The following is a 56009-nucleotide window of genomic DNA, read 5'->3' as shown; positions in this document are numbered from 1 at the left end:
GCCTTCTTGTCGATTCCGTCGAGATGCGCGACTACCCGGTGATTCAGGCGGAAGTCCTGCTTTTCTCGCTGGAGTTTATTCTTATCAACTTAGTGGTAGACGTGCTCTACGCCGCCATTAACCCGGCCATCAGGTATAAGTAAGATGCGATTGTTAAACTGGCGACGTCAGGCCGTTTTAAACGCTATGCCGGGGCTCAAACCGGAACATATCCGCACGCCGTGGTCCGAATTCTGGCGGCGCTTTCGCCGTCAGCCGGTTGCCATGACGGCGGGGTTATTTGTGCTACTGCTCATCATTCTGGCGATCGTTGCCCCGTGGATAGCGCCGTTTGATGCGGAAAATTATTTTGATTACGACCGGCTGAATGATGGTCCCTCCATGATGCACTGGTTTGGGGTGGATTCGCTGGGGCGCGATATTTTTAGTCGCGTGCTGGTAGGGGCGCAGATCTCGCTCGCCGCCGGGGTGTTCGCGGTGCTGATCGGCGCGGCCATTGGTACCGTGCTGGGTCTCGTTGCCGGGTATTACGAAGGCTGGTGGGACCGCATCATCATGCGTATCTGCGATGTGTTGTTTGCCTTCCCGGGTATTCTGCTGGCGATTGCGGTGGTTGCAATCATGGGCAGCGGCATGGCGAACGTGATCGTTGCGGTGGCAGTCTTTTCCATTCCGGCCTTTGCCCGTCTGGTGCGCGGCAACACGCTGGTGCTGAAACAGCAGACGTTTATCGAGTCGGCCCGCAGCATGGGGGCCAGCGACGCCACCATCCTGTTCAGCCATATTCTGCCGGGTACGGTGTCGTCCATCGTGGTCTATTTCACCATGCGTATTGGCGTGTCGATTATCTCGGCGGCCAGCCTGTCGTTTCTGGGATTAGGCGCGCAGCCTCCGACGCCGGAGTGGGGCGCAATGCTGAACGAGGCGAGGGCAGATATGGTGATTGCACCGCACGTGGCGATCTTCCCGAGTCTGGCGATTTTTCTGACCGTGCTGGCGTTTAACCTGCTGGGTGACGGGCTGCGCGACGCGCTGGATCCGAGGATTAAGGGATAGTGCAGTGAAATGTGCCGGGCGGCGGCTACGCCTTACCCGGCATACAAAAGCGGAGTGGGGAGATTAAACCCGGCTACCCCACAGGTCATACTCGTCCGCGTTTTCAACCTTCACGCGAATAATATCACCCGGCTTAACGCTGGTTTCACCGTTGAGGTACACCGCTCCGTCGATTTCAGGGGCATCCGCCATGCTGCGGCCAATCGCGCCTTCTTCATCAACTTCGTCGATGATGACCATGATCTCGCGACCCACTTTTTCCTGCAGACGCTCGGCAGAGATCTGCTGCTGCAGCTGCATGAAGCGGTTCCAGCGCTCCTCTTTCACCTCTTCCGGCACCTGGTCCGCCAGCTCGTTGGCGGTTGCGCCTTCTACCGGGCTGTACTTGAAGCAGCCAACGCGGTCCAGACGCGCTTCTTTCAGGAAGTCGAGCAGCATCTGGAAGTCTTCTTCGGTTTCACCCGGGAAGCCGACGATAAAGGTGGAACGCAGGGTCAGTTCCGGGCAGATTTCACGCCACTGCTTGATGCGTGCCAGCTGGCGATCAACCGAACCAGGACGTTTCATCAGCTTCAGAATACGCGGGCTGGCGTGCTGCAGCGGGATGTCCAGGTACGGCAGAATTTTGCCTTCCGCCATCAGCGGGATCACGTCGTCAACGTGCGGGTAAGGGTAGACGTAGTGCAGACGCGTCCAGATACCCAGTTTAGACAGCTGCTCGCACAGGCCGACCATGCTGGTTTTCACCGGTTCACCGTTGTGGAAACCGGAGCGGTGCTTAACGTCCACGCCGTAGGCCGAGGTATCCTGGGAGATGACCAGCAGCTCCTTCACGCCCGCGTCGGCCAGACGTTTCGCTTCCGCCAGCACTTCGCCAATTGGACGGCTCACCAGATCGCCACGCATGGACGGGATAATGCAGAAGGTGCAGCGGTGGTTGCAGCCTTCAGAAATTTTCAGGTACGCGTAGTGGCGTGGGGTCAGCTTCACACCCTGTTCTGGCACCAGGCTCAGGAACGGGTTGTGTTTTGGTTTTGGCACGTAATGATGAACATGTTCCAGCACCTGCTCGTAGCTGTGCGGGCCGGTGATCTCCAGCACTTTCGGGTGCACTTCGCGGATCTGATCCTCTTTCGCGCCCAGGCAGCCGGTCACAATCACTTTGCCGTTTTCAGTCAGGGCTTCACCGATGGCTTCCAGCGACTCCTGAACCGCGCTGTCGATAAACCCACAGGTGTTAACGATCACCATATCGGCGTTGTCGTAGCTTGGCACCACGTCATAGCCCTCGGTGCGCAGTTCGGTCAGGATACGTTCGGAATCCACCAGGTTTTTCGGGCAGCCCAGGGAGACAAAGCCGATTTTCGGCTGGTGCGTAACATTGCTCATAGGTTAAAAATTCATCAATTATGGAGTTATTAGGGCGGGATTTTACAGCGTATCGCGGGGGATTTATACACTCTTTGCAAGGTGGATGCGGTTGGCTGGTGTTGTAACATTGTAAATGATGTTAATCAGTTATGTTTTATTGATCTGAGGCATTAAATTGTACAAAAAATAACCTTACTCTGAATATGCAAAATGGCTGACAGAGGAGGAAAGAGAATGTCCGTTGACAGACTGAAATGCGATCTGCTGAACAAGCTGATCAACGCCCGAATCGACCTGGCCGCGTACCTGCAGTTGAGGAAGGCAAAAGGGTATATGTCAGTCAGCGAAAGCGAACATCTGCGTGATAATCTGTTTGAACTGTGTAATTTTATGCGTGAAAAAGCACCGACCCTGAAAGCGGAATACTGCGAAAGTGAGCTGATAGCGCTCCGTCGCGCCGCTGAGGTGCTCTCCATTGCAGGGGTGTGCCTGATGAACGGACGCCACGACTGCCCGAATTTTATCGCTGTTAACGCGGAGAAGCTTGAAAACTGCCTGACAACGCTCTCTCTTTGCATCATGTGTCTGAACGAGCACGACAAGCTCGAACAGTACTGAATCCGGGGGAGGCAACTCCCCCTTCTGATTAAGCTTTTGTAAAAGTGATAACGTGCCCGGGCGTTATGGCTAACCTTTAAGCCATATGCCGTTAAAGGAGCGCGTTATGCCTCGATCCTCGCTGATTTTCCTGCCTGCGTTGTTATTTTCATTTTCTCTTCTTGCTGCACCGGTCGCGGTCAACGTCGAGGTGTTACAAAACAGACTCGATCATCCCTGGTCTCTGGCGTTTCTGCCGGATAATAAAGGGCTGCTGGTGACCCTCAGGGGAGGTCAACTCAAACACTGGCAGGCCGGGAGCGGGCTTTCCGCTCCGATTGTCGGCGTGCCAAAGGTGTGGGCGAACGGTCAGGGAGGATTGCTGGACGTGGTCCTCGCCCCGGATTTTGAAAAATCGCGCCGCATCTGGCTGAGCTTCGCCGAAGCAGGGAGTGACGGCAAAGCCGGAACGGCGGTGGGCTATGGCCGATTGAGCGACGATCTGACGCGCATTGAAGCCTTCCAGGTGGTGTTCCGCCAGATGCCGAAACTCTCTACCGGGAACCATTTTGGTGGACGACTGGTGTTCGATGGTAAAGGCTATCTCTTTATTGGGCTCGGTGAGAACAACCAGCGACCGACGGCGCAGGAACTGGATAAACTGCAGGGCAAAGTGGTGCGCCTGACGGAAGAGGGCAAAGTGCCTGCGGATAACCCGTTCATGAACACCTCTGGCGCGCGGCCTGAAATCTGGTCCTACGGCATTCGTAACCCGCAGGGGATGGCGATGAATCCCTGGAGCGACACGCTGTGGCTTAACGAGCATGGTCCGCGCGGCGGAGATGAAATCAATATCCCGGAGAGAGGAAAAAACTACGGCTGGCCACTGGCAACGCACGGCATTAATTACAGCGGGTTGAAAATTCCGGAAGCCAAAGGTGAGCACGTTGAGGGAACCGAAAAACCGCTGTTTGTCTGGAAAGTTTCGCCCGCCGTGAGCGGTATGGCGTTCTACAACAGCGACGTCTTTCCGCAGTGGAAAAACAAACTGTTTATCGGCGCACTGAAGGAAAAGGACGTTATTGTGCTGAGCGTGAGCGGCAATAAAGTGACTGAAGACGGGCGGATTTTGGGCGACCGGGAGCAGCGTATCCGTGATGTGAGGGTGGGACCGGATGGGTATCTGTATGTCCTGACCGATGAGACGGACGGGCAACTGCTGAGAGTCAGCCCGTCCGGAACGTAATCAGGTTACCGGGATCATCACAACGTTACGGTATGCCGGACGATCGCTAAGCTGCTTTAACCAGCGCTCGAGGTGAGGGCGCGGCGTCCACTTCAGGCCCATGTTGGTCAGGTTCCAGACGAACGGCGCGACGGCGATATCGCCTGTACCAAATACGTCACCGGAGAACCATTTGTGCTTCGCCAGTTCGTCATCCATCATGGCAAACAGGTTTTCACAGGCATCCTGTGCGGCATGGATGGCAGGGTAGTCACGTTCGGCTTCTGGTGTTCTGATCAGTCCCATCAGGATCACGCGATGGGTTGGCGAAAGCGTCTGATTCGCCCAGTCCATCCACTTTTCACCCTGAGCACGACGAGCCGGATTTTCTACCCACAGGCGACCCTGGCCGTACTGAGCCGCAAGGTAACGCACAATCGTGTTGGACTCCCAAAGCGTTGCGTCTGTTTCATCATCGCGCAGCAGCGGCACCAGGCCGTTCGGGTTCATGGCCAGATAGTCGGCCTCTTTGTTCACACCAAACGATAACCCAGCCATGATTTGATTGAACGGTAAATCAAGCTCCTCCAGTGTCCAGAGCACTTTCTTAACGTTGGTCGAATTGTTCCTGCCCCACAGCGTAATCATATTTACTCCCGATGAGATGTGAATCCGAGTCAGCTTTTTGCCATGGTGAGATAAACCTAACAATTACGCAACAGAAGACAAAAAAATCGCCTTAATCAAAGCGTATCTGAATGTTATTGCATAAACTTTAATAACTTTACCCTCGTTGGGTTTCTTTAACGGTTTTAGTGCGCTATTACTCATCGCTTCTTGCGACACGGTGATGTGACGTAATTTTTGAATGGACACTCGGGTGGCATTTATGACGCGAAAAATGACTTCTCTGCGCAGCCTTGCGACAGGCTCTGCGCTCCTTTTCCTGTTTGCACCAACTCTTTACGCAGCTGAGCAGGCTGCGCCCGAAGCGCCGCCGGTGGACGCGCGCGCCTGGATCCTGATGGACTACTCCAGCGGCAAAGTGCTGGCGGAAGGCAATGCTGACGAGAAACTCGATCCAGCCAGTCTGACTAAAATAATGACCAGCTATGTGGTCGGCCAGGCGTTAAAAGCAGGCAAGATCAAGCTTGATGATATGGTTACCATCGGGAAGGACGCCTGGGCGACCGGCAACCCGGCGCTGAGGGGTTCATCAGTGATGTTCCTCAAACCAGGCGATCAGGTTTCCGTTTCTGATTTGAATAAAGGGGTGATTATCCAGTCCGGTAACGACGCCTGTATCGCGCTGGCGGATTATGTCGCCGGCAGTCAGGATTCATTTATCGGCCTGATGAATGGCTATGCGCAAAAGCTGGGCCTGACCAACACCACCTTTAAAACCGTTCACGGTCTTGATGCGCCGGGCCAGTTCAGCACCGCCCGTGATATGGCGCTGTTGGGTAAAGCGCTGATCCACGACGTGCCGGATGAATACGCTATCCACAAAGAGAAAGAGTTTACCTTCAATAAAATTCGTCAGCCGAACCGCAACCGCCTGCTGTGGAGCAGCAACGTCAACGTGGACGGGATGAAAACCGGTACCACGGCCGGGGCGGGATACAACCTTGTCGCTTCTGCAACCCAGGGCGACATGCGCCTGATTTCGGTGGTACTGGGCACCAAAACCGACCGTATCCGTTTTAACGAATCAGAAAAATTACTGACCTGGGGATTCCGCTTCTTTGAAACCGTGACGCCGATTAAACCGGATGCCACGTTCGTCAGTCAGCGCGTCTGGTTTGGTGACAAGAACGAAGTGAATCTGGGGGCCGGTGAGGCTGGGTCGGTGACCATTCCTCGCGGTCAGCTTAAAAACCTGAAAGCCAGCTATACCCTGACTGAACCGCAGCTCACCGCGCCGCTGAAAAAAGGCCAGGTGGTGGGGACGATTGATTTCCAGCTTAACGGCAAGTCGATTGAACAGCGTCCGCTGATTGTGATGGAGGCGGTCGAAGAGGGCGGCTTCTTCAGCCGGATGTGGGATTTTGTATTAATGAAATTCCATAGCTGGTTTGGCAGCTGGTTTAGCTAAGTTTTTTGCCGGGTGGCGCTGCGCTTACCCGGCACAACCTCAATACATCAACTTCACCTGCTGCGCCTTGGCATGGGAGACTATCTCATCATCCGGACGGCAATCGCTGACGATGGCATCGAACTGCGCCAGCTCTCCCATTCTTGCCGAGCGCACCTTGCCAAACTTGCTGTGGTCCACTACCAGCACATGATACTGCGCCGCGCTTAACGCCCAGTGTTTCACCGGTAACTCTTCCAGATTAAAGCAGGTCGCGCCCTGGCGGACATTGACGCCCGCTGCGGAGTAAAACGCGATATCCGGGCACAAATTGCTGAGCGTGTCCTGGAGATTAAGCGGTTTAAAAATGGCGTTGCTGGCGTGAAATTCACCGCCGCAGAGGATCACCCGACACTCGGGTTTCTCCTGAAGTGCCAGAAAGGTGTTCAGCGAATAACACACGGCAGTGAAAGGAATGCTGCTGTCGATGGCTTCGATTATCCACGGTGTCGTCGTGCCGCAGTCAAAAAACAGCGTCTGATGCGGCTGTACCAGCGAAGCCGCCAGCCGTGCGGCTTTACGTTTTTCTTCAACCAGGCGCGTTTTTTGATCGCTAATCAGGTAGTGGCTGGCACTGCGTGGCTCCAGCACAATATACCCACCCAGCAGCACGACGGGCGCGCTATCGCTGTTCAGGTCACGACGAATAGTCATCTCGGAGACGCCAAGCAGCGTGGCAGCCTCTTTCAGATGCAGCTTATCGCTGCGCTTCAGCGCCTGTAGCAGCTGAGCTATGCGGTCATCGCGTCGTGTTTCCATAGAACCTCGTCGTGGAAAAAGTGAACCCCCGCAGGGCGGGGGTTCAAGTGTAACCTGTTGAGCCAGGGTTAGTCACGCACCCAGCCTTTGCGGATCGGGATCGCAAAGAGGATACGATAGAGGTGGGAGATCCCGCGGTAGAGCGCCTGACCAAAGAGGCTCCACAGGATAGCTGCACTCACGCAACCCATCAGCCCCACCAGGAAACCGCCGACCATATCCAGCGGCCAGTGCACGCCCAGGTAAACACGAGACCAGGCGATAGCTGCCGCCACCACCATCAGCAGTGCACCAGACCACAGGCGATGCCAGAACAAGAATGCCAGTGCAAAGGTGAAAATCACCGTGCCGTGGTCGCTCGGGAAGGAGTCATCAGGTGCATGATGCAGGAAGGTATAGCCAGCGTGGGCAACAAAAGGACGATCGTGCGGGAACAGATGCCCCAGTGCAAAACTCATCAGTACGCTTACCGCAAGGGCCATCGCGACTTTGATAACCAGCTGACGCTGCGCGACGACCTGATTGCGTGGGCCCCATAACCAGAGGATCACGGCCAGCACAGGAACGATGCTGATCAGATCTTTGGCAAAAAAGGTGGCGATATCAATCATCCACTCCGGCGATGCCGGGGTAGCGTTAATCAGATAAAACAGCCCGTAGTTCAATTGCTCTAACATAATGTCGTTACTCTTTAGCAAACCGGGTGGAAACAAGGCCATAGACCACCACCTGGGAAAACCAAACCCACCACCCAGCCCACAGGTTGTGAGATAAGAAATGTGCGCCTCGCATCACCTGGCCATAACCCATCACCAGGCCTAACACCACGCCAAGTACGACAAAGGACCATGCCAGACGTGGACGCTCGCGCCAGAAGGCAAAAAACAGGCCCATGACCATAAAGCCACTGGACGCGTGACCGCCGGGGAAACAACGCCCGGGACCGCTGTCTGCAGGGACGGAACTGAACAGGGGATAAGAAATAGCCTTACCGCCATATTCCACCAGATCCCACGGGCAGCTGTGATGGCTTACGCTTTTCAGTACGCCAACCACCAGCGCGCCAAGTCCCATCAACAACGCAGCCGTAACCAGTCTTGCGTTACGCTTGTAAGCGCCGTAAAACAGCGCCACGGCACCTAAGGCGATGGCGATATACTTCGCCATGCGGTGGTTCAGCAGATCCAGCAGATGGTCTTTCTGCAGCGGGAAACTCTGTGTCGCCGCGTCGTACCAAAAGCCGGTCACCCATTTGTCGAGCGTTTCATCGCGGGATAACCACGTAAACAGCACGGCAAGGGCTATCAGGACCAGAAGCTGGTAACCATAAAAGCGGGCCGGTAAGCGGTAAAGTTGTTTTGTCTTATTTGTCTGTAAGTTAGATAATTCTGAACGGCTGGAAGTGAGTGCCATAATCTGGGGTCGTTGACGAATAATGGGGCTATCATAAATCTGTCAACTTAAGGAAACCTTAAACGAAGACGATATGTGCCTTATTTCTGTTTATCCTCGATAAATCACTATCTCGGGCTGGGGCATTTCATTACACTCGTCGCGATTTTGTCATTAAAAAGAGATTGCATGTTAAACCGTTCTTCTTCTGGAGCGCGTCTGGGTCGTCAGGCGTTGCTTTTTCCTCTGTGTCTGGTGCTCTACGAATTCTCTACCTATATCGGCAACGATATGATCCAGCCCGGTATGCTGGCCGTTGTGGAACAGTACAACGCGGGAATTGAGTGGGTGCCGACCTCCATGACCGCCTATCTGGCCGGCGGCATGTTTTTACAGTGGCTGTTAGGCCCGCTGTCGGATCGTATTGGCCGTCGTCCGGTGATGCTGACCGGCGTGGTGTGGTTTATCGTCACCTGTCTTGCCACGCTTCTGGCGCAAAATATTGAACAATTTACCCTGCTGCGTTTCCTGCAGGGGGTGAGCCTGTGCTTTATCGGCGCCGTGGGGTATGCCGCCATTCAGGAGTCGTTTGAAGAGGCGGTGTGTATCAAAATTACCGCCCTGATGGCGAACGTGGCGCTGATCGCCCCGTTGCTCGGCCCGCTGGTGGGGGCCGCGTGGGTGCACGTTGCGCCATGGGAAGGGATGTTTGTGCTCTTTGCGGTTCTCGCCGCCATTTCATTCTTTGGCCTGCACCGTGCGATGCCGGAAACAGCCACCCGCATCGGCGAGAAACTTTCGCTCAAAGAGCTAGGCCGGGATTACAAAGAAGTCCTGAAAAATGGACGATTTGTCGCGGGTGCGCTGGCTACGGGGTTCGTCAGTCTGCCGCTGCTGGCGTGGATTGCGCAGTCTCCGGTCATTATCATCAGCGGAGAAAAGCTCAGCAGCTACGAGTATGGCCTGCTGCAGGTGCCGATTTTCGGCGCGTTGATAATAGGTAACCTGGTGCTGGCACGTCTGACGTCACGCCGCACCGTGCGTTCGCTGATTATTATGGGCGGCTGGCCGATTGCTGCGGGGCTGATTGTCGCGGCGGTCGCGACCGTGGTGTCATCACATGCGTATCTTTGGATGACCGCAGGGTTAAGCATTTATGCGTTCGGGATTGGTGTGGCGAATGCCGGGCTGGTACGCCTGACGCTGTTTGCCAGCGAGATGAGTAAAGGTACGGTGTCCGCGGCGATGGGGATGTTGCAGATGCTAATTTTTACCGTCGGTATCGAAGTGAGCAAGCATGCTTACGCGATGGGCGGCAACGGACTGTTCAGCCTGTTTAACTTCGCCAACGGCGTGCTATGGGTTGGACTGATGGTGGTGTTCCTGAAAGACAAACGCGTCGGAAACGCCCTGCAGCCTTAACCTGTTTATTCCCTCTCCCTGTGGGAGAGGGTTAGGGTGAGGGCACCAGACCGCACGCGGTCAATTAAACGGTGCCTCCCCGTTCAACACCTTCTCAATCACGTTTAAAACCCCTTCCTCGTTATTATGCGGTGCTTCAAAACGCGCCACCGCTTTAATATGCGGTCCGGCATTCGCCATCGCAAAGCTGAACCCGGACTGGCGCAACATCTCCACGTCGTTGCCGCTGTCGCCGAAGGCCACCACTTCGCTATCGTCTATGCCCCAGCGTTTTTGCAGTATCCGCAGGCCGTTGGCTTTATGTACGCCTGGGATGATCAGGTCTATGCTGCCGTGCCCGGTCGTGACGGGCACCATGATGTCACTCAGTTTTTCATGCAGTAGCGCCTGAATACGCGGGATTTCATCGTCAGACACGTTAAGCCCGAACTTGAAGAAAACATCGTTCAGGTTGTCGAAATCACTCACCATTTCGAGACGGTGATAGTACTTCGCTGCGATCTCCTTAAAGCCCTCGTCATAGCATTTCAGCGTATACGCGCTACTTTTCCCGCAGGCGATGATCTCAATGCCCGGAACGTCATTTAAGACGTTTGCGACGGTCTCGAAATGGGCTTTCGACAGTTCACCGTTAAAGATATCTTCCCCTTCGCTCACGACCCAGCCGCCGTTTTCGGCGACAAATGCAATTTCATGGGCAATCTCCGGGAAAAAGGAGATCAGCTGGTAGTACTGGTTGCCGCTGGCGACGGCGAAGCGAATGCCTTGCGCCTTCATGCGCGCGTACTGGGCCAGAAAACGCGGGCGATTATAGGTCTTGGCATCGCTCAGAAAAGTACCATCCATGTCGACGGCGATCAGTTTAACGCTCATATCCCTTCTCCAGTGTCGTTTGATTCGTTTCCGGCTTTGCCACCGCGCGTGCCACCAGCGCTGCGATGATGACCAGTCCTAACACCACCAGCATGGCGCTGCGCAGCCCGTAGTGCTCGCCGAGGAAACCGAGCAGTGGCGGCCCGACCAGGAAAGCGAGGTAGCCAGTGGTCGCCACCACGCTGACGCGCGTTGGGGCATCCGGGCCGGTATCGCTGGCGGCCGAAATGGTCAGCGGGAAGCCGAGTGATGCACCCAGCCCCCAGAGGATGACCGACACGCCGGCAATCCAGTCCACATCCACAAAGATGATCATCGCAATTCCCAGCCCTCCGAGCAGAGCACTGGCGCGAACCACCGCCACGCGGCTGTAGCGATCGATAAACCAGCCGCCGGTAAAGCGCCCTACGGTCATCCCCAGCGTAAACCCGGCGTAGATCAGCGAGCCGGAGGTCGGGCTAAAGCCGTGGCCGTCCACCATCAGCAGCGGCAGCCAGTCGTTGGCGGAACCTTCTGCGAAAGCCATTGCCAGCACCACCACGCCGATCAGCATCAGTTGAATATCGCGGTAGAAAGGCAGCCCTTTTTCCGCAGAATGTTGTTCATCAGAGGAGTTCTTACCAGTGCCGTCAGGGATTGCCCGGATGCCGGTCAAAATCGGAATGATACAAACCAGTGCTGCCAGCAGGATATGCAGATTCGCAGTGACGCCAAAGGCCGTCAGCGCCATCCCCACGCCCGCACCGGCCAGCGTGCCAAGGCTGTAAAAGCCATGCATCATTGGCAGCACGGTTTTGTTCATCTCGCGCTCGACCGCCGCCCCTTCAACGTTTATCGCCACTTCCGCCGAGCCGAAGCTGCCGCCAAATATTGTCAGCCCCAGGGCAAACAGAACCGGTGAGGCAAACCATAGCGCAACGCTTAGTACCCCCATCCCGAACACGGCAAAGCACATGGTGGTGCGGATCACCGCCCGTGTACCAAAGCGCTTCACCAGCCACGCTGAGCAAAGAATGCCGCTCATAGAGCCTATCGACAGACCGAACAGCACAATACCCATCTCGGCAGTAGAAACGGACAAAATATCGCGAATGGCGGGGGTACGCGTGGCCCAGGAGGCCATCAGCAGGCCGGGAATGAAGAAGAACATAAACAGCGCCCACAGGCGTAGCTGCAGGGCTTTGCGGGGAGAGGTCAGCGTCATTGGGGTAGCACCAGAAGTACAACAATAGCGACAACACTAGCAAGTTTGTGTACATTTGTACACAAACCACGTGAGGAATTTATGAGCAGACCACCGAACGATCCGCATCGACGGGAGAAGATCCTGAAGGCAACGCTCGATACTATTGCCGAGCACGGGATTCACGCCGTCACGCACCGTAAAATCGCCAGCTGTGCAGGTGTGCCGCTAGGTTCGATGACCTACTATTTCGACGGTATGGAGCCGCTGCTGGAGGAAGCTTTCACGTGGTTTACCCGGCAGATGTCGCAACAGTACCGGGATTTCTTCGCGGGCGTCATCGGGCCGGAAATGGCGTGTGAATCCATCACCACGCTGATCCACAGCTCGCAGGTGACGACGCCGCACAACATGGCGCTGATGTATCAGCTCTACGCCTTTATGCACCGCAGCGCGGCGCTCAAAACGGTGATGCAGGACTGGATGAAGATGAGCCAGACCACGCTGGAGCAGTGGTTTGACCCGGTTACCACCCGTGCGCTGGATGCGTTTATTGAAGGGATGACGCTGCACTATGTCACCGACCGGGCACCATTAACCCGGGAGGAGATCCGGGTTATGGTGGGCAGAATTGCGGGCGAGGGCGGCTGCTAGGTTGCGCCCGCGGTCATATTGACGGTAGTTCCCGTGATGGCGCTTGCCGCATCTGAGGCCAGAAACGTAATCGTGTCTGCTACCTGTGCCAGCGTGGGCAGGTGATGTGTCAGGGTACTTTGCGCGGCACCACCGAGAAACTGCTCGACCGTAATTCCCATCTCCTGCGCCTTAGCGGCGAAAATGGCACCGACATACGAACCTGCCTGCACCGCGTCGGCAATCGCGTGCGAACGCACGCACACGACGCGAATATTTTTAACGCCCAGTTCTGCGGCAAGCGCCCGGGTAAACGCTTCTGTTCCCGCGCAGCCAACGATATGTCCCAGGTGCCCGGAGATCGCCATATTCGCGGCGGGCGCGACGACGGTAATCAGGGTTCCGCCATGTTCGCCGCCCATGCGGGGTGAAACAGCTTTGGCGATGTTAAAGTACGCGGTCAGGAAGGGATCAAAACCCTGCCTGAATTCGCTAAGGGCTAATGCGTCAAGGCGTTTTCCCTGATCGTGCATAAAGCCCGTGGCGTTGACGACAATATCAATGTGGGCAAACTCAGGAAGCTGCGCGAACTCATCCAGCGCATCGAAAATAAATGTGCTGGCAGACCCGCCTGCGTTGCGAATGCTGTTGGCAACGTGTTCCAGCCTGGTAGAGGTGCGTGCAGCGAGGTGCACTTCAGCCCCCTCACGCGCCAGAGCATGTGCCACAGCGCTGCCGATGGCGCCACTGCCGCCGAAGATGACCGCGATTTTGTTTTTAAAGCCCATATCCGCATACCCTCACCAGACTTAACCCTCAAAAGTATGTGCCGGGTTTCGGCTGATGCAACTCAGCCGGTAGGTGGGGTATGCCGCATGCAAGCCTTACTGCGCCATTATCAATGGGTTACTTTTGTGAGATTTTTTTCCCGCTGGCATCAACGACGGCTTCGCCATCCTCTTTCGTAAATGCCCCTTTTTGCGCGTCAGGCAGGATGTCGAGGACGACTTCAGAAGGGCGACACAGGCGAGTGCCCAGCGGCGTCACGACGATCGGACGGTTAATCAGGATCGGGTATTGCAGCATGAAGTCGAGCAGCTGTTCGTCGGTGAATTTATCTTCGGCCAGGCCGAGCTGTTCATAGGGCTCCACGTTTTTACGCAGCAGATCCCGAACAGAAATCCCCATATCGGCAATCAGAGTGGTCAACTTCTCGCGGGACGGTGGGGTTTCCAGATAGAGGATAATCTCTGGCTCCGTGCCGCTGTTGCGGATCATCTCCAGCGTGTTGCGCGAGGTACCGCAGGCGGGGTTGTGGTAAATGGTGATGTGGGTCATATCAGTGGCTCATTACAGTGTGAAGGAGAGACGTAGCGCCAGCGTGGCGAGCGTCACAAACAGGACCGGCAGCGTCATAATGATGCCCGTCCGGAAATAGTAGCCCCAGGTAATCGTCATGTTTTTCTGCGCCAGTACATGAAGCCAAAGCAGGGTCGCCAGGCTGCCGATAGGTGTGATTTTCGGCCCCAGATCGCAACCAATCACGTTGGCGTAAATCATCGCGTCCTTAATCAATCCTGTTGCCGTACTGCCATCAATGGAGAGCGCGCCTATCAGTACCGTGGGCATATTGTTCATTATGGATGACAGGAACGCAGTGATGAACCCGGTTCCCAGCGTGGTGGCCCACAGCCCGTGACCGGCCAGGCTATTCAGTACGCCTGTGAGATAGTCCGTCAGCCCGGCATTGCGCAGGCCGTACACCACCAGATACATCCCCAGCGAGAAGATGACGATCTGCCACGGTGCGCCGCGCAGCACTTTTCCGGTGTTTATCGCATGTCCGCGTTTTGCGACAGCGAATAAAATCAGCGCACCGACGGTCGCAATGGCGCTGACCGGAATACCGAGAGGTTCGAGCACAAAGAAGCCGACCAGAAGAAGGAGCAGGACGATCCAGCCCGTTCTGAACGTCGGGAGATCGGTAATAGCGCGCGCTGGCTCCCGAAGTTTCGACAGGTCATATTTCGGCGGAATTTCCTTGCGAAAGAACAGATGCAGCATCACCAGCGTGGCGGCAATCGCGGCGATATCTACCGGAATCATTACCGACGCGTATTCGCTGAACCCCAGCGTGAAGAAATCGGCTGACACAATGTTGACCAGGTTAGAGACAATCAGCGGCAGGCTGGCGGTATCGGCGATAAACCCTGCCGCCATCACAAACGCCAGCGTCGCCTGCTTGCTGAACCCCAGCGCCAGCAGCATCGCAATCACGATAGGTGTCAGGATCAGCGCCGCACCGTCATTGGCAAAGAGCGCCGCCACCGCCGCGCCCAGCAGCACGATATACGTAAATAGTAATCTCCCCCGGCCATTCCCCCAGCGGGCGACGTGCAGCGCAGCCCATTCGAAAAAGCCAGACTCATCCAGCAGCAGGCTGATGATAATGACGGCGATAAACGTGGCCGTCGCATTCCAGACAATATTCCAGACCACCGGAATATCGCTGACGAGGATCACTCCGCTGACCAGCGCCAGCACGGCACCAATGGTCGCGCTCCAGCCGATACTCAGTCCCCTTGGCTGCCAGATAACCAGTACCAGCGTAAACAGAAAAATTGCCCCTGCCAGAAACATTGCTTACTCCATCATATCTGTTTTTGTGAATGTGTATTGATTAGCACGAACCCGGAAGTCTGTTTTTCAGCTTCTCACGCGTCTCTTCCCGAAGGCAGTTCCAGCTGTTGTCGATAATGGTTGCCGCCCATGCAGGCATGTGGGGGGATAAACGGTAATGGATCCATTTCCCTTCCCGGCGATCGATAATCAGCCCGGACTCGCGGAGCAGCGCCATATGGCGGGATACTTTCGGCTGCGACTCGGTGGTCGCGGAGCAGAGATCGCAGACGCACAGCTCGCCCGCTTCGCGGAGCAGCATGATGATGGAGAGCCGCGTTTCGTCGGAGAGGGTTTTGAAGAGTTGGAGAGGGTGGAGCATGGTCAAACCTTCAGGTAGCTAATACATATTCGTTTAAGCATATATGTTTTGATTGCAGGAGAAAAGCGGAGATGGCAGGAAAGGGAATTTCAGGCAACAAAAAACCCATCAACCTTGAACCAAAACGGCGGGGTTGATGGGCTCCACAAATTGGGGACATCAAAGAAAAGCAGTGGCACTAGTTATGACTGCCCCCTGATCAAAAAGTTCTGCGCATAACGAAAATTTTTTCTTTATGCGCAAACTTAGGAGTTATCCGAGTCCAGGCCAGATGATAATGATCAGCGTACCTGCCAGCGTCAGCAGTACGTTAGCGATAGCGTAAGTGCCCGCATAGCCCAGCGCCGGGATGTTGCTGCGCGCGGTGTCACTGATAATTTCCATGGCTGGCGCACAGGTACGGGCACCCATCATGGCCCCGAAGAGCAGGGCGCGGTTCATGCGCAGCACGTAGGCACCGAACAGGAAACAGATGACAACCGGCACCAGGCTGACGATGAGTCCGGAAACCAACATTTGCCAGCCGACGGCACCGAGACTGTGGCCAATGCCGCTACCCGCGCTTAAGCCGACACCCGCCATAAAGACCATCAGGCCGAACTCTTTCACCATATTCAGCGCGCCCTGCGGAATGTAGCCGAAGGTCGGATGGTTCGCTCGCAGGAAGCCCAGCATGATCCCGGCGAACAGCAAACCGGCGGCGTTACCGATGCCGAAGCTAAAGTTGCTGAACTGGAAGGTGATCATCCCGATCATCAGGCCAACGATAAAGAAGGCGCAGAAGGCCAGCAGGTCGGTGACCTGGCTGTGAATGGAGATAAAGCCGATGCGGTCAGCAACGGTTTTCACGCGGCGGGCGTCACCGCTAACCTGCAAAACGTCACCTTTATTGAGTACGACGTTGTCGTCGATAGGCATCTCAATCTGGCTGCGGATCACGCGGTTGAGGAAGCAACCGTGGTCGGTCAGCTTCAGCTGCGCCAGACGACGGCCGACGGCGTTATGGTTTTTCACCACAATCTCTTCGGTGACGATACGCATGTCGAGCAGATCGCGGTCGAATACCTCTTTGCCGTTACGGAAGCTTGGGTCAAGACGGGCGTGAGCATCCGGGTAACCCACCAGTGCGATATCGTCACCCATCTGCAGCACTGCATCGCCGTCCGGGTTCGCCAGAATGCCGTTACGTCGAATGCGTTCGATATAGCAACCGGTCTGGCGGTAAATGCCCAGCTCGCGCAGGTTTTTCCCGTCTGCCCATGCCACAAGTTCTGGCCCGACGCGGTAGGCACGGATCACCGGGAGATAGACTTTACGTTTGGAATCGGTATCCAGGCCGCGCTCGCGGGCGATTTGCTGGGCGCTGGTCTGTAGATCCTGGTGTTGCAGTTTCGGCAGGTAGCGCGCGCCCACAATCAGGCTCACAAGACCGATCAGATAAGTCAGGGCATAGCCCAGGCTCAGGTGGTCGAGGGCGGTAGAGAGTTGTGCTCCAGCCATGCCGGAATGGCGCAGGGTATCACCTGCACCGACAAGCACTGGCGTAGAGGTCATCGAACCTGCCAGCATACCGGCCGTTAACCCGATATCCCAGCCAAACAGTTTACCCAGCCCTAACGCGATCAGCAGTGCACTGCCGACCATGACCAGCGCCAGCATCAGATAATTTTTGCCGTCGCGGAAGAAAATTGAAAAAAAGTTGGGACCCGCTTCCACACCAACACAAAAAATAAACAGCATAAAACCTAAGTTGAGCGCGTCCGTGTTAATGCTGAAATGCTGCTGACCTAATATTAATGATACGACTAAAACGCCAATGGAATTACCAAGTTGAACCGACCCCAGGCGCAATTTACCCAGGCAAAGGCCCAGCGCGAGTACAACAAATAATAACAGGATGTAATTCCCATTTAACAAGTCTGCGACGTTTATATTCACGGAGGCTAACTTCTTGTTTACCAGTAAGTTGTTGAATGAAAGGGCTTTTTGGGCTACTGTTTTCTGGGTCAGGGAAAGGCGTTAACGCTCCCTGTTTCCTGCTTTATTCCCTAAAACATTAGCTGGCGTGTAGTTTAATCGTATTAGCTACTGACAGCTACTGATTATCGCATCACCCTGTGCGTACTTTGGCAAGGATTGCCGCATTGCTTTATCTGACTGGGCGTCTACCCGACGAATGTGTATTTGATAGAGATAAGTCAGGAGGATTGTTTGAACATTAAACGAAACTGGGCGGGGGTGATCAGCTGCTTTTTGCTGTTCACGGTCGTGTGCATGTCGCTTGCTTTTAATGTGAAAGGGGCATTCAGGGCGTCGGGTCATCCGGAGCTGGGTTTACTCTTTTTCACTCTGCCGGGCGCGGCCGCCAGCTTTCTCTCCCGTAAAGGGGAGGTGGTGAAACCGCTATTGGGTGCAATGCTTGCAGCACCGCTGTGTCTGCTGCTGATGCGCTTGCTGTTTATTCCAGTGAGAAGTTTCTGGCAGGAGCTGGCGTGGTTGCTGAGCGGTGTGTTCTGGTGCGCCCTTGGCGCGTTGTGCTATCTGTTTGTGCGCAGTCTGATACACCGGCGGCACACCAAATAAAAACGCCCTCAAGGTGAGGGCGCTTGGGTATTACTGCTCAGCAAACAGGCCAAGATGCTCTTTGGCGTAAGCTTCAAAATCTGTGCAACCGCCGATGTGTTTCTGATCGAGGAAGATCTGCGGGACGGTTTCAACCGGCTTACCGACGGTTTTTTCCAGATCGGCTTTCGTGATGCCTTCCGCGTGAATATCAACGTAGCGGAAGTTGAAATCATCGCGCTCTGCGGTCAGTTTCTCAGCCAGCTCTTTCGCGCGCACACAGTAAGGGCACCCTGGACGACCAAAAATTACTGCAAACATTTCTCTCTCCTCAAAAAACAAGCCTGACGGCGAATAACATATATAGTGCCCGATAACCTGCCGCCATTAAAGAAGGTTTCGCCTGTCGCTTTGATACAGTCAGGCTATGTTTCGCCAATTACACTGTGACAATCATTGCCTATACTGGCTGCCATGCGAATTAAGCAAGACAAAGAGAGACAAAATGACGCCAACCATAGACCTGCTCACATCCCACCGTTCCATTCGCCATTTTACCGATGAGCCGATTACCGAGGCGCAGCGCGAAGCCATTATTAACAGCGCAAGGGCGACCTCCAGCTCCAGCTTCCTGCAGTGCAGCTCTATTATCCGCATTACCGATCCGGCCATGCGGGAACAACTGGTCACGCTTACGGGCGGACAGAAGCATGTGGCCCAGGCGGCGGAGTTCTGGGTGTTCTGCGCCGACTTTAACCGTCACCTGCAGATCTGCCCTGAGGCCGAGCTGGGGCTGGCAGAACAGCTGCTGCTGGGCGTGGTGGATACCGCGCTGATGGCGCAAAACGCCTTTACGGCGGCGGAATCGCTGGGGTTAGGCGGTGTCTACATCGGCGGCCTGCGTAATAACATCGAAAGCGTCACCGAACTGCTGAAGCTGCCAAAATACGTTCTGCCGCTGTTTGGCCTGTGCCTCGGATGGCCAGCGGATAACCCGGATCTGAAGCCGCGTATTCCTGCCGCCATGCTGGTGCATGAAAATCACTATCAACCTGTCGATCAGGATGTCCTGGCGCAATACGATGAAGAACTGGCGAACTACTATATGACGCGCGGCAGCAATAACCGCCGCGATACCTGGAGTGACCATATTCGTCGCACCATCATTAAAGAAAACCGCCCGTTTATTCTCGATTATCTGCATAAACAGGGCTGGGCGACGCGATAGTCCATTCCTCCTGCGCCTGCCTGCGTATATGATATGCAGGCTTTTTCCATGTCTTTAGAGAGGTGCAGGGTGAAAATTGCCATTTTGTCCCGGGATGGAACGCTCTATTCATGTAAACGTCTGCGAGAAGCGGCGGCGAAACGCGGACATCAGGTTGAGATCCTCGACCCAATGTCCTGCTATATGAACATTGATCCGGCCGCCTCGTCGATTCACTACAAAGGCCGCAAGCTGCCGCATTTTGATGCGGTGATCCCCCGCATCGGCTCCCAGATAACCTATTACGGCACCGCCGCGCTGCGCCAGTTTGAAATGCTGGGCAGCTATCCGCTCAATGAATCCGTCGCCATTTCCCGCGCCCGCGATAAGCTGCGCTCGTTACAGCTGCTCGCCCGGCAGGGGATCGATCTCCCCGTTACGGGGATTGCCCACTCACCGGACGACACCAGCGATCTCATCGATATGGTGGGCGGCGCACCTTTGGTGATCAAGCTGGTGGAAGGCACGCAGGGCATTGGTGTGGTGCTGGCGGAAACACGCCAGGCGGCAGAAAGCGTCATTGATGCTTTCCGGGGGCTGAATGCCCACATCCTGGTGCAGGAGTACATCGAAGAGGCCAAAGGGCGCGACATTCGTTGCTTCGTGGTGGGGAACGAGGTGGTGGCGGCCATAGAGCGCCAGGCAAAAGAGGGCGACTTCCGCTCCAACCTGCACCGTGGCGGCGTTGCGCGGGTGGCGGCTATCAGCGAGCGTGAGCGGGAAATTGCGGTGAAAGCCGCGCAAACCCTGGGGCTGGACGTGGCAGGCGTAGACCTTCTGCGGGCAACGCGTGGACCGCTGGTCATGGAAGTGAATGCCTCGCCGGGGCTGGAAGGCGTGGAAAAAACCACAGGGGTCGATATTGCGGGTAAAATGATCGCATGGATCGAGCGTCATGCGACGCCCGGCTACTGTCTGAAAACGGGCGGTTAAATGGAATTGAACCCACTTTTTGCGTAATCTATGCGAAGTATTTATTAAAGAGGCTGCACAGCGATGGATTTACAGGTCGTTCCAACACTGGATACGTTACGTCAATGGCTTGATGATGCCGGGATTACGTTCTTCGAATGCGATTCCTGCCAGGCGCTGCATCTGCCTCATATGCAGAATTTCGATGGCATTTTTGATGCCAAAATCGATCTCATTAACGACGTGATTCTTTTCTCTGCGCTGGCTGAAGTGAAGCCGTCTGCGCTGCTGGCGCTGGCCTCCGACCTGTCGGCCATCAATGCCAGTTCTTTGACCGTGAAGGCATTTCTCGACATACAGGATGATAATCTGCCAAAACTGGTCGTTTGCCAGTCTTTATTCTCCGGTGCCGGGCTGTCGTTCAAGCAGTTCTCCTGGTTTATGCGCTTGAGTGAAGAGCAAATTTCGATGGTCATGATGGAAGCCAACGCGCATCATCTGCTGTATAGCGCGGAAGATGATGCAGAGAATAATGATGCATCTCCCAATTTTCTTCACTAAGCCTGTCTGACTTTTGCGCAGTCGCTGCCATAGCGGCTGCAGAAGGCCATTTTTTCTGCTGCTTTTAACCTTTCTTTAAAGAATTTTTCACCTCCCTCAAGGCCGTTTCGGCTTATCACGTAGACATAACCTGCATAAAAAATTGATAAAAGGCGTTTTTTCGTCTGGGCTATAGCCGGAGACACGGGCTACAGTTATTCTTGCGATGCTTAAAAAAGCGAGCGGAAGCTGCCGGGTAAAGAGGTTTCTTTTTATTTTAGGCAGAGCGACAAACTATGCATGATTATTGCATATCTTCAGATTGCACAGTTTTAGTTCGTTTGTTAACGAGCTTTCAGAAGGAATAAAGATATGATCGCCTTGAATAAAAAATGGTTATCGGGTCTGGTTGCGGGTGCTCTGATGGCCGTCTCTGCCGGCACGCTCGCTGCGGAACAAAAAACGCTGCACGTTTACAACTGGTCTGATTATATTGCGCCGGACACGGTCGCCAATTTTGAAAAAGAGACCGGGATTAAAGTGGTCTACGACGTTTTCGATTCCAACGAAGTGCTGGAAGGAAAACTGATGGCGGGCAGCACCGGGTTTGATCTCGTGGTGCCTTCCGCAAGCTTCCTGGAGCGTCAACTGACGGCAGGCGTCTTCCAGCCGCTGGATAAGAGCAAGTTACCAAACTGGAAAAACCTTGACCCGGACGTGCTTAAGCTGGTTGCGAAGCACGACCCTGATAATAAATACGCCATGCCTTATCTGTGGGCGACTACCGGTATCGGCTACAACGTCGATAAAGTCAAAGCGGTGCTGGGCCCGGACGTCAAGCTGGACAGCTGGGACGTGGTGCTGAAGCCGGAAAATCTTGAGAAGCTGAAAAGCTGCGGCGTCTCCTTCCTCGATGCGCCGGAAGAGATTTTCGCCACCGTGCTGAACTATCTGGGCAAAGATCCGAACAGCAACAAGGCTGACGACTACACCGGCCCGGCGACCGATCTGCTGCTGAAGCTGCGTCCAAACATTCGCTACTTCCACTCGTCCCAGTACATCAACGACCTGGCAAACGGCGACATCTGCGTCGCGATTGGCTGGGCGGGCGATGTGTGGCAGGCGGCGAACCGCGCGAAAGAAGCGAAAAACGGCGTGAACGTTTCCTATTTCATTCCGAAAGAAGGGGCGCTGGCGTTCTTTGACGTCTTCGCGATGCCTGCCGATGCGAAAAACAAAGATGAAGCCTATCAGTTCCTCAATTACCTGATGCGTCCTGACGTCATCGCCCATATCAGTGACCACGTCTACTACGCGAACGGTAACAAGGCTTCCGTGCCGCTGGTCAGTGAAGAGATCCGCAATAACCCGGCTATCTATCCGCCTGCGGATGTGTTCGCCAAGCTGTTCACCCTGAAAGTTCAGGATCCAAAAATTGACCGCGTACGTACCCGAGCGTGGACCAAGGTGAAAAGCGGTAAGTAATTACCCGTGAGTTGTAGGCCGGGCAAGCGCAGCGCCCCCGGCAACAGGCGCACCGTTATGGTGCGCCTGCACCATGATTTGATTTCTGCCGGAGAGCACCCCGTGAATGACGCGATCCCCCGCCCGCAGGCGAAAGTCCGTAAAGCGCTGACCCCGCTTCTTGAAATTCGTAACCTCACCAAATCTTTCGATGGCCAGCATGCCGTGGACGACGTCAATTTGACGATCTACAAAGGTGAAATTTTTGCCCTCCTGGGAGCATCAGGCTGCGGTAAGTCGACCCTGCTGCGTATGCTGGCCGGTTTTGAACAGCCCACTGCCGGGCAGATTGTGCTGGATGGCGTGGATCTCTCCAGCGTGCCGCCGTATCAGCGCCCGATTAACATGATGTTCCAGTCCTACGCGCTGTTTCCGCACATGACGGTGGAGCAGAACATCGCCTTTGGTCTGAAGCAGGACAAACTGCCGAAAGCCGAAATTACCGCGCGTGTGGCCGAGATGCTGAGCCTGGTTCACATGCAGGAGTTCGCGAAGCGTAAACCGCACCAGCTCTCTGGCGGTCAGCGTCAGCGTGTCGCCCTGGCCCGCAGTCTGGCAAAACGTCCAAAACTGTTGCTGCTCGACGAGCCGATGGGGGCGCTGGATAAAAAACTGCGCGACCGTATGCAGCTCGAAGTGGTGGATATCCTCGAACGTGTGGGGGTGACCTGCGTGATGGTGACTCACGACCAGGAAGAGGCAATGACCATGGCCGGGCGTATCGCCATCATGAACCGTGGGAAGTTCGTGCAGATTGGCGAACCGGAAGAGATTTATGAGCACCCGACTACCCGCTACAGCGCGGAGTTCATTGGCTCGGTCAACGTCTTCGAAGGGCTGCTGAAAGACCGCCAGGAAGATGGCCTTGTCATTGAATCACCGGGGCTGCAACATCCGCTTAAGGTCGATCCGGATAACTCGGTGGTGGATAACGTGCCGGTCTACGTCGCGCTGCGCCCGGAGAAAATCATGCTCTGTGAGGATCCCCCTGCCGATGGCTATAACTTTGCCGTGGGTGAAGTGGTGCATATTGCCTACCTTGGCGATCTTTCCATCTACCATGTGCGCCTGAAAAGCGGACAGATGCTCAGCGCTCAGTTGCAGAACGAACATCGCTATCGCAAGGGGCAGCCGACCTGGGGTGACGAAGTGCGCCTGTGCTGGGATGCTGACAGTTGCGTTGTGCTGACGGTATAAGGAGCGGCCCATGAGTACACTAGAACCTCCAGCCCGCGCAGAAAAAACGGGTGGTTTTGCGAACTGGCTGGCGCGCATGCAGATGAACCACGGCCGCAAGCTGGTGATCGCCATGCCATACGTGTGGCTGATCCTGCTGTTCATGCTGCCGTTCCTGATTGTTTTCAAGATAAGCCTCGCAGAAATGGCGCGGGCGATCCCGCCTTATACCAACCTGCTGGACTGGGCCGACGGGCAGCTCACGCTGACGCTTAATCTCGGCAACTTCCTGCAGCTGACGGACGATCCGCTCTATTTCGAAGCGTATTTACAGTCGTTACAGGTGGCGGCGATTTCGACGATCTGCTGTCTGGTGATGGGCTACCCGCTGGCGTGGGCCGTGGCGCACAGTAAGCCGTCGACGCGTAACATTTTGCTGTTGCTGGTGATCCTGCCGTCGTGGACCTCGTTCCTGATCCGCGTTTACGCCTGGATGGGGATCCTGAAAAACAACGGTGTACTGAATAACTTCCTGATGTGGCTCGGAGTTATCGATCAGCCGCTGACGATCCTGCACACCAACCTCGCGGTCTACATCGGCATTGTTTACGCCTATCTGCCGTTTATGGTGCTGCCGATTTATACGGCGCTGACGCGTATTGATTACTCGCTGGTGGAAGCGTCGCTCGATCTCGGTGCGCGCCCGTTGAAGACCTTCTTCAGTGTGATCGTCCCGCTGACCAAAGGCGGGATTATTGCCGGGTCGATGCTGGTCTTTATTCCGGCGGTGGGGGAGTTTGTGATCCCGGAACTGCTCGGCGGGCCGGACAGCATCATGATTGGTCGCGTGTTGTGGCAAGAGTTCTTTAATAACCGCGACTGGCCGGTGGCGTCTGCGGTGGCAATAGTGATGTTACTCCTGCTGATCGTGCCGATCATGTGGTTCCACAAGCATCAGCAGAAACAGATGGGAGACCACGGATGAACAACTTACCGGTAGTGCGCTCCCCGTGGCGAATTGCGATCCTGGTGATTGGCTTTACCTTCCTGTATGCGCCGATGCTGATGCTGGTGATCTACTCCTTCAACAGCTCAAAACTGGTGACGGTCTGGGCTGGCTGGTCGACGCGCTGGTACAGCGAGTTGTTCCACGATGATGCGATGATGAGCGCGGTGGGGCTGAGCCTGACGATTGCTGCGCTGGCCGCAACCATGGCGTCGGTGCTGGGTACCATCGCTGCACTGGTGATGGTGCGCTTCGGGCGTTTTCGCGGTTCGAACGGCTTTGCTTTTATGATCACCGCCCCGCTGGTTATGCCGGACGTGATCACCGGTCTGGCGTTGCTGCTGCTGTTCGTGGCGCTGGCGCATGCCATCGGCTGGCCGGCGGATCGCGGGATGCTCACCATCTGGCTGGCACACGTCACTTTCTGTACCGCATACGTGGCGGTGGTGATCTCCTCGCGTCTGCGCGAGCTGGATCGCTCCATTGAAGAGGCGGCGATGGATCTTGGTGCGACGCCGCTGAAGGTCTTTTTCATCATCACCCTGCCGATGATTATGCCAGCGGTGATCTCGGGCTGGCTGCTGGCGTTTACCCTGTCGCTCGACGATCTGGTTATCGCCAGCTTTGTTTCTGGCCCGGGGGCGACGACGCTGCCGATGCTGGTCTTCTCCAGCGTGCGCATGGGGGTGAACCCGGAAATCAACGCCCTGGCCTCGATTATTCTTGGCGTGGTCGGAATTGTCGGATTTATCGCCTGGTATTTGATGGCGCGCGCGGAAAAACAGCGTGTGCGTGATATCCAGCGTGCAAGACGCGGCTGAAGGATTTAAAATTTCCAGTGATGTGCCGCGTACGACGCGGCACTGTTTTTCAGGGAAGTAAAACATTGGGATTATTAAAGAAATCACGTCTTACGCACGCTCGTCCAAACGTTCCTGCGCTGGTTCAGGTGGCGGCGCTCGCCATTATTATGATCCGCTGCCTGGATGTGCTGATGATTCTGAACACCCTGGGCGCGCGCGGCATTGGTGAATTTATTCACCGCAGCGTGCAGACGTGGAATCTGACGCTGGTCTTTCTGAGCAGCCTGGTGCTGGTGTTTATCGAGATCTACTGTGCCTTTTCGCTGGTGAAAGGGCGCAACTGGGCGCGCTGGGTCTATCTGCTGACGCAGGTGACCGCCGCCAGCTATCTGTGGGCCGCCTCGCTGGGATATGGCTACCCGGAGCTGTTCAGCATTGCCGGTGAATCCAAACGCGAAATCCTGCGTGCGCTGTTTATGCAAAAACTGCCGGACATACTGGTTCTGTTCCTGCTGTTTGTTCCGGCTTCCAGTCGGCGGTTCTTCCGCCTGCAATAATGTGTATAATCGCAGCCCTCGTGATTTTTAAGGTTTTCATATGCAGTGCGCACTCTATGACGCCGGTCGCTGCCGCTCCTGTCAGTGGATAGAACAGCCGGTCTCTCAACAACTCACCGCCAAAATGGCCGACCTGCAACAGCTGCTGGCAGCACACGCGGTGGGCGAGTGGTGCGCACCCGTCAGCGGCCCGGAGCAGGGCTTTCGCAACAAAGCCAAAATGGTGGTCAGCGGCAGCGTAGAAAAACCGCTGTTGGGGATGCTGCACCGCGACGGCACGCCGGAAGATTTAACTGACTGCCCGCTTTACCCCGCCTCATTTGAGCCCGTCTTTGCGGCACTCAAACCGTTTATTGCGCGGGCCGGGTTAACGCCTTACAACGTCGCCCGCAAGCGCGGCGAGCTGAAATACCTTCTGCTGACGGAAAGCCAGATTGACGGCGGCATGATGCTGCGTTTCGTGCTGCGTTCCGAAACCAAGCTGGAACAGCTTCGCGCGGCGCTGCCGTGGTTGCAGGAACAGCTTGTGCAGCTTAAGGTCATTACGGCAAATATTCAGCCGGTGCATATGGCGATCATGGAAGGGGAAAAAGAGGTCTTCTTCACCGAACAACACGCGCTGGCGGAGAATTTCAACGGTGTGCCGCTGTGGATCCGCCCGCAAAGCTTCTTCCAGACCAACCCGACTGTCGCCAGTGCGCTGTACGCCACCGCGCGCGACTGGGTTCGGGCGTTAAACATCCATCATATGTGGGATCTGTTCTGCGGCGTGGGGGGATTTGGCCTGCACTGCGCCACGCCTGAGATGCAGCTTACCGGGATTGAGATCTCTGCTGAGGCGATTGCCTGCGCCAGACAGTCCGCCGCTGAGCTGGGGTTAACGAATCTGCACTTCCAGGCGCTGGACTCTACGCAGTTCGCGACCGGGCAGGGTAATGTGCCAGAGCTGGTACTGGTAAACCCGCCGCGCCGTGGCATCGGACAAGCACTATGCGATTACCTGAGCCAGATGGCACCGGATTACATCGTCTATTCAAGCTGCAACGCGCAGACGATGGCGAAAGACATTGCGCATTTGCCGGGTTATCGCATTGAGCGCGTTCAGCTTTTCGATATGTTCCCGCACACTGCGCACTATGAAGTGTTGACGCTACTCGTTAAACAATAAGCAAAGCAGCCGGAGGGCGGTTGCCTCCGGCTGCGATGAGACTTACTGGCTCATGGCGTCTTTTTTACCCATCTCATCCTTTTTCATGTTGTCCATTTTGCCCATTTTGTCTTTCCCCATGTGATCCTTCTTCATGGCGTCTTTGCACATGTCGCCCTTACACATTTTATCGTGTGGCTGGGACATGTTGTCTTTTGCCATCGTCTCTTTGTTCATGGAGTCTGCCGCCTGCACATTTGCCATAAACAGAGCTGAAAGCACGGTTGCTGCAATGATCATTTTTTTCATGGTATTCCTCGTCGTTTACGTTGTTGTATTAACTGCCACCAAACCAGTTGTAACCCTGGTCTTCCCAGTAACCGCCGGGGAAGCGATTGGTGATTTCAATGACCTGAATATGCTTTGGGTTTTTGTATCCCAGCTTGGTCGGAATTCGGAGTTTCATGGGATAACCGTACTCAGGAGGGAGGATTTGGTTATCCCAGGTCAGGGCGAGCAGCGTTTGCGGGTGCAACGCGGTCGCCATATCAATGCTGGTGTAGTAATCATCCGCACAGCGGAAGCTGATGTATTTGGCGCGGGTGTCGGCACCGATCGCCTGCAGAAAATGGCGGAAGGGGATACCACCCCAGCGGCCAATGGCGCTCCATCCTTCCACGCAAATATGGCGCGTGATCTGGTTTACCTGCTGCATACGATACAACTCAGGCAGGGACCAGCTGCGGGTGTCTCGCACCAGGCCGCGAATGGCGAGTTGATAATCCCGGCCGTCGACCTGCGGAATTTGGTCGCGATCGTAAAAGGCGTTAAAAGGGAAAGGCCGGGTGATGTCGCTTTCGGTATATTCAGGTGCCAGATGACGGTCGCTGAACAGGAAACCCTGGACACGATCGTTAAAGCGCGACATTCGTGAAAGTGCAGTTTCAACACTGGCGTTGTCGCTCAGGTCACAGCCTGTAAGCAGCATAATCCCGCCTAACGTCAGCCCCTGTTTAAGAAAGTGACGTCGCCGTGCGTTTACGGATTTTTCGGCGTCCTTGACCAGATATTCCGCGTCGCGGGAAGAGAGAAAGGTTGGTTTTTTCATGAGATACCCTTAGCGACCGCGCAGCATTGCCAGTAATGTTTTAGGAACGAGCAGCACCATAAGCAGGTGGATCACGACAAACGCGACAATGAAGGACATACAAAAGAAGTGGATGTAACGTGCGGTGTCATAGCCTCCCAACAGTTCACGTAAAAGCGGAAACTGAACGGATTTCCAGATAACCAGCCCGGAAAGCACAAGCATTACGCCGGTTAATATGGCCAGCAAGTAGGCCAGTTTTTGCACCATGTTGTAGTGGTTGAGATCGGCATGCTGCAGTTTTCCCCGCAGGGCCAGCGCCATATCCTTGAGCAACCCCTTAACAGATAAAGGGAAAAAGGTGCGTGCAAAGCGCCCGGTGACAATACCTAACGTGCAGTAGATCAGGCCGTTAATACCTAAAACCCACATCATGGCGAAGTGCCACTGCAGCGCGCCGCCCAGCCAGCCTCCCAGCGTGAAAGAGGACGGAAAAGTGAATGGGAACAACGGCGAGGCGTTATAAATTCGCCATCCGCTGAATACCATGCCAGCCATGGCGACGGCATTAATCCAGTGACACACCCTGACCCAAAGGGGATGAATAACAGCTGTTGGCAGAGACATGGTGACCTCGTTATTCCATTGCGTGGTCAAATCCTAAGATAAATTCGGTCACCACATCCTCACGGAAGTTTAAATAAAATGTGATAACTCCGGCGGGCGTTATTAGGTAAGCTCAACTGTAATGAAACGGCGTGGATGTGGGTCATGAGTAACGCAAAGAAAATATTGCTGGTGGAGGACGATAGCGATATCGCCGCCTTCCTGAGCCTGAACTTAAAAGATGAAGGTTTTGAGATTGTGCACGAAGCCGATGGCGAACGTGCGCTGCTCCAACTGGAAAAACAGCACTGGGATGCCGTGATCCTCGATCTGATGCTGCCTGGCGTGGACGGGCTGGAGATCTGTCGCCGCATCCGCCAGATGACCCGCTATCTGCCCGTCATTATCATCAGCGCTCGCACCAGCGAGACGCACCGGGTGCTGGGGCTTGAGATGGGGGCTGACGATTATCTGCCTAAACCGTTCTCCGTTCTGGAGCTGATTGCTCGCGTCAAGGCGCTCTTTCGACGTCAGGAAGCGATGGGGCAAAATCTTCGTCTGGAGGCGGGCATTATTCGCTGTCACGGCATGGAAATTGACCCCCTGGCACGAGAGGTTCGCCTGCGGGGGGAAACCATCGACTTGACCCCGCGTGAGTTTGATTTGCTCTACTGGTTTGCCCGTCATCCGGGTGAGGTGTTCTCCCGTTTATCGTTGCTGGATCATGTCTGGGGCTACCAGCATGAAGGGTACGAGCACACGGTAAATACGCACATTAACCGTCTGCGCGTCAAAATTGAAAAAGATGCCGCAGAGCCAGATATCATCCTGACGGTGTGGGGGAAAGGGTACAAATTTGCCGTCGAAAAAGCGGAGCCCCACGCATGATAAGCCACTTAACCTTAAGCCAGCGCCTGTCACTTCTTTTTAGCGCCACGCTTGTTTTATGCATGTTTGTGGCATGTGGCGTGCAGCTTTATAGCAGTAAGCAGTACGGCGATGCCATGGTGCAACGTCTGTCAGCGGGGTTGGCGCAGCAGATAGTGAACAGTGAACCGCTTCTGGATAACCAGGGTAAAGCAAACACTGAGAATCTCAAATCGCTGTTCGATCGTCTGATGACGCTTAATCCCAGCGTTGAACTCTACGTCGTGTCGCCTCAGGGACATATTGTGGCAGACGCGGCCCCGGTCGGGCACATGAAGCGTCAAACGATCGACCTTACCCCGTTAAACAACTATTTATCCGGGGCTGCTTTCCCTGTGTATGGCGATGATCCACGAAGTCTGGATCAACGTAAGGTGTTCAGCGTGGCGCCGATCCTCCTTAACGGCAATCTGCACTCCTACTTGTATATTATTCTCCAGGGCGAAGACCTAAATGCACTGGCGAACACCGCGTGGCACAAGGCCCTGACCGACGCTATCGTAGGATCGCTTTTACTGGCATTACTCTTTGGCGCACTGGCCTGGTGGTTGGTCAAAAAATGGGTTACCCGTCCAGTGGAACAGTTAACCAGCGAGGTAAATGACCTTGAGCAGGACAGCATCAGCGCCATAAAAAGTCTGGCCGCCCGGCCGGTCAATCTGGCTCCTGAAAACGAAGTTGAACTGCTTCGTAACACGTTTATCGAATTATCGCGCAAGATTGCTTCACAATGGGATCAACTGGCTGACGGTGACCGCCAGCGCAGGGAGTTTATCGCCAATATCTCTCACGATCTTCGCACGCCGCTGACTTCGCTGCTGGGGTATCTCGAAACCCTATCGCTTAAGTCCGCCACGTTGAGTGCCGAGGAGCAGAATCAATACCTGGCTATCGCACTGCGTCAGGGACAGAAAGTGCGCCATCTCTCTCAACAGCTGTTTGAACTGGCGCGCCTTGAGCATGGGGGGATTAAACCGCAGCGCGAACGTTTTGCCATGGCTGAATTGATTTCAGATGTGGCGCAAAAATTCGAGCTGACCACACAGACAAGGCAGTTGCGGATGCATATAGACGTCCCTGGCCCGCTGCCGCTGGTGTATGCCGATGTGTCGATGATTGAGCGGGTGGTCACGAATTTGCTGGATAATGCCGTTCGCCATACCCCGGCAGGAGGCGAGATTTTTCTAAAGGTCTGGCAGGAGAATGGGCTTCTGCAGGTTGAGGTGGCGGACAGTGGCTCAGGTATCGAGCGTGCATTGCGTGACGATCTGTTTCAGCGTCCTTCTGCGTTAAACCCGCAGGCATCGCGGGAGAATCGCGGCGGATTAGGCTTGCTGATTGTGAAGCGAATGCTGGAGCTGCATGGGGGAGGGATCAGGCTGATGGATTCGGTGAGCGGGGCACGTTTCCGGTTCTTTGTGCCGTTGTAAGAAATTGCCGGGTAAGGCGAAACCATCACCCGGCAAAAATACTTACTGCGGGAACCACTGATCGCTGATTTTCTGATAGGTGCCGTCCGCTTTAATTGCTTTCAGGGCGCCGTTCAGTTTTTCCAGCAACGCTTTGTTATCCGGACGTACTGCAATGCCCAGACCGGTACCGAAGTACTGTGGATCGGTCACTTTCTCGGTTGCGGTACCCAGCTGCGGGTTAGTTTTCAGCCACTCGTTCACCACGGCAGTGTCACCAAACACGCCATCAATACGGCCATTTTTCAGGTCGATAATCGCGTTCTGGTAGCTGTCGTAGGCCACGGTTTTCACTTCAGGATGTTTGTCCTGCAGGTATTTCTGGTGCGTGGTGCCGTTTTCCATCCCAATGCGTTTGCCTTTCAGCTCGTCAAAGGATTTATAAGCACCTTTCTTCGCAATCACCACCGCCGAGTTGGCGTAGTACGGGTCGGTGAACGCGACCTGCTTGCTGCGTTCAGGCGTGATGTCCATCCCGGAGATCACCGCGTCGTATTTTTTGAACTTCAGCGACGGGATCAGGCTGTCAAAAGCATGGTTAGTAAAGGTGCAGTCGGCCTGCATTTGTTTGCACAGCGCTTTTGCCAGATCGATATCGAAACCGACGATCTGGTTGCTGGCATCCAGCGATTCAAACGGCGGATAGGTGGCGGACACGCCGAAATTGATTTTATCCGCAGCGGATGCGCCAGCGGCGAAGGTGGCGAGTAATGCGGCCAAAACTAACTTTTTCATTGTAATGCTCCCGTCTGTCTTATTTATGCGCCGTGTTTGCGGCCTGGATGTACAATGCCAGTTAATGAATTTGTATGCAATAAAAATGATTAAATATTATGTTTTCCGTAAAAAAAAGCGGATAACCCATCAGGTTACCCGCTCCATGAATACCGTTTTATGCATTCGCGTGGTTAATTTCTGCGCTCAAATGCCAGCGCTTTACGCTCAATCAGGCGCATCATCAGCGTCAACAGACCGTTAACCACCAGATACACCACGCCTGCGGCACCAAATACCATCACGTCATAGGTGCGTCCGTACAACAACTGTCCGTGACCCATCACTTCCATCAGGGTGATGGTGTAGGCCAGAGAGGTACTCTTGAACACCAGCACCACTTCGTTGGAGTAGGAGGAGAGCGCGCGCTTAAAGGCGTACGGCAGCAAAATCGCCAGCGTGTCTTTCTTGCTCATGCCCAGCGCCCCGCACGACTGCCATTGCCCTTCAGGAATAGCGCGGATAGCCCCGTAGAACAGTTGGGTGGTGTAGGCAGCACTGTTCAGCGAAAGAGCAATCAGGGCACACAGCCACGGCTCAGAGAGCAGGTGCCAGATAACCGGATAGTTCTGCAGCGACGGGAACTGGCCGGGCCCGTAGTAAATCAGGAAGATCTGCACCAGCAGCGGCGTACCGGTAAACAGGGTGATGTAGCCGCGCACAATCCACACCAGCACCGGCGTTTTCAGCGTCAGGATGATGGTGAAGATAAGGGCCAGGATCAGCGCCACGATGATGGACGCCACGGTCAGCGTCAGGCTGGTGTGCAGCCCTTTCATCAACTCGGGAAAATATTCAAGCATCAGCCTGGTCTCCGTTCAAAGCGCGTCGCACGCAGGTCAATACGCTTGAGGATGTACTGACTGAGCAACGTAATCACCAGGTAGATAGCTGCCGCCACAATGTACCAGGTAAACGGCTCCTGAGTACGGGTGGCGATGCTTTTGGTTTGCAACATCAAATCATTTACGCTTATCAGGCTCACCAGAGCGGTATCTTTCAGCAGCACCAGCCACTGGTTACCGAGCCCCGGCAGAGCATGACGCCACATTTGCGGCATCACCAGACGGAAGAAGATGGCTGACTTCGACAAGCCTAACGCCTGACCGGATTCCCATTGCCCCTGCGGTACCGCTTTCAGCGCACCGCGCAGCGTTTGCGACGCGTAGGCGGAGTAGAGCAGAGAGAGGGCAATGACGCCGCACAGGAACGGGCTAACGTCAAAATTCTCAATTTGCATCTGCACCGGGATCTGCGCAACGCCAAGATTAATGGTGAAGCCGTCCGACAGCATTAACAGCAGCTGTGAGGAACCGAAATAGATAAAGAGGACCACCAGGATTTCCGGTAGTCCACGCAGCACGGTGACCAACGCGGAGCCTGCCCAGGCGACGGGGAACCATTTTGCTGATTCCCACACCGCGAAGAACATCGCCAGCACAAGGCCGATAATCAGTGCGCAAACGGCAAGGCCGACGGTCATCCCGGCGGCGCTTGCTAAAGGAAAAATTTCATTCATCAGGAATTACTTCTGGAACCATTTTTTGTAGATGGTTTCGTAGGTGCCGTCTTTCTTCACTTTTTCCAGCGCAGCGTTAAATTTCTGCTGCAGCTCAGTGTTGCCCTGACGAACGGCAATCCCCAGACCGGTGCCGAAGTAATCCTTATCGGTCACTTTGTCGCCCACTGGTGCCAGCTTGTCGTTGGCTTTGAGCCACTCGGTCACGACAGCGGTATCACCGAAGACGCCGTCAATACGGCCATTCTGCAGATCCAGCTTCGCGTTCTGGTAGCTGTCATACGGAACAGTGGTGATTTCCGGATGTTTATCCATGATGAATTTCTGGTGCGTGGTGCCGTTCTGTACACCGACTTTCTTGCCTTTCAGCTGATCAACAGAGGTGAACTTCCCTTTCTGACCAATGAACAGGGCGGAGTTGTCGTAGTAAGGGGTGGTAAACAGCACCTGTTTTTCACGCTCAGGGGTGATGTCCATACCGGCCATGACGGCGTCGATACGGCGGAACTTCAGGCTTGGGATCAGGCTGTCGAACGCCTGGTTGCTGAAGGTACAGGTTGCGTCGATCTCTTTACACAGGGCGTTTGCCAGATCCACATCGAAGCCCACAATCTTGTTGCTGGCATCCATGGACTCAAACGGAGGGTAGGAGGCTTCCGTGGCGAAACGAATGGTCTGGGCTGCGGTAGCGGAAAGGGTAACGCCAGCAAGCAGCACGGCAAGTAATACTTTTTTCATTATATTTCCCCTGACACAATCAATGAGATAAATAGTTTTTGAAGGCATCGGTTTGCGGGTTAGAGAAACAGCTCGCATCACCTTGCTCAACGATATAACCGTTTTCCATGTAAACCACGCGGCTGGCGGTTTTGCGCGCCACTTCCACTTCGTGGGTTACGATGACCTGAGTGATATTGGTTTCCGCCAGCTCACGAATGATGCTGACGATCTGGGCGGTGATTTCCGGGTCCAGCGCCGCCGTCGGCTCATCAAACAGCAGTACCGCAGGCTCCATCATCAGCGCACGAGCAATCGCCACACGCTGTTGTTGCCCACCAGAAAGGTGCAGCGGATAGCGGTCGCTGTAAGGCTTAAGACGCAGACGCTCCAGCAGTTTTTCGGCACGCGCAATCGCCTGATCTTTGCTTAACCCCAGCACGCGGCACGGGGCTTCAATCAGGTTTTGCAGCACGGTCAGATGCGGCCAGAGATTATATTGCTGGAAGACCATGCCGACGTTTTGACGCAGCTCGCGAATCGCTTTATCTGACGGGGTTTTCGCGAAATCAAAATGGTTACCGGCGATTGCCAGCGTACCTGAACGTGGCATTTCAAGCAGATTAAGGACACGCAGAAGGGAGCTTTTACCTGCACCGCTTGGGCCAAGCAAAACCAGCGTTTCGCCTTCCGGGCAGTTCAGCGTGATGTCAAACAGCGCCTGGTGTGCGCCGTAGAAGCAGTTAATGCCGTTTAGTTTAATACTCATCGGGGCAGTCTTTACTCATCCAGGCAATCTATAGCAATTGAGGCCGCAGATAGTACCGTTGACAGAATAGTTATGCAATATTTCTGCGTTAAAAGTTAAATATAACCCGTATTTCCTCTTAAACATAGCACAAAATAGCGAACGGCAAGGTCGGCGAGTATAAATGTCGGCATTCCGAATGAAATGCCGCACATTTTTCGGGGGTTACAATTTTGTATCGGATGGTTTAACGGTTTTCAATCGACTGACGTAGCGTGCCTGCCGGGGCATGAACGCTGCCGCCGACGTAGCGTACGTCGTCCACCGCCCAGCATTGACCCTCACGGATCATCAGCACTTCATCCTGCCAGGTCTGAGTACCCTGAGTCAGCTTCACGCGCAGCGGAATGTTTCGCGCATCCGTATTCGGAATAGTTGACGCGCTGGCCACTTCGGCGCTGTCAGGCAGCGTGGCGCGGCTGGAGAACGGATCGGATTTCAACAGCGCGTTGTGCTGCGGATCGCGGGTGGCGTCGTTCAGCAATTTTGCCAGCCCATCGCTCAGATACGGGCGCAGGCCGGTGAGATCGTTGCTGCGGTGCTGAATGCGATAATCATAGAACTGCTGCGCCACGGTGTCCGGGCCGCCATCAATACAGGGGCCGCTGCGGGTACCGATATCCTTAAAGGCTGGCGTGACCGTGGTGGTACAGGCGCTGAGCACCAGCGCGCAGGGCACGAAAAGTGTTAAAGCAGAATAGCGCATGTTGATTTCCTTATTTATTAACTATCCTTTCAATCATAGCGTAACGAACCGATAATGCTGTGCCTAAGGCATTGAACGCTAAAGAAGGAGATAAAATATGCAGTTTTCAACGACGCCAACCCTGGAAGGGCAGACCATTACCGAGTACTGCGGTGTGGTCACCGGTGAAGCGATTCTCGGTGCCAACATCTTCCGTGACTTTTTTGCCGGCATCCGCGATATCGTAGGTGGACGCTCTGGCGCATACGAAAAAGAGCTGCGCAAAGCGCGCGAGATCGCCTTTAAAGAGCTCGGCGAGCAGGCGGAAGCCCTCGGCGCGGATGCGGTCGTGGGGATTGATATCGACTACGAAACGGTCGGGAAAGATGCCAGCATGCTGATGGTGAGCGTAAGCGGTACGGCGGTGAAAACTCTTCGATGACGCGTTCGCTTACGGCGCTCCTGCTGGCGCTGTTGCTGGCAGGGTGCTCCGCTGAAAAAGGGATTATTGATCAAGGTGCCTACGAGCTGGATACCCGGCATCAGGCGCAGGCGGCTTACCCGCGCATCAAGGTGCTGGTGATCCACTACACCGCGGATGATTTTGACAGCTCGCTCGCCACGCTAACGGATAAAAACGTCAGCTCTCACTATTTGATCCCTGCAAAGCCACCGGCACCGAAAGGAAAACCGCGCATCTGGCAACTGGTGCCCGAGAGCGAGCTGGCCTGGCATGCAGGCATTAGCTTCTGGCGGGGTACTAACCGTATCAATGATACATCTGTCGGCATTGAGCTGGAAAACCGTGGCTGGCAAAAGACGTCTGGCGTTAAGCACTTTACTCCTTTTGAACCTGCGCAGATCGCGGCGCTGGTGCCGCTCGCCAAAGACATTATTGCCCGCTACAACATCAGACCTGAAAATGTCGTGGCCCATTCGGATATCGCGCCGCAGCGTAAAGATGACCCCGGTCCGTTGTTTCCGTGGCGGCAACTGGCTCAGCAAGGCATCGGCGCATGGCCCGATCCCTCACGTGTTGCGTTCTATATGAACGGGCGTCCGCGCTATCAACAGGTGGATACTCCCGCGTTACTCGATCTCCTTGCGCGTTATGGCTATGAAGTACCTGCAGACAGTACGCCGGCGCAGCAAAAACGCATCATCATGGTCTTCCAGATGCATTTCCGGCCCGATCTGTGGAACGGAGTCGCGGATATCGAAACGATGGCCATTGCAGAAGCACTTCTAGAGAAATACGGGCAGGGGTAATCCTTCGGATTGCCCCCGAATGCGCCTGTTTATGCTGAATTGCTTGAGATTAATCTTAAGTACAAACTTAATTCATTTTTAGTTAATTGACTTAAAATTATCCGGATTTAAGATAGACACATAGCTTGCTAAGTAATGCAGCAAATAAATATAACGTACTCGTCCTTTATTTTCTCCTTGAGAATATCATCAGGAAAATATTAAAAGGTTAAGGTTTTATACCTTAGTCTTGCTTTTTAAATTTCACATCTTAAATCGGGTATAATAATGTTAAGCATCTATGCGAAAAAATTACGTCCGCAGCATGAAATGGAAACCATTATCTCTGCAACGTCAGGTTTTGAAGAAAGAACCTTAAAGAAATGGCAAAAAATATCGACCTCTGATTCACAGTATATTCATATTATCGTCAGCGGCGAAGTTGAGTTCCGCCGTGAATCCGACGAGCTGTGTATGTTCACTGTGACGGGCCAGTGCATTTTTGGTCTCTCTGCCATGTACTACAACGCAACGCACATGTATGGCCTCGTTCGTGCCAATACCGTGGTGCGCTCAATTAAAAAAGAGGTTTTCGCCCAGCTAATGACTGAAAACAACTTATGGCCGGAACTGACTAAAGTCCTCTCCTGGTACATTTGTATGCTGAGCAAACGAGACGATGTGTTGGTTGCCCGCAGTGCCTATTCAGTCGTACGCGAATTCCTGTACGAAATTAATGAACTGATTATTCATCATCAACGTGATATTAATGTTTATGATTATATTCAGGAGTACACCAATCTGGCGCGTAGTACCATCATTAAAATTCTCTCCGACCTGAAAAAAGGTCAGTATATTGTCGTGGAAAAGGGGCGTCTCCTTAATATGGCAACGTTGCCTGAGAAATATTAATTATTCCAGCCGATCGCCTTTCTGACTCAAAGGCGATCGGGTATCTGCTTTATGTAATACACCAGACTGTGAATTCTCCTGCGTTTCGTCAACTGGCGGCGCGGGAATTTTTCCGTGCGAGTAATCCTGTTCTTGTTCTTTTAACGCCTGCTTAAACAACTCGGTTAACGATGAATTATTTGTGTCTGTGCTGGCGGGCGAAACATCGTGAGCTTCAGTTCCGGGTAACGTATCCCGCGACGTATCGTGCGGTTCCGTACCCTGAGGTGCCTGCTGCCAGTCGGCATCATCGCTGTTAATGGGAAGATCCTGCATGGCAGGAATATCATGGTGTACTGGCGCAGGTTTCGGCTCCGGATGCGGGAACGGCTTACTCACATACACATAGTGCATATCTGAAATCTGCGTCTCGGGTTTTACGACGCTGACTTTTTTTGCCAGTTCCGGTGCGGGATGACGCAGGTTCCAGTAGGTATGCGTGTACAGTCCCGCCATCAGCATGGTACACAGACTCACCATCCATACGACGGTGTTGGTGAATATTGTTCTCAGGTGGGGGAAACGATACGAAAACCAGACCGCCTCCCCGGTTGTGTAGCTGCGCTGAGCCGCAAGACAGATGGTAGACATCAGGAACGCCCCTCCTGCGTTTGAGTGGTCTGAATCAATACGCTCGGCGTGGTATTGGTTACGCGCATTAACTGCATCAACGTCTCTTCCCCGGGAATACCATCCACATGCAGATGCATTTTTTGCTGGAACTCGCGGGTGCGTTTCATCATTTCCGTCGTCCAGGTTTGAGAGTGGGTTTCCGGTTGGGCAAGGGCCTGGCTCAACTGCTGGTCAAGCCAGGTCATATCTTTACTGTCGCTGGCGGCGCCGATCGCGTCTTTACCTTCCGGTGTCAGGCTGTGCAGTTGGGTGTAGTTTCCGGTCGCGTGTTGGTTAAACCAGTTGCGGCTCACCTGCCAGGTGCGGTTGTTCATCAGCAGGTCGATTGAGGTCTCTCCGACGCGGGCGACCACAGCATAGTTAAGGTGGTTACCCGTTTTCAGTTCACTGATCCACGGATAGCCTTCCTGTGTCAGCGCCTCCGGTGAGGCATTTCCCTGTTTACACATCAGGTTCACTTTAGCGGCGTTTTGACACAGAGCATCGTCCGCCGAGGCGTCATAACCCCACATCAGGTAGAGCTGATGCATGGCATCTGACGGGGTGATCATTTCGTTATCGATAACCGGCACAACAGGCGCCTGAACTTTTGGCGTCTGATGCCGCCAGCTTACCGGAACCGGCAGCTGAATCGGAAGGCGTGCCGTCATCGCTGAGCTGAAATACCAGCCGCAGGCAGCGAATAGCACAGACGCGAATAATCCCACGGTAGCCAGGCGCTTACCGTAATTTTTCCCGGGCAGGACTTCTCCCGCGGCCAGGCGTAAATGACGTGGGCTGACCTGGCTTGCACGCTCGGTCCAGGCGGCAAGCATCGCGAGGTGCGCCAGTTCATTCAGCTTGCTGATATTCCCTTTGGTCAGGGCATGCATTTTACGCACGCGGGCCGGGGTTAACGGTGAGTTCTCGCATCCCTGTTCGTCACACTGCGCCTGCACGTAGTTGAGATATTCCCGGCAGGTGAGTGAGCGCAACGTGTGATGGGTATGCGTATATTCCCGCAACACAGATTGCTGCATCAGGACAGCTTCCTGAGCTGTTGTGCCCATCAGCACGATGGAAAGAGCAAACTCCATCTCCTGGGCGCGCGTGAGCAACAGAGCCAGCACCTCCCGGCAGGTGTCTTTCATGGCTTCGGTGTGGGCGATCACCAGCACTTTCGACCTGGTTTTACCGCCTTGCCACTGGTGCAACACCGCATCTACCGCCTGAATCCGGTTCTTGTTCTCTTTCGTTCCCGGGTTGAGCTTATACAGCAGGCTACTGGCACTCAGTTTTGGGAACGCGTTGATGGCAAGAACATTAGGGTTAGCAGATTTCAGGGCATCGCTGAACTGGCCCAGCAGCGGGAGATCGTCAGAAAAGAGCCCCGTAATTCCCGCCAGCTGGGTTTTCTCTTTCAGCAGGTTGAAAACGTCCTGATGATAAGGCACCAGAAAATCCCCGGATAAACGAGTGATCTTCCGAAAGGGCGGATTTTTAAAATTAAAGTGGCTCTGATACATAACGACTTACCGTCTCTGATTGAATAGCAACAGGACGAGAAAGTAAAGCAACGCCACCGAGGGGGCAATTTATACACAGGGTAAAAATATCCTGCTGTCGATACCTAACATCTGAATTTTATACGGTCAATATGTTTTTTCATGAAAGTTAGCGGCAAAGCCAGTGGTCGTATTTATCGCGAGGTATTACGCTTTCCACACATATTAGTGCAGTGTGATGCTGCTTATTTTCGCTTTGCTAAAGGCCAGATGAAAAATGAGGTTCTCATATCTGTCTCGGTGGATAACGCCTTGCATTATGTTTGTGCTGTTAATTTTTTGCGGCCAGCAAGGGGGTAATGACTCCAACTTACTGATAGTGTTTTATGTTCAGATAATGCCCGATGACCTTGTCATGCAGCTCCACCGATTTTGAGAACGACAGTGACTTCCGTCCCAGCCTTGCCAGATGTTGTCTCAGATTCAGGTTATGCCGCTCAATTCGCTGAGTGTAACGCTTGCTGATTACGTGCAGCTTTCCCTTCAGGCGGGATTCATACAGCGGCCAGCCATCCGTCATCCATACCACGACCTCAAAGGCCGACAGCAGGCTCAGAAGACGCTCCAGTGTGGCCAGAGTGCGTTCACCGAAGACGTGCGCCACAACCGTCCTCCGTATCCTGTCATACGCGTAAAACAGCCAGCGCTGACGTGATTTAGCACCGACGTAGCCCCACTGTTCGTCCATTTCCGCGCAGACGATGACGTCACTGCCCGGCTGTATGCGCGAGGTTACCGACTGCGGCCTGAGTTTTTTAAGTGACGTAAAATCGTGTTGAGGCCAACGCCCATAATGCGGGCGGTTGCCCGGCATCCAACACCATTCATGGCCATATCAATGATTTTCTGGTGCGTACCGGGTTGAGAAGCGGTGTAAGTGAACTGCAGTTGCCATGTTTTACGGCAGTGAGAGCAGAGATAGCGCTGATGTCCGGCAGTACTTTTACCGTTACGCACCACGCCTTCAGTAGCTGAGCAGGAGGGACAACTGATGGAGATGGAAGCCACGGGAGCACCTCAAAAACACCATCGTACACTAAATCAGTAAGTTGGCACCATTACCCAGTTGGTGACGCTCGACGATAAAAACGGCGAGCGGCACTGGGTACCGTTATCCGCAGGTCGTATTACCACCAAAGGCGATTTCCCTGAGGAGATGCACGTTTCGCTCTCGCCGCAGCGCCTGGCCGCCACGGTCGCCTCCGAGCCGCAGGTGCTCTTTTTGCCGGATGGTGAAATCAGCCGCTTCACGCTGACGCTGCAAAGCTACGACAAACAGCACCATTTCCGCGTGGTGTCGCAAGGTGCGGCCCCGGTATCGGTAGAAAACGATGACTAAAGGCAACGCTAAGCAAAAGGGCATGACGCTGCTGGAGGTGATGGTCGCGCTGGTCATCTTCTCGACTGCCGCACTGGCGCTGATGAACTCGGTCTCCCTGAACGTGCGTTTCACCCATGGTCTGGCCGACACATTGCAGGCGAGCTGGGTGGCCGAGAACCAGCTGGCGGAAGCGCAGCTCGCGAAAACCGACTTCCCGGATGCTGAGCAGCAGGGAACGGAAATCATGGGCGGACGCAGCTGGAACTGGCGCAAGCAGCGTGTCAAAACCGCCGACAACAGCTGGGCTAACGCCATCCGCGTGTATGCGGAAGGCGACGACAGCCAGCCGGTAATCTCACTGCAAATCATTGGGCCGGGAGAGAGCAAGTGAAGAAAACCCGACGCCAGCGCGGATTTACCTTGCTGGAGATCATGATTGCGCTGACCATCTTTGCGGTGATCAGCACCCTGGCCTGGCAAATTCTGGACGGCGCGATGCGGACCAGCTCGGCCACCGATGCCAGCGCGGCGAAGCTCAATCAGCTTCAGCGGGCCTGGAACCTGATGGAGCGTGATTTCTACCAGCTTCAGGCGCGCGCCCCGCGTAACGAGCCGGATCGGTTTCGTCAGGTTGGTGATGTGCTTGAACTGACCACCCTGAACGGCGTGAGCGGAACGGTACAACTGGAGCGCGTGCGCTGGCGGCTGGAAGAGGGGCGCCTTTATCGCGACGTCTGGCCGATGATTGACGGCCCGGCGGACGCCAAACCCGACGAGGTGCCGATTGTCAGCGAGGTGAAATCCCTGCAGTGGCGTTTTTACCGTCAGGGCTGGCTGAAAAGCTGGAGCGACCCGGCGCATCTGCCGGACGGCGTAGAACTGACGCTGACCATGGAAAACGGTGATACCTGGCGCTGGGTGTTTACGACCCCGGGCGATCTGCCGGAAGCTGCGTCGCCTGTGTCGCCAGCGGCACCGGAAGCAACATCATGAGTGTATTACGCAAACAGAAAGGGGTGGCCCTGCTGGTGGTGTTGATCCTGCTGGTCATGATGTCGGCGCTGGCCGCTAAAATCAGCCAGCAATTTTGCCGCAACCTGCAAAAAACGCATTACCAGGTGAGCCAGCAGCAGCTGCGCTGGGCGATGCAGGCGCAGGAGAAGGTGGTGAAAGACCGGCTGCAAGCCGACGCCAGCGGCGAGAGTAAAGCCCTCACGCTTGAGGGCGACTGGCATCAACCGCTGGAAACACGCGGGGAAGACTATACGGTCGTCAGCCAGATAGAAGATGCGCAGGACTGTTTTAACGTTAATAACCTGCTGGCCGCTGAGAAAATAGCGCAAGGGCAAAATGTGCCTGTCACGCCGGAAAAATCGCGTAAAGAGCAGATTGTTGAACAGCTTCTGACAGAGAGTGGCCTGAGTCACAACACGGCAGAAGAGGTGTATCAACAGCTGGTGGACTATCTCGATGGCGATACGACGACGGCCAAAGAGGGTACCGAGACCGATGCCTGGGCTGGCGTGGTGCCCGCCCGACAACCGGCGAACCAGATGATGCGCACGATTGCGGAGATTACGCTGCTGCCGGCATTTCCGGCAACGGCATACCCGAAGGTGAACAAGCTGTTATGCGCATTACCGGACTCCGCCAGCAAGGTGGATGTGAACACGCTGAAACCGGCGCATGCGTCCTTACTGGCCGCAATGTTCCCCGGAAAAATGACCGAAGATGACGCCCTGCGCCTGATTGAATCGCGCCCTGAAACTGGCTGGGAAAATATGGAAGCGTTCAGCAAAGCGCTGGAACGGGCCTTCCCACAGCTAAAGGACGATCTCCCGCAGGTGGCTGAGTTCTTCTCAACCAATAGCCGGTATTTCCGCGTCAATTATACCGGCAATACCGATGAATTAACGCTTCGCGTGGTGAGCCAGCTTCAGGTCAACAGTGAGGCTGGCGAGATCGTGACGTGGCAACGTCGTTACCGAATGATTGAATAAGAAAAGTTGAACGCTATGAAACAGGTACTTTTTGTTCGTCCCGACAGCCGCGAGGACGGGAAAATAATGTGGTGTCTCTCCGGCAGCGAACAGGTTGAGGTAGTGGATAGCCTGGACGCACTGGTGGAGCATCCTCTGGCAGCCCGTGTTTGTCTGCTGCTGCCCGCGAGCAACATGATCTTCCGCCATTTTACGCTGCCGAAGAAAGTCGCCTCGCAGGCGACGGCGTTCTCGTGGATGGCAGAAGAGACGCTGATGGGTGATGTGGACAACCTTCACTGGACGGTGCTTAACAAAAAGGGTGCCGAGGTTGACGCCGTAGCCATCGACGCCGATTGTCTGCGCGGGTGGTTAACCCGCTGCCAGGAGGCCGGTTTGAAGGTCATACAGGCGCTGCCGGATGCCTGGCTGCTGCCCGCAACGGCAGGCGGAAGCACGCTTGTCGCCATGGACAATGGTTACTGGCTGCGTTCATCGCCGCATGCCGCCTGCGAAATAGCGCCGGGCCTGTTGCCCCTTTTACTGCAGAAAGCGGGAGAGGGGGAGGTGTGCTGTTACGGGGAAACGCCTGCCGATGTTGACGTCGATGTCGTGCAACCCTGGCAGCATCCACTGGTGTTGATCCAGCCGCAGTGGCAAACCTGCCGCGTCACGCTCCTGCATGGGCAGTTCAGCGCGAAAGCGAGCACAGGTAAAGCCGCGAAGAGCATCAAAGCGGCGATGGTCGCAGCGGGCCTGCTCTCTCTTGGCCTGTTACTGGGCCCGCGGATCGCCATGGCATGGATGCTGGTGCAACAGGAAAATCAGGTTCAGCAGGAGATCCTTCAGGTTTATCAGCATCACTTCCCCAGTATACGTCAGCAGACCAATATCAAATATCACTTTGGTCAAAACATGAAAAAGCAGAGTAAAGGGATATTTCTGCAACTGGACGATCTGGAAAAAGCCAGACAGGCGGTACCAGGAATGGAGATCTCTCTGCTCGAATACGATGCCCAGCAAAACTCGCTGACGCTGAGCGTCAGTTCGCAAAGCCAAACTGCATTGCAGACTTTTGTGAATCAGGCGGGTGAAAATTTTGATTTCACCCTGCAGCCTGTTTCTACGTCTGCTCCTTATACCGCTATGATCGCCGGGAAATATAAATGAAAGCGCGAATCGCACAGCTCAAGTCTCGTTACCAGCATTACAGCGCCAGAGAAAAAACCATCCTGAAAATATGTGCTATTACCGTATTGGGGGGCGCTATATATTATACAGGGGTTATTCCTCTGGATAATATGATTCAAAATAGTAAAGCCACGCTCACCAGACAAAAAGAGACGCTGAACTGGATGCGCAGCGAAATAAATAAAAACCACCTTCCGGTTCAGGTTGTTAAAACAAACAATCCGCGCACGGTGGTGGAAAATAGCGCACATGAAATTAATCTCTCTCTGACCGATGTGCGTCAGGATGGACAAACATTATCGTTCGTGGTTAGTCGCGTTAATGTCTACGAATTAAAAAGCTGGCTGCGGGAAATTAACCAGACATCCGGTGTCAGACTGCAAAAAATGAACCTCACACCGGTCGATCACCTCAGCGATGTGAAAGCAGAAATACAGCTCACCTGGAGCAAAACCGCATGAATACTTTCGCGCTGATGCGGGACACCTGGCCTGTGGGGTTCCCGGCAATGAGTGCGATATTGGGCAGCATTGTGGGGAGTTTTCTTGGCGTCGTCGCCGAGCGCGTACCTGGCATGGTGATGGAAGAGGAAGGCAGTAGCAATTTGCTGTTCCCAGCCTCGCACTGCCCGGTATGCCAGCACACGCTTGCCGCCTGGGAGAATATCCCGCTGGTCAGCTGGCTTGTTTTACGCGGACGCTGTCGAAGCTGCCACACCGCCATCCCATTGCGGATATTTTTAATCGAACTTTTTTCTGCACTTTTTTTTGGTATTACAGCCTGGTGTATGCCGGACGTACAGGCATTGTTTTCCCTTTGGCTGCTGGCCGCTTTTTTATTGCCGCTGACCATGATCGACTGGCGCTATCAACTGCTGCCGGATTGCCTGACCCAGCCGCTGCTCTGGGCGGGATTGCTGCTCCATGCTTTTGACCACCGGTTGCCTTTACGGGATGCGCTGTTCGGTGCCGTGGCGGGTTACCTGTCGCTCTGGTTACTTTATTGGGCGTTTCGCCTGACAACCGGGCGGGAAGGTCTGGGGTACGGCGATTTTAAGCTGCTGGCGGCCTTAGGGGCCTGGTGCGGCTGGCAGTCGTTGCCTGTACTTGAATTAGTGGCAGCGTTGAGCGGTATTGTCGGCTATTTCACGTTATTTAATTTAAATAAAAATAACCTCACGATTTCTTTCGGGCCGTATCTCTCATTTGCTGGAATAGTGGTGTTTATTAGTCAGCAGTTTGCTTTCATTTTTTAAATATTCAGGTCAAGTTTTTTTATAAATTTTTTTGACGGTGGAAGAGAAGGACGTCTCTTTGCGCCCAGTGTATCGTAAGGGATATAAGCTACACGGAATTGGGGCTTGTATCTTTTTATGGAGGAATACAACGCAGCAAAAACGTTTTTTTTCTCGGTTTTCAGATTGGTTAAATACGCATTACGCAAAAAGCTCCATGTTCTCAAGGAAGACATGGATGATTAACGTTACGAATAAATTTATCAGGAAATAAAAATGAAATTTATGAAGCCTAAATATCTGGCGCTCTTTATTACGGCGGCAACCAGCTCCGCATTTGCTGCAGCACCGGGTACACCGACGATCGGCTACGGTAATGACAAATTTGCCCTTGTTGAAGTCGATCAGGCAGCACAGGATTACAACAGCCTTGTCAAAGTACATAAAGACGGCGTGGATGTAAAAGTGGAGTGGAACGTCTGGAGCGGTGATGCACCGACGTCCGCGAAGGTGCTGCTGGACGGCCAAACCGTCTGGACCGGTGCGGGCAGCGCATCAGGCTCTGCCACCTTCAAGGTGAAAAAAGGCGGACGTTACCAGGAGCAGGTAGAGCTCTGTAACACCAGCGGTTGTAGCAAAAGCGCCAGCAAGCTGATTATTGTCGCGGATACCGACGGTAGCCACTTGCTTCCTCTCAATACTACCATGAAGGAAAACAACAAGACCTTTGCTCAGCACACTGACAAAGTGGTGGGGGCTTACTTCCCGGAATGGGGCGTCTATGACCGTAACTTCCAGGTCGATAAAATCCCGGCGGCTAACCTGAACCATATTCTGTATGGCTTCATTCCAATCTGTGGCGGTGACGGCATCAACGACAGCCTGAAAACCATCGAAGGGGGTAACAGCTTCCAGGCGTTGCAACGCGCCTGTAATGGTTGTCCGGATTATACCGTTGCCATTCACGATCCGTGGGCGGCGCTGCAAAAACCACAGGCCGGCGTTTCTGGCTGGGATGACCCCTACAAAGGTAACTTTGGTCAGTTGATGGCGCTGAAAAAAGCACATCCTGGGCTGAAAGTACTGCCATCTATCGGTGGCTGGACCCTCTCAGATCCGTTCTTCCAGATGAACAACCCTGCTATTCGCTCCCGCTTCGTAGCATCGGTGAAAGAGTTCCTGCAAACCTGGAAATTCTTTGACGGTGTGGATATCGACTGGGAATTCCCGGGCGGCGGCGGTGAGAACACGGCACTGGGTAATCCGCAGCAGGATAAAGCGACGTATACCGCGCTGATGCATGATTTGCGCACGATGCTGAACGAACTCTCCAGCGAAACGGGCCGTACTTATGAACTGACCACCGCGATCGGTTCCGGCAAAGATAAGATCGAAGACGTGGATTACACCACCACACAGCAGTATCTCGATCACATCTTCCTGATGAGCTATGACTTCTACGGCGGCTGGAGCAATACAGAGTTGGGTCACCAGGCTGCGCTGAAAGCACCTGCATGGCGTCCGGACACAAACTACACCACCGAAAACGGCGTTAACGCGCTGCTGCAGCAGGGCGTACAGCCTGGCAAGATTGTGGTGGGAACCGCCATGTACGGCCGCGGCTGGACGGGGGTTCATGGTTACACCGGCAACAATCCGTTCACTGGCACCGCCACCGGCAAGGTGAAAGGGACCTGGGAACCGGGCGTGGTTGACTACCGTCAGATTGTGAATGAGTACAAAGGCAAGCCGGGTTGGGAATACGGTTACGACGCAGACGCGGAAGCACCGTACGTCTTCAATAAATCCACTGGCGACCTGATCACTTATGAAGATGCGCGCTCTGCTGCCGCAAAAGGCAAGTATGTTATGGCGAATCAGCTGGGCGGTCTGTTCTCATGGTCCATTGACTCAGATAACGGCGACATTCTGAACGCCATGAATGAAAGCCTGCTGGGCGGTAGTTCAACCCCGGTTGAACCTGTTGTCACCAACCATGCGCCGATTGCCTCCTCGACCGATCTTAACGTCTCTGGCCCGGCGACCGTAACGCTCGACGGGTCTGCTTCCAGCGATCCGGATGGCGATGCAATCACCTATAAGTGGACCCAGATTTCTGGCCCATCGGTGACGCTCACCAACAGCACCAAAGCGAAAGCCACCTTCAACGTGGCTGCGGTGACCAGCGATCAGGCGATGGCATTCCGCCTGACCGTGACTGACGCGAAAGGACTGAGCAACGCGATTGATGTGCAGGTTGTAAACAAAGCGCCAAAAGCGAACCAGGCGCCGGTTGTGAACCCAATGGAAGCAGTGACGCTGCAGGCAGGTGAAACCTATGCGTTGCACGCGCAGGCTGCGGATCCAGACGGTGATGCACTGACCTACGCCTGGAGCGTTCCGGCGGATATGCACGCGACCGGGACTGATACGGCGAACGTGAATATCACTGCGCCAGATGTGACCTCCGCCTCGACTTACACCCTGAGTGTCGTCGTAAGCGATGGTAAAACCAGCGTGCAGTCTAACGTGCAGGTCACGGTGAATCCTAAACCTGCTGACGTCACCCCGCCTGCTGATGAAGTGACCCCTCCGTCTGATGAAGTGACACCTCCTTCGGATGAAGGCACGGCAACCGGTAGCTGCGACGCGCCAGTCGATGCTAACGCCAGCAAATATGCCGCATGGGATGCCAGCAAAATATACAACAATGGCGACACCGTGAGTGCCGACCACCTAGTGTGGAAAGCGAAATACTGGACGCAAGGTAACAAACCTGGCTTCGGTGTGGATGCCTGGGAACTGGTGAGCAACGTGAAGATGAACTGGCGTTCTGATCTGGTCTACAACGGCGGTGAAACCACCACTTACCAGGGTAACGTTTACCGTGCCAAATGGTGGACCCGTGGCGATAACCCGGCTAATAGCGACGTATGGGTGAAAGAAGGCGCATCAACAGATTGCAAATAATCTAACCCGATAATCACTCCCCCTCACGAAGGGGGAGTGATGAAAAATTCATTTTACAGGATGTTGGTAGGGAGAAATAACCGAAACTGTCAGCAGGTAAAAATGAAAAAGATCATTTTGTTGTTATTAATAATAAGCCAAAGCGCACTGGCAAACTGTTGGGATAATGCGGCACGTTATTATCATGTCGACCCGTATTTATTGTATGCCATAGCCAATGTCGAATCCGGTATGAATCCGTATGCGGTGGGACAAAATCATGATGGCACGCGTGATGTTGGGTTGATGCAAATTAACAGCTCACATTTTACGGAACTGGAGACCAGAGGTATTGATGAACGCAGACTGATGACCGAGCCCTGTACCTCCATCATGGTCGGTGCTTCCATTCTGTCCGGAATGATTAAGGTCTATGGCTATAACTGGGAGGCTGTCGGCGCGTATAACGCAGGTTTAAAAAAAGAGAATTATCCGCAGCGTATGATCTATGCCCATAAAGTCTGGAAAAAATATCAGCAATTAAAATTAGCTGCACAATATTAATGTTTTTTATTTTTGAAGAATTCCTCAGGGTGTTCTTCGAAAAGAAAAAACAGCTGTCTGTGGTTTATGTATTAATGGATTAATACATAAACCGGGATTTTAATTTTAACTTCAATTAACAGGAATCGGAAATGAACAAAAGGACGTTACTAAGTGTGCTCGTTGCCGGAGCATGCGTAGCTCCCTTTATGGCACAGGCTGCCTCGCTGCAAGCGACCACCAGTGAGCCATACACCATGAAAGCCAGCGATCTGGCGAAGAAAGAAAAAGAGCTGACCAGTTTCCCGCTGATGGCCTCAGTGAAAGAGACCATTCAGACGCTGGATAATGCGCAGGTTGAACTGATTGAGCCAGGCCGTGCAGCGAACCCGGAAAACGTGAAGCGCGTTGAAGGCATTGTTAAGGCCAGCGACTGGGAATATCTCTTCCCGCTGCGTGCGCAGGCGTACACCTATAGCAACTTCCTGAAAGCGGTCGGTAAATTCCCGGCGCTGTGTAAGACCTATAAGGATGGTCGTGACAGCGACGCCATCTGCCGTAAAGAGCTGGCAACCATGTTTGCTCACTTCGCTCAGGAGACTGGCGGCCATGAAAGCTGGCGTCCGGAAGCCGAATGGCGTCAGGCGCTGGTTCACGTACGTGAAATGGGCTGGAGCGAAGGCCAGAAGGGGGGCTATAACGGCGAATGTAACCCGGACGTCTGGCAGGGTCAGACCTGGCCGTGCGGTAAAGATAAAGACGGCGATTTCCTGAGCTACTTCGGTCGCGGCGCGAAACAGTTGTCTTACAACTACAACTATGGCCCGTTCTCTGAAGCGATGTACGGTGACGTGCGTACGCTGCTCGATAAACCCGAGCTGGTGGCGGATACCTGGCTGAACCTGGCGAGTGCGATCTTCTTATTCGCCTATCCGCAGCCACCAAAACCCAGCATGCTGCAGGTTATTGACGGCACATGGCAGCCGAACGATCGCGATAAAGCCAACGGTCTGGTACCGGGCTTCGGCGTGACCACCCAGATCATCAACGGCGGCGTAGAATGCGGCGGCCCGACTGAAATTGCCCAGTCGCAAAACCGTATCAAGTACTACAAAGAGTTCGCGAACTACCTGAAGGTTCCGGTTCCGGCGAATGAAGTGCTGGGCTGCGCCAACATGAAGCAGTTCGATGAAGGTGGTGCAGGCGCGCTGAAGATTTACTGGGAGCAGGACTGGGGATGGAGCGCGGATACACCAAGCGGTCAGACGTACTCTTGCCAGCTGGTGGGCTACCAGACGCCATACAGCGCGTTCAAAGAGGGCGACTACAGCAAATGCGTACAGCACTTCTTTAACGTGAATATCGTTAACGATGACGGCTCAACAACCACGCCGGATGAAACCCCGGTAACACCAGCGCCATCGGAAGAGGAAACCCCGGCTCCGGCACCCGTTCCGGATGAAACGCCTGCAGAACCGACGGCTGTCAATCACGCACCGGTCGCGCATATTGCCGGCCCAATCGGTGCGGTTGACGCAGGTGCGCAGGTTTCTCTGAGCGCCGAAGGTTCGACAGATGCTGATGGTAACAAGCTGACTTACACCTGGCGCTCTCAGGATGGTCAGACTGTGACGGGTCAGGATAAAGCGGTTGTGACCTTCAGAGCCCCAGAAGCGGCGACGGCGCAGCAGGTTGAAATTAGCCTCACGGTTAGCGACGGTGAACTGAGCAGCACAACCTCTTATCTGCTGAACGTGAAGGCGAAAGCGATTCCGTCTCAGGACGAAGGGACATCCGGCTCTTACGCCGCGTGGAGTGCGAACAGTAAGTACAAAGCAGGTGATATCGTGAACAACCACGGTAAACTGTTCCAGTGCAAACCGTTCCCGTACAGCGGCTGGTGTAACACGGCTCCGGCGTACTATGAACCCGGCGCCGGTCTGGCATGGTCTGACGCCTGGACGGCGCTGTAAAAGCAAACGGCAACCGAAAGGTTGCCGTTTTCGTGTTCGCACTGTGCTGTTGTAGGCCCGGTAAGGCGAAGCCGCCACCGGGCAAAAAGGCTAGCGATGAAGCTTCCCGTGGTCCCGCAACCACGCCGCCGTGCGCACAATCCCTTCATCCAGCGTCACGATCGGTTTATACCCCAGCTCGTTCTCTGCGCGGGTAATATCCAGCGTGAAATCAAAGTTGAGCTTGGATACCCCATAGTGCGTCAGCGCGGGCTCTTTGGCCGATTTACTGCCAAAACGCTCCATGCTGCGGGCGATCATGTCCAGCATCGGGTAGGGCACGGAACGGATACGGCAGTTGATCTGCAGTTCATCAATCAGCCGTTGCACAATGCTGCGTAACGAACACGGCTCGCCGTTGGTGATGTTGTAGGCACGGCCGGAAATCAGCTTATCGCAGTCCGGCTGACTTGCCAGCCACATGGCGTGAACCGCATTTTCATAGTAGGTCATATCCACCAGCGCATCGCCGCCGCGCGGCAGCAGCACGCTGCCGTAGTGGTGCATCATCTGCGCCAGACGCGGAATAAACACCTTGTCGTGCGGCCCGAACAGGCTCTGCGGACGCAGTACCGTAAAACGGGTATGCGGGTTTGACTGCGCCAGCAGGTCAATCACCTCTTCGCTGGCCGCCTTGCTGCGGGCAAACTCACAGGCAAAACGTGCGGGGCGGAAATCTTCCTGTACGTCACGATGGTGGTGATAATCGAAATAGAGCGATGGGGAGGAGATATGGATAAAGTTACGCACGCCCCAGGCAACGGCCCATTCGCCCAGACGGCGGGTTGCCCGCACGTTAGCGAGGTCAAAGGCTTCCTGGGTTCCCCACGGAGAAGTGAAACTGGAGCAGTGCCACAGCGTGTCGATACCGGCGAGCATCACTTTCGCCTGAGAGGAGACCAGCTCCGTCAGGTCAGCATGGACAAACTCTGCGCCCATTTTTTGCAGCAGTTTTCCCATCGCTTCGTTGCGACCGGTAGCCCTGACGCTGATGCCTTTGTTGCGCAGAAATTCGACCGCATTTCGGCCTAAGCCGCTGGTCGCCCCGGTAACCAGTACCTTCATATCAATCCACTGTGTTGAAAAAGAATTTCGTGCGCATTCTTTCGTGAATTACGGCGGGTTGCAATGGGAAAGGTGAAAGAAAGAGAGTTTTATTTAGAACTTTTCCGTCTTTTGTTCTGCCAGTTGCGCAATCCGCTTCGCCATTCCCCGGAAGATAAACAGATGGGCGGGGATCATGAACAACCAGTAGAACAGACCCGGCATCCCGTGCGGATGCCACCAGGCGCGGACATCCAGTTCGCGATGGTCGCCTTTGTCTTTCAGCGTAAAGCAGAGTCGACCCAGCCCCGGAGCTTTCATACCGAACAGCAGTGCCAGCTGCTTTTCCGGCTCGACGATGATGACCTTCCAGCTGTCGACTGCATCGCCCACTTCAAGGTAAGGACGAGCAGGGCGGCCTTTTGCCAGCCTGTGTCCCACCAGCAGATCCATTGCTCCACGCGTTTGCCAGAGAATATTGCCGAAGAAATAACGTTCTTTGCCGCCAATCTGGTTCACCACGTCCCACAGCGCCGCCAGGCTTGCCTGCGTTTTTACCGTGCAGCCGGCCTGTTTGGGATAATAACCATACTCCGGTCGCCAGCGGGCAAACGCCTGGGCGTCGTAACCCCAGTCGCTGGAGTTCACCAGTTGCTCTTCTTCTTTCAGCGTATTGCGCACGGCATCATCAAAGCGGATCAGGTCCTGGGGAATGAGTGCCCGCAGCTCGCGATCGTCCGCCAGTAAATCATGTTTGAGTCCCTGGATGAGCGCTTTGGCGGTCGTCGGCGGCACAGAGGTAATCACATTCAAAAACCACACCGAAATCCAGCGGGTTGGAAAGGGGATAGGGATCAGCCAGCGTTTACGGCCGCTGACGCGCATGAAATGTTCAAACTGCTCCTGATAGCTCAGCACTTCCGGGCCTGCCGCCTCCAGCACGCGGTGTTGCTCCGCCGGGTGGTCCAGCAGCGCCACCAGATAATGCAGTAAATTTTCCAGCGCAATCGGCGTGGTGCGCGAACGGACCCAGCGCGGCGGCGTGAGTACCGGCAGGTTGTAGACCATATCGCGCATCACTTCGAAGGCGGCGGAGCCCGCGCCGACGATAATTCCGGCGCGCAGTTCGGTAACAGGGATAGTGGCGCCGCGCAGGGTTTCCGCCGTCAGCTGGCGGGCACGCAGATGATCGGATTGCTCATGTTCGGGCGCCTGGAGCGAGCTTAAAAAAATGACCTGCTTCACCGGCGTTTGCAGCAGGGCATCGCGGACGTTCATCGCCACCTGACGCTCGTGGGCGATAAAATCTCCGCCTTCACCCATGCTGTGCACCAGGTAGTAAAGCGTGTCGACCCCTTCCAGCAGCGCGGGAAGTTCCTTCGGCCAGTTGAGGTCAACATTATGGCAGGTGACGCCAGGCAAACTGAGTTTTTGCAGACGTTCGGTGTTGCGTGCCGCGGCCAGCACCTGATGCCCCTGCTGGCTTAATACAGTGGTGAGATGCTGACCGATATACCCGCTGGCGCCGAGCACCAGAATGCGTTGCGGCACGTGAGGCTCCTTATCGCTGTAAAAACGCCTGCCAGTGTTTCACCACCTCTGACAGCTGTTCGCGGCTCACGTCGAGATGCATGACCAGACGCACGACAGGTGAGGCGTTGATCAGCACGCCACGGGATTTCATAAATTCACCCAGTACGGCAGCGTGTTCGTCACCCACGCGAACGAACAGCATGTTGGTGTCGTGGCGCATAACATCGGCACCTATTTCGCGCAGCTGCGCCGCCATCCACGCGGCGTTGTCGTGATCGTCCTTCAGGCGCGCCACGTTGTTTTTCAGGGCATACAGCCCGGCCGCCGCCAGAATACCCGCCTGACGCATGCCGCCGCCGGTCATTTTACGCCAGCGGTTGGCACGTTTAATGTAGTCCGCATTACCGACCAGCAGGGAACCCACGGGCGTACCCAACCCTTTAGAGAGGCAAATGGTGAACGAATCGCAATATTGCGCGATCTCTTTTAGCTCGCAACCGTACGCCACCACGGCGTTAAAGATGCGTGCGCCATCCACGTGCAGCCCCAGTTTACGCTCACGGGTAAATTCCCACGCCGCCTTCAGATACTCGCGCGGCAAAACTTTACCGTTATGGGTGTTTTCCAGACTGAGCAATTTTGTGCGCGCAAAATGAATATCGTCAGCTTTGATTTTCGCCGCGACTTTATCGAGCGGCAGGGAGCCGTCCGGCGCGGCGTCAATCGGCTGTGGCTGAATGCTGCCGAGCACCGCCGCACCGCCTGCTTCATACAGATAGTTATGCGCGCCCTGGCCCACGATGTACTCTTCGCCGCGCTCGCAGTGGCTGAGCAGCGCCACCAGGTTGGCCTGCGTACCGGTGGGCAGGAACAGAGCGGCCTCTTTCCCGCTGAGCTCTGCGGCATAGCGCTGCAGCTCGTTAACCGTCGGATCGTCACCATAGACGTCGTCCCCGACCGGAGCGGCCATCATCTCTTCGAGCATGGCGCGGCTCGGACGGGTTACGGTATCACTGCGTAAATCAATCATGGCATGTCCTTATATTTAAAAGGCGATGCCAGATGTTTTACCTGAGCCAGTTCGTTTTTGCCAGTTCGATCACCTCATCGCCGCGGCCGTTGATGATGGCGCGCAGCATGTAGAGGCTAAAGCCTTTGGCTTGTTCCAGTTTGATTTGCGGTGGGATCGCCAGCTCTTCTTTGGCGACCACCACGTCCACCAGTACCGGGCCGTCAATGGAAAAGGCGCGCTGCAGGGCTTCATCCACCTCTGACGCTTTTTCCACGCGAATACCGGTGATGCCGCAGGCCTCGGCGATACGCGCGAAGTTAGTGTCGTGCAGCTCGGTGCCGTCCGTGAGGTAGCCGCCGGCCTTCATCTCCATCGCCACGAATCCCAGCACGCTATTGTTGAAAACCACGATTTTAAGCGGGAGCTTCATCTGCACCACCGACAGGAAATCGCCCATCAGCATGCTGAACCCGCCATCGCCGCACATCGCCACGACCTGGCGTTCCGGAGCGGTGGCTTTCGCCCCTAGCGCCTGCGGCATGGCGTTGGCCATCGATCCGTGGTTGAACGAGCCGAGCAGGCGACGTTTCCCGTTCATTTTCAGATAGCGCGCTGCCCAGACGGTTGGGGTACCCACGTCGCAGGTAAAGATGGCGTCGTCGTCAGCAAAATGGCTGATCTGCTGCGCCAGATACTGCGGATGGATGGCTTTGTCGCTCGGTTTGGCGAGATCGTCCAGCCCCTTGCGCGCATCACGATAGTCGCTCAACGCCTTATCGAGGAACTTGCGGTCCGTTTTTTCTTCCAGCAGCGGCAGCAGGGCGGCAAGGGTGGATTTAATATCGCCCACCAGCGCCATATCGACCTTGCTGTGCGCGCCGATACTGGCGGGGTTGATATCAATCTGAATGATTTTAGCGTCCGTCGGGTAGAACGGACGATAAGGGAATTGCGTGCCGAGCAAAATGAGTGTGTCGGCATTCATCATCGTGTGGAAGCCGCTGGAAAAGCCGATTAAGCCGGTCATACCCACATCATAGGGGTTATCGTACTCAACATGCTCTTTGCCGCGCAGGGCGTGGA

Annotated in this window: 60 protein-coding genes and 1 pseudogene (2 of these 61 only partly in view); 32 read left to right on the top strand and 29 right to left on the bottom strand. The window is 54.7% G+C overall.

Going from position 1 to position 56009, the window contains the following annotated elements; all coding sequences use genetic code 11:
• Positions 1–143, top strand: part of the annotated coding region (locus tag AC0XWG_RS23055; protein WP_475681112.1) for an ABC transporter permease subunit (this coding region is incomplete at its 5' end). 133 nt of the annotated region lie to the left of the window's left edge; 143 of its 276 annotated nt are in view.
• Position 144: 1 nt separating this feature from the next.
• On the top strand, positions 145–1056 hold the full coding sequence (gsiD, locus tag AC0XWG_RS23050) for a glutathione ABC transporter permease GsiD (protein WP_028019339.1): 912 nt from the start codon (positions 145–147) through the stop codon (positions 1054–1056).
• Positions 1057–1119: 63 nt separating this feature from the next.
• On the opposite strand, the gene rimO is transcribed toward gsiD, so the two are convergent.
• On the bottom strand, positions 1120–2445 hold the full coding sequence (gene rimO, locus AC0XWG_RS23045) for a 30S ribosomal protein S12 methylthiotransferase RimO (protein WP_028019338.1): 1326 nt from the start codon (positions 2443–2445) through the stop codon (positions 1120–1122).
• A gap of 216 nt (positions 2446–2661) precedes the next feature.
• Between rimO and bssR the strand changes: the two genes are divergently transcribed.
• Positions 2662–3045, top strand: a complete 384-nt coding sequence (bssR, locus tag AC0XWG_RS23040; protein ID WP_475681111.1) for a biofilm formation regulator BssR — start codon at positions 2662–2664, stop codon at positions 3043–3045.
• Between the two features lie 106 nt (positions 3046–3151).
• Positions 3152–4270 (top strand): PQQ-dependent sugar dehydrogenase, encoded by a 1119-nt coding sequence (locus AC0XWG_RS23035; protein ID WP_475681110.1) that lies wholly within the window; start codon positions 3152–3154, stop codon positions 4268–4270.
• Here the strand turns inward: AC0XWG_RS23035 and AC0XWG_RS23030 are convergent, their stop codons facing one another.
• Positions 4271–4897 carry a glutathione S-transferase family protein gene (locus tag AC0XWG_RS23030; protein WP_128347872.1) on the bottom strand — a complete coding sequence of 209 codons (627 nt, stop codon included), beginning with the start codon at positions 4895–4897 and terminating at the stop codon, positions 4271–4273. It lies immediately after the preceding gene.
• 241 nt (positions 4898–5138) lie between these two features.
• Between AC0XWG_RS23030 and dacC the strand changes: the two genes are divergently transcribed.
• The gene (gene dacC / locus AC0XWG_RS23025; RefSeq protein WP_128347873.1) at positions 5139–6344 is read left to right on the top strand and encodes a serine-type D-Ala-D-Ala carboxypeptidase; all 1206 of its coding nucleotides are present in this window, start codon (positions 5139–5141) and stop codon (positions 6342–6344) included.
• Between the two features lie 39 nt (positions 6345–6383).
• Here the strand turns inward: dacC and deoR are convergent, their stop codons facing one another.
• From deoR to AC0XWG_RS23010, 3 genes are all read right to left on the bottom strand, one after another.
• A complete protein-coding gene (gene deoR / locus AC0XWG_RS23020) occupies positions 6384–7142 on the bottom strand; it encodes a DNA-binding transcriptional repressor DeoR (RefSeq protein ID WP_028019333.1) in 759 nt (252 codons plus the stop codon).
• Between the two features lie 68 nt (positions 7143–7210).
• A complete protein-coding gene (gene ybjG, locus AC0XWG_RS23015) occupies positions 7211–7819 on the bottom strand; it encodes an undecaprenyl-diphosphate phosphatase (protein ID WP_028019332.1) in 609 nt (202 codons plus the stop codon).
• 7 nt (positions 7820–7826) lie between these two features.
• Entirely contained in the window at positions 7827–8555 is a 729-nt protein-coding gene (locus AC0XWG_RS23010; protein WP_028019331.1) for a phosphatase PAP2 family protein, read from the bottom strand.
• A 168-nt stretch (positions 8556–8723) separates the two neighbouring features.
• Here AC0XWG_RS23010 and AC0XWG_RS23005 point away from each other — a divergent pair, with 168 nt between their 5' ends.
• Positions 8724–9956, top strand: coding sequence for an MFS transporter (locus tag AC0XWG_RS23005; protein WP_028019330.1), 1233 nt, complete (start codon positions 8724–8726; stop codon positions 9954–9956).
• A gap of 60 nt (positions 9957–10016) precedes the next feature.
• Here the strand turns inward: AC0XWG_RS23005 and AC0XWG_RS23000 are convergent, their stop codons facing one another.
• Together AC0XWG_RS23000 and AC0XWG_RS22995 are read right to left on the bottom strand one after the other, a co-directional pair.
• On the bottom strand, positions 10017–10829 hold the full coding sequence (locus AC0XWG_RS23000) for a Cof-type HAD-IIB family hydrolase (RefSeq protein WP_128347874.1): 813 nt from the start codon (positions 10827–10829) through the stop codon (positions 10017–10019).
• Positions 10819–12033, bottom strand: a complete 1215-nt coding sequence (locus AC0XWG_RS22995) for an MFS transporter (protein WP_028019328.1) — start codon at positions 12031–12033, stop codon at positions 10819–10821. Before AC0XWG_RS22995 ends, AC0XWG_RS23000 begins: the two co-directional genes overlap by 11 nt.
• A gap of 81 nt (positions 12034–12114) precedes the next feature.
• Between AC0XWG_RS22995 and AC0XWG_RS22990 the strand changes: the two genes are divergently transcribed.
• Entirely contained in the window at positions 12115–12666 is a 552-nt protein-coding gene (locus AC0XWG_RS22990) for a TetR/AcrR family transcriptional regulator (RefSeq protein ID WP_128347875.1), read from the top strand.
• On the opposite strand, the gene AC0XWG_RS22985 is transcribed toward AC0XWG_RS22990, so the two are convergent.
• The 5 genes from AC0XWG_RS22985 to AC0XWG_RS22965 all read right to left on the bottom strand — a co-directional run bounded on the left by AC0XWG_RS22985 (position 12663) and on the right by AC0XWG_RS22965 (position 17584).
• Complete coding sequence (locus tag AC0XWG_RS22985) at positions 12663–13433, bottom strand: SDR family NAD(P)-dependent oxidoreductase (RefSeq protein WP_128347876.1); 771 nt, start codon at positions 13431–13433, stop codon at positions 12663–12665. The genes AC0XWG_RS22990 and AC0XWG_RS22985 overlap by 4 nt on opposite strands.
• A 118-nt stretch (positions 13434–13551) precedes the next feature.
• Positions 13552–13983, bottom strand: coding sequence for a glutaredoxin-dependent arsenate reductase (arsC, locus tag AC0XWG_RS22980; RefSeq protein ID WP_128347877.1), 432 nt, complete (start codon positions 13981–13983; stop codon positions 13552–13554).
• Between the two features lie 12 nt (positions 13984–13995).
• Positions 13996–15285, bottom strand: a complete 1290-nt coding sequence (locus tag AC0XWG_RS22975) for an arsenic transporter (protein ID WP_475681109.1) — start codon at positions 15283–15285, stop codon at positions 13996–13998.
• 40 nt (positions 15286–15325) lie between these two features.
• Positions 15326–15646 carry a metalloregulator ArsR/SmtB family transcription factor gene (locus AC0XWG_RS22970; protein WP_128347879.1) on the bottom strand — a complete coding sequence of 107 codons (321 nt, stop codon included), beginning with the start codon at positions 15644–15646 and terminating at the stop codon, positions 15326–15328.
• 252 nt (positions 15647–15898) lie between these two features.
• Positions 15899–17584: an aspartate:alanine antiporter gene (locus AC0XWG_RS22965; protein WP_028019315.1), complete on the bottom strand. Its 1686-nt coding sequence runs from the start codon at positions 17582–17584 to the stop codon at positions 15899–15901.
• Positions 17585–17857: 273 nt separating this feature from the next.
• Between AC0XWG_RS22965 and AC0XWG_RS22960 the strand changes: the two genes are divergently transcribed.
• Complete coding sequence (locus AC0XWG_RS22960) at positions 17858–18229, top strand: inner membrane protein YbjM (RefSeq protein ID WP_257246866.1); 372 nt, start codon at positions 17858–17860, stop codon at positions 18227–18229.
• Between the two features lie 30 nt (positions 18230–18259).
• Here AC0XWG_RS22960 and AC0XWG_RS22955 read toward each other — a convergent pair whose 3' ends face one another.
• Positions 18260–18529: a GrxA family glutaredoxin gene (locus AC0XWG_RS22955; protein ID WP_014883149.1), complete on the bottom strand. Its 270-nt coding sequence runs from the start codon at positions 18527–18529 to the stop codon at positions 18260–18262.
• A gap of 184 nt (positions 18530–18713) precedes the next feature.
• Here AC0XWG_RS22955 and nfsA point away from each other — a divergent pair, with 184 nt between their 5' ends.
• The 9 genes from nfsA to rlmC all read left to right on the top strand — a co-directional run bounded on the left by nfsA (position 18714) and on the right by rlmC (position 27161).
• A complete protein-coding gene (gene nfsA / locus AC0XWG_RS22950; RefSeq protein ID WP_108090380.1) occupies positions 18714–19436 on the top strand; it encodes a nitroreductase NfsA in 723 nt (240 codons plus the stop codon).
• Positions 19437–19505: 69 nt separating this feature from the next.
• Positions 19506–20408, top strand: coding sequence for a 30S ribosomal protein S6--L-glutamate ligase (rimK, locus tag AC0XWG_RS22945; RefSeq protein ID WP_108090379.1), 903 nt, complete (start codon positions 19506–19508; stop codon positions 20406–20408).
• Between the two features lie 63 nt (positions 20409–20471).
• Complete coding sequence (locus AC0XWG_RS22940) at positions 20472–20948, top strand: YbjN domain-containing protein (RefSeq protein ID WP_014169308.1); 477 nt, start codon at positions 20472–20474, stop codon at positions 20946–20948.
• 351 nt (positions 20949–21299) lie between these two features.
• Positions 21300–22412, top strand: a complete 1113-nt coding sequence (gene potF / locus AC0XWG_RS22935) for a spermidine/putrescine ABC transporter substrate-binding protein PotF (RefSeq protein ID WP_028019311.1) — start codon at positions 21300–21302, stop codon at positions 22410–22412.
• 102 nt (positions 22413–22514) lie between these two features.
• Positions 22515–23648 carry a putrescine ABC transporter ATP-binding subunit PotG gene (gene potG / locus AC0XWG_RS22930; protein ID WP_050482952.1) on the top strand — a complete coding sequence of 378 codons (1134 nt, stop codon included), beginning with the start codon at positions 22515–22517 and terminating at the stop codon, positions 23646–23648.
• A 10-nt stretch (positions 23649–23658) separates the two neighbouring features.
• Positions 23659–24612 (top strand): putrescine ABC transporter permease PotH, encoded by a 954-nt coding sequence (gene potH, locus AC0XWG_RS22925; protein WP_128347881.1) that lies wholly within the window; start codon positions 23659–23661, stop codon positions 24610–24612.
• Positions 24609–25454 (top strand): putrescine ABC transporter permease PotI, encoded by an 846-nt coding sequence (potI, locus tag AC0XWG_RS22920; protein WP_023310934.1) that lies wholly within the window; start codon positions 24609–24611, stop codon positions 25452–25454. Before potH ends, potI begins: the two co-directional genes overlap by 4 nt.
• 20 nt (positions 25455–25474) lie before the next feature.
• The gene (locus AC0XWG_RS22915; protein WP_114978491.1) at positions 25475–25993 is read left to right on the top strand and encodes a YbjO family protein; all 519 of its coding nucleotides are present in this window, start codon (positions 25475–25477) and stop codon (positions 25991–25993) included.
• A 40-nt stretch (positions 25994–26033) separates the two neighbouring features.
• Positions 26034–27161 carry a 23S rRNA (uracil(747)-C(5))-methyltransferase RlmC gene (gene rlmC, locus AC0XWG_RS22910; protein ID WP_128347882.1) on the top strand — a complete coding sequence of 376 codons (1128 nt, stop codon included), beginning with the start codon at positions 26034–26036 and terminating at the stop codon, positions 27159–27161.
• Between the two features lie 42 nt (positions 27162–27203).
• On the opposite strand, the gene AC0XWG_RS22905 is transcribed toward rlmC, so the two are convergent.
• Genes AC0XWG_RS22905 through AC0XWG_RS22895 form a run of 3 tightly spaced genes read right to left on the bottom strand, consistent with a single transcriptional unit; the run spans position 27204 to position 28854 of the window.
• The gene (locus tag AC0XWG_RS22905) at positions 27204–27449 is read right to left on the bottom strand and encodes a hypothetical protein (RefSeq protein ID WP_128347883.1); all 246 of its coding nucleotides are present in this window, start codon (positions 27447–27449) and stop codon (positions 27204–27206) included.
• 28 nt (positions 27450–27477) lie between these two features.
• Positions 27478–28248 (bottom strand): molybdopterin-dependent oxidoreductase, encoded by a 771-nt coding sequence (locus AC0XWG_RS22900; protein ID WP_128347884.1) that lies wholly within the window; start codon positions 28246–28248, stop codon positions 27478–27480.
• 9 nt (positions 28249–28257) lie between these two features.
• The gene (locus AC0XWG_RS22895) at positions 28258–28854 is read right to left on the bottom strand and encodes a cytochrome b/b6 domain-containing protein (RefSeq protein WP_128347885.1); all 597 of its coding nucleotides are present in this window, start codon (positions 28852–28854) and stop codon (positions 28258–28260) included.
• A gap of 144 nt (positions 28855–28998) precedes the next feature.
• Between AC0XWG_RS22895 and AC0XWG_RS22890 the strand changes: the two genes are divergently transcribed.
• Together AC0XWG_RS22890 and AC0XWG_RS22885 are read left to right on the top strand one after the other, a co-directional pair.
• Positions 28999–29721 (top strand): response regulator transcription factor, encoded by a 723-nt coding sequence (locus AC0XWG_RS22890; protein ID WP_028019303.1) that lies wholly within the window; start codon positions 28999–29001, stop codon positions 29719–29721.
• Positions 29718–31190, top strand: a complete 1473-nt coding sequence (locus tag AC0XWG_RS22885) for a sensor histidine kinase (RefSeq protein ID WP_128347886.1) — start codon at positions 29718–29720, stop codon at positions 31188–31190. The genes AC0XWG_RS22890 and AC0XWG_RS22885 overlap by 4 nt, the downstream gene beginning before the upstream one ends.
• Before the next feature lie 42 nt (positions 31191–31232).
• Here AC0XWG_RS22885 and artJ read toward each other — a convergent pair whose 3' ends face one another.
• The 6 genes from artJ to AC0XWG_RS22855 all read right to left on the bottom strand — a co-directional run bounded on the left by artJ (position 31233) and on the right by AC0XWG_RS22855 (position 35753).
• The gene (gene artJ / locus AC0XWG_RS22880; RefSeq protein WP_028019301.1) at positions 31233–31964 is read right to left on the bottom strand and encodes an arginine ABC transporter substrate-binding protein ArtJ; all 732 of its coding nucleotides are present in this window, start codon (positions 31962–31964) and stop codon (positions 31233–31235) included.
• Positions 31965–32137: 173 nt separating this feature from the next.
• A complete protein-coding gene (gene artM, locus AC0XWG_RS22875) occupies positions 32138–32806 on the bottom strand; it encodes an arginine ABC transporter permease ArtM (RefSeq protein WP_028019300.1) in 669 nt (222 codons plus the stop codon).
• Positions 32806–33522, bottom strand: coding sequence for an arginine ABC transporter permease ArtQ (gene artQ, locus AC0XWG_RS22870; RefSeq protein WP_028019299.1), 717 nt, complete (start codon positions 33520–33522; stop codon positions 32806–32808). The genes artM and artQ overlap by 1 nt, the downstream gene beginning before the upstream one ends.
• Before the next feature lie 6 nt (positions 33523–33528).
• The gene (artI, locus tag AC0XWG_RS22865) at positions 33529–34260 is read right to left on the bottom strand and encodes an arginine ABC transporter substrate-binding protein ArtI (protein WP_028019298.1); all 732 of its coding nucleotides are present in this window, start codon (positions 34258–34260) and stop codon (positions 33529–33531) included.
• A 19-nt stretch (positions 34261–34279) separates the two neighbouring features.
• Complete coding sequence (gene artP, locus AC0XWG_RS22860; RefSeq protein ID WP_028019297.1) at positions 34280–35008, bottom strand: arginine ABC transporter ATP-binding protein ArtP; 729 nt, start codon at positions 35006–35008, stop codon at positions 34280–34282.
• A 226-nt stretch (positions 35009–35234) separates the two neighbouring features.
• Complete coding sequence (locus tag AC0XWG_RS22855; protein WP_028019296.1) at positions 35235–35753, bottom strand: lipoprotein; 519 nt, start codon at positions 35751–35753, stop codon at positions 35235–35237.
• A gap of 97 nt (positions 35754–35850) precedes the next feature.
• Here AC0XWG_RS22855 and AC0XWG_RS22850 point away from each other — a divergent pair, with 97 nt between their 5' ends.
• From AC0XWG_RS22850 to AC0XWG_RS22840, 3 genes are all read left to right on the top strand, one after another.
• The gene (locus AC0XWG_RS22850; protein WP_023310944.1) at positions 35851–36174 is read left to right on the top strand and encodes a heavy metal-binding domain-containing protein; all 324 of its coding nucleotides are present in this window, start codon (positions 35851–35853) and stop codon (positions 36172–36174) included.
• Entirely contained in the window at positions 36171–37001 is an 831-nt protein-coding gene (locus AC0XWG_RS22845) for an N-acetylmuramoyl-L-alanine amidase (RefSeq protein ID WP_475681108.1), read from the top strand. The genes AC0XWG_RS22850 and AC0XWG_RS22845 overlap by 4 nt, the downstream gene beginning before the upstream one ends.
• Before the next feature lie 267 nt (positions 37002–37268).
• Positions 37269–37892 carry a helix-turn-helix domain-containing protein gene (locus AC0XWG_RS22840; RefSeq protein WP_028019294.1) on the top strand — a complete coding sequence of 208 codons (624 nt, stop codon included), beginning with the start codon at positions 37269–37271 and terminating at the stop codon, positions 37890–37892.
• Here AC0XWG_RS22840 and AC0XWG_RS22835 read toward each other — a convergent pair whose 3' ends face one another.
• The 3 genes from AC0XWG_RS22835 to AC0XWG_RS22825 all read right to left on the bottom strand — a co-directional run bounded on the left by AC0XWG_RS22835 (position 37893) and on the right by AC0XWG_RS22825 (position 41116).
• A complete protein-coding gene (locus AC0XWG_RS22835) occupies positions 37893–38522 on the bottom strand; it encodes a hypothetical protein (protein WP_475681107.1) in 630 nt (209 codons plus the stop codon).
• Positions 38522–40069: an ExeA family protein gene (locus AC0XWG_RS22830; protein ID WP_128347892.1), complete on the bottom strand. Its 1548-nt coding sequence runs from the start codon at positions 40067–40069 to the stop codon at positions 38522–38524. The genes AC0XWG_RS22835 and AC0XWG_RS22830 overlap by 1 nt, the downstream gene beginning before the upstream one ends.
• A 349-nt stretch (positions 40070–40418) precedes the next feature.
• A protein-coding gene (locus AC0XWG_RS22825; protein ID WP_223216367.1) for an IS1 family transposase occupies positions 40419–41116 on the bottom strand; the annotation gives its coding sequence in 2 pieces (ribosomal slippage) (positions 40419–40867 and positions 40867–41116; 699 coding nt in all).
• 55 nt (positions 41117–41171) lie between these two features.
• Here AC0XWG_RS22825 and AC0XWG_RS22820 point away from each other — a divergent pair.
• From AC0XWG_RS22820 to AC0XWG_RS22775, 10 genes and pseudogenes are all read left to right on the top strand, one after another.
• Positions 41172–41447, top strand: a pseudogene (locus AC0XWG_RS22820) (GspH/FimT family protein); the annotation flags it as partial.
• Complete coding sequence (gene gspI, locus AC0XWG_RS22815) at positions 41440–41820, top strand: type II secretion system minor pseudopilin GspI (protein WP_028019285.1); 381 nt, start codon at positions 41440–41442, stop codon at positions 41818–41820. The pseudogene AC0XWG_RS22820 and the gene gspI, both read left to right, overlap by 8 nt.
• The gene (gene gspJ, locus AC0XWG_RS22810; RefSeq protein ID WP_257246869.1) at positions 41817–42422 is read left to right on the top strand and encodes a type II secretion system minor pseudopilin GspJ; all 606 of its coding nucleotides are present in this window, start codon (positions 41817–41819) and stop codon (positions 42420–42422) included. The genes gspI and gspJ overlap by 4 nt, the downstream gene beginning before the upstream one ends.
• Positions 42419–43429 (top strand): type II secretion system minor pseudopilin GspK, encoded by a 1011-nt coding sequence (gspK, locus tag AC0XWG_RS22805; RefSeq protein ID WP_049005443.1) that lies wholly within the window; start codon positions 42419–42421, stop codon positions 43427–43429. The genes gspJ and gspK overlap by 4 nt, the downstream gene beginning before the upstream one ends.
• Before the next feature lie 15 nt (positions 43430–43444).
• Positions 43445–44578 carry a type II secretion system protein GspL gene (gspL, locus tag AC0XWG_RS22800; RefSeq protein WP_257246870.1) on the top strand — a complete coding sequence of 378 codons (1134 nt, stop codon included), beginning with the start codon at positions 43445–43447 and terminating at the stop codon, positions 44576–44578.
• Positions 44575–45060, top strand: coding sequence for a type II secretion system protein M (gene gspM, locus AC0XWG_RS22795; RefSeq protein ID WP_257246871.1), 486 nt, complete (start codon positions 44575–44577; stop codon positions 45058–45060). Before gspL ends, gspM begins: the two co-directional genes overlap by 4 nt.
• Positions 45057–45854, top strand: a complete 798-nt coding sequence (locus AC0XWG_RS22790; protein ID WP_129325272.1) for a prepilin peptidase — start codon at positions 45057–45059, stop codon at positions 45852–45854. The genes gspM and AC0XWG_RS22790 overlap by 4 nt, the downstream gene beginning before the upstream one ends.
• A gap of 255 nt (positions 45855–46109) precedes the next feature.
• Entirely contained in the window at positions 46110–48803 is a 2694-nt protein-coding gene (locus AC0XWG_RS22785) for a glycosyl hydrolase family 18 protein (RefSeq protein ID WP_475681106.1), read from the top strand.
• A gap of 102 nt (positions 48804–48905) precedes the next feature.
• Positions 48906–49346, top strand: a complete 441-nt coding sequence (gene iagB, locus AC0XWG_RS22780; protein ID WP_028019278.1) for a type III secretion system invasion protein IagB — start codon at positions 48906–48908, stop codon at positions 49344–49346.
• 131 nt (positions 49347–49477) lie between these two features.
• Positions 49478–51298, top strand: a complete 1821-nt coding sequence (locus tag AC0XWG_RS22775) for a glycoside hydrolase family 19 protein (protein WP_475681105.1) — start codon at positions 49478–49480, stop codon at positions 51296–51298.
• Between the two features lie 90 nt (positions 51299–51388).
• On the opposite strand, the gene AC0XWG_RS22770 is transcribed toward AC0XWG_RS22775, so the two are convergent.
• The 4 genes from AC0XWG_RS22770 to poxB form a co-directional block, all read right to left on the bottom strand.
• The gene (locus AC0XWG_RS22770; RefSeq protein ID WP_028019276.1) at positions 51389–52402 is read right to left on the bottom strand and encodes an NAD-dependent epimerase/dehydratase family protein; all 1014 of its coding nucleotides are present in this window, start codon (positions 52400–52402) and stop codon (positions 51389–51391) included.
• Between the two features lie 93 nt (positions 52403–52495).
• Positions 52496–53932, bottom strand: a complete 1437-nt coding sequence (locus AC0XWG_RS22765) for an SDR family oxidoreductase (RefSeq protein ID WP_336212561.1) — start codon at positions 53930–53932, stop codon at positions 52496–52498.
• Positions 53933–53942: 10 nt separating this feature from the next.
• Positions 53943–54944 (bottom strand): low-specificity L-threonine aldolase, encoded by a 1002-nt coding sequence (gene ltaE / locus AC0XWG_RS22760; protein WP_475681104.1) that lies wholly within the window; start codon positions 54942–54944, stop codon positions 53943–53945.
• Between the two features lie 37 nt (positions 54945–54981).
• A protein-coding gene (gene poxB / locus AC0XWG_RS22755) for a ubiquinone-dependent pyruvate dehydrogenase (protein WP_475681103.1) crosses the window boundary here: on the bottom strand, positions 54982–56009 show its 3' portion. Its footprint extends 691 nt past the window's final position; 1028 of the gene's 1719 nt are visible here — the last part of the coding sequence; its start codon lies beyond the right edge, outside the window; it ends in the stop codon at positions 54982–54984.

The sequence above is a fragment of the Enterobacter sp. DVT3837 genome (assembly GCF_056238685.1).
The sequence above is the reverse complement of the archived record's forward strand: the minus strand, read 5'-3'. Positions and strand labels throughout refer to the sequence as shown.

Coding starts and splice junctions, on each gene's coding strand:
- gsiD (WP_028019339.1), top strand. CDS start 145: ATGCGATTGTTAAACTGGCGACGTCAGGCCGTTTTAAACGCTATGCCG.
- rimO (WP_028019338.1), bottom strand. CDS start 2,445: ATGAGCAATGTTACGCACCAGCCGAAAATCGGCTTTGTCTCCCTGGGC.
- bssR (WP_475681111.1), top strand. CDS start 2,662: ATGTCCGTTGACAGACTGAAATGCGATCTGCTGAACAAGCTGATCAAC.
- AC0XWG_RS23035 (WP_475681110.1), top strand. CDS start 3,152: ATGCCTCGATCCTCGCTGATTTTCCTGCCTGCGTTGTTATTTTCATTT.
- AC0XWG_RS23030 (WP_128347872.1), bottom strand. CDS start 4,897: ATGATTACGCTGTGGGGCAGGAACAATTCGACCAACGTTAAGAAAGTG.
- dacC (WP_128347873.1), top strand. CDS start 5,139: ATGACGCGAAAAATGACTTCTCTGCGCAGCCTTGCGACAGGCTCTGCG.
- deoR (WP_028019333.1), bottom strand. CDS start 7,142: ATGGAAACACGACGCGATGACCGCATAGCTCAGCTGCTACAGGCGCTG.
- ybjG (WP_028019332.1), bottom strand. CDS start 7,819: ATGTTAGAGCAATTGAACTACGGGCTGTTTTATCTGATTAACGCTACC.
- AC0XWG_RS23010 (WP_028019331.1), bottom strand. CDS start 8,555: ATGGCACTCACTTCCAGCCGTTCAGAATTATCTAACTTACAGACAAAT.
- AC0XWG_RS23005 (WP_028019330.1), top strand. CDS start 8,724: ATGTTAAACCGTTCTTCTTCTGGAGCGCGTCTGGGTCGTCAGGCGTTG.
- AC0XWG_RS23000 (WP_128347874.1), bottom strand. CDS start 10,829: ATGAGCGTTAAACTGATCGCCGTCGACATGGATGGTACTTTTCTGAGC.
- AC0XWG_RS22995 (WP_028019328.1), bottom strand. CDS start 12,033: ATGACGCTGACCTCTCCCCGCAAAGCCCTGCAGCTACGCCTGTGGGCG.
- AC0XWG_RS22990 (WP_128347875.1), top strand. CDS start 12,115: ATGAGCAGACCACCGAACGATCCGCATCGACGGGAGAAGATCCTGAAG.
- AC0XWG_RS22985 (WP_128347876.1), bottom strand. CDS start 13,433: ATGGGCTTTAAAAACAAAATCGCGGTCATCTTCGGCGGCAGTGGCGCC.
- arsC (WP_128347877.1), bottom strand. CDS start 13,983: ATGACCCACATCACCATTTACCACAACCCCGCCTGCGGTACCTCGCGC.
- AC0XWG_RS22975 (WP_475681109.1), bottom strand. CDS start 15,285: ATGTTTCTGGCAGGGGCAATTTTTCTGTTTACGCTGGTACTGGTTATC.
- AC0XWG_RS22970 (WP_128347879.1), bottom strand. CDS start 15,646: ATGCTCCACCCTCTCCAACTCTTCAAAACCCTCTCCGACGAAACGCGG.
- AC0XWG_RS22955 (WP_014883149.1), bottom strand. CDS start 18,529: ATGTTTGCAGTAATTTTTGGTCGTCCAGGGTGCCCTTACTGTGTGCGC.
- nfsA (WP_108090380.1), top strand. CDS start 18,714: ATGACGCCAACCATAGACCTGCTCACATCCCACCGTTCCATTCGCCAT.
- AC0XWG_RS22940 (WP_014169308.1), top strand. CDS start 20,472: ATGGATTTACAGGTCGTTCCAACACTGGATACGTTACGTCAATGGCTT.
- potF (WP_028019311.1), top strand. CDS start 21,300: ATGATCGCCTTGAATAAAAAATGGTTATCGGGTCTGGTTGCGGGTGCT.
- potH (WP_128347881.1), top strand. CDS start 23,659: ATGAGTACACTAGAACCTCCAGCCCGCGCAGAAAAAACGGGTGGTTTT.
- potI (WP_023310934.1), top strand. CDS start 24,609: ATGAACAACTTACCGGTAGTGCGCTCCCCGTGGCGAATTGCGATCCTG.
- AC0XWG_RS22915 (WP_114978491.1), top strand. CDS start 25,475: ATGTGCCGCGTACGACGCGGCACTGTTTTTCAGGGAAGTAAAACATTG.
- rlmC (WP_128347882.1), top strand. CDS start 26,034: ATGCAGTGCGCACTCTATGACGCCGGTCGCTGCCGCTCCTGTCAGTGG.
- AC0XWG_RS22905 (WP_128347883.1), bottom strand. CDS start 27,449: ATGAAAAAAATGATCATTGCAGCAACCGTGCTTTCAGCTCTGTTTATG.
- AC0XWG_RS22900 (WP_128347884.1), bottom strand. CDS start 28,248: ATGAAAAAACCAACCTTTCTCTCTTCCCGCGACGCGGAATATCTGGTC.
- AC0XWG_RS22895 (WP_128347885.1), bottom strand. CDS start 28,854: ATGTCTCTGCCAACAGCTGTTATTCATCCCCTTTGGGTCAGGGTGTGT.
- AC0XWG_RS22890 (WP_028019303.1), top strand. CDS start 28,999: ATGAGTAACGCAAAGAAAATATTGCTGGTGGAGGACGATAGCGATATC.
- AC0XWG_RS22885 (WP_128347886.1), top strand. CDS start 29,718: ATGATAAGCCACTTAACCTTAAGCCAGCGCCTGTCACTTCTTTTTAGC.
- artJ (WP_028019301.1), bottom strand. CDS start 31,964: ATGAAAAAGTTAGTTTTGGCCGCATTACTCGCCACCTTCGCCGCTGGC.
- artM (WP_028019300.1), bottom strand. CDS start 32,806: ATGCTTGAATATTTTCCCGAGTTGATGAAAGGGCTGCACACCAGCCTG.
- artQ (WP_028019299.1), bottom strand. CDS start 33,522: ATGAATGAAATTTTTCCTTTAGCAAGCGCCGCCGGGATGACCGTCGGC.
- artI (WP_028019298.1), bottom strand. CDS start 34,260: ATGAAAAAAGTATTACTTGCCGTGCTGCTTGCTGGCGTTACCCTTTCC.
- artP (WP_028019297.1), bottom strand. CDS start 35,008: ATGAGTATTAAACTAAACGGCATTAACTGCTTCTACGGCGCACACCAG.
- AC0XWG_RS22855 (WP_028019296.1), bottom strand. CDS start 35,753: ATGCGCTATTCTGCTTTAACACTTTTCGTGCCCTGCGCGCTGGTGCTC.
- AC0XWG_RS22850 (WP_023310944.1), top strand. CDS start 35,851: ATGCAGTTTTCAACGACGCCAACCCTGGAAGGGCAGACCATTACCGAG.
- AC0XWG_RS22845 (WP_475681108.1), top strand. CDS start 36,171: ATGACGCGTTCGCTTACGGCGCTCCTGCTGGCGCTGTTGCTGGCAGGG.
- AC0XWG_RS22840 (WP_028019294.1), top strand. CDS start 37,269: ATGTTAAGCATCTATGCGAAAAAATTACGTCCGCAGCATGAAATGGAA.
- AC0XWG_RS22835 (WP_475681107.1), bottom strand. CDS start 38,522: ATGTCTACCATCTGTCTTGCGGCTCAGCGCAGCTACACAACCGGGGAG.
- AC0XWG_RS22830 (WP_128347892.1), bottom strand. CDS start 40,069: ATGTATCAGAGCCACTTTAATTTTAAAAATCCGCCCTTTCGGAAGATC.
- gspI (WP_028019285.1), top strand. CDS start 41,440: ATGACTAAAGGCAACGCTAAGCAAAAGGGCATGACGCTGCTGGAGGTG.
- gspK (WP_049005443.1), top strand. CDS start 42,419: ATGAGTGTATTACGCAAACAGAAAGGGGTGGCCCTGCTGGTGGTGTTG.
- gspL (WP_257246870.1), top strand. CDS start 43,445: ATGAAACAGGTACTTTTTGTTCGTCCCGACAGCCGCGAGGACGGGAAA.
- gspM (WP_257246871.1), top strand. CDS start 44,575: ATGAAAGCGCGAATCGCACAGCTCAAGTCTCGTTACCAGCATTACAGC.
- AC0XWG_RS22790 (WP_129325272.1), top strand. CDS start 45,057: ATGAATACTTTCGCGCTGATGCGGGACACCTGGCCTGTGGGGTTCCCG.
- AC0XWG_RS22785 (WP_475681106.1), top strand. CDS start 46,110: ATGAAATTTATGAAGCCTAAATATCTGGCGCTCTTTATTACGGCGGCA.
- iagB (WP_028019278.1), top strand. CDS start 48,906: ATGAAAAAGATCATTTTGTTGTTATTAATAATAAGCCAAAGCGCACTG.
- AC0XWG_RS22775 (WP_475681105.1), top strand. CDS start 49,478: ATGAACAAAAGGACGTTACTAAGTGTGCTCGTTGCCGGAGCATGCGTA.
- AC0XWG_RS22770 (WP_028019276.1), bottom strand. CDS start 52,402: ATGAAGGTACTGGTTACCGGGGCGACCAGCGGCTTAGGCCGAAATGCG.
- ltaE (WP_475681104.1), bottom strand. CDS start 54,944: ATGATTGATTTACGCAGTGATACCGTAACCCGTCCGAGCCGCGCCATG.